At 74.6% G+C, this 56,036-nt stretch carries 56 protein-coding genes and 2 pseudogenes (2 of these 58 only partly in view); 48 read left to right on the top strand and 10 right to left on the bottom strand.

Annotated elements, in window-relative coordinates; all coding sequences use genetic code 11:
• Positions 1–147 carry the beginning of a MurT ligase domain-containing protein gene (locus RMN56_RS20885; RefSeq protein WP_313724810.1) on the bottom strand. It extends 1,101 nt beyond the left edge of the window, so 147 of the gene's 1,248 nt are visible here — the first part of the coding sequence; it begins with the start codon at positions 145–147; its stop codon lies beyond the left edge, outside the window.
• A gap of 355 nt (positions 148–502) precedes the next feature.
• On the opposite strand from RMN56_RS20885, the gene mraZ reads away from it, so the two are divergent.
• The 25 genes from mraZ (at position 503) to RMN56_RS21010 (ending at position 26,894) form a co-directional block, all read left to right on the top strand.
• Positions 503–934: a division/cell wall cluster transcriptional repressor MraZ gene (gene mraZ, locus RMN56_RS20890; RefSeq protein ID WP_073831045.1), complete on the top strand. Its 432-nt coding sequence runs from the start codon at positions 503–505 to the stop codon at positions 932–934.
• A 204-nt stretch (positions 935–1,138) separates the two neighbouring features.
• Positions 1,139–2,248 (top strand): 16S rRNA (cytosine(1402)-N(4))-methyltransferase RsmH, encoded by a 1,110-nt coding sequence (gene rsmH, locus RMN56_RS20895; RefSeq protein ID WP_313719199.1) that lies wholly within the window; start codon positions 1,139–1,141, stop codon positions 2,246–2,248.
• Positions 2,245–2,847: a cell division protein FtsL gene (gene ftsL / locus RMN56_RS20900; protein WP_313719200.1), complete on the top strand. Its 603-nt coding sequence runs from the start codon at positions 2,245–2,247 to the stop codon at positions 2,845–2,847. Before rsmH ends, ftsL begins: the two co-directional genes overlap by 4 nt.
• Positions 2,848–2,850: 3 nt before the next feature.
• Positions 2,851–5,055, top strand: coding sequence for a peptidoglycan D,D-transpeptidase FtsI family protein (locus RMN56_RS20905; RefSeq protein ID WP_313719202.1), 2,205 nt, complete (start codon positions 2,851–2,853; stop codon positions 5,053–5,055).
• A 52-nt stretch (positions 5,056–5,107) separates the two neighbouring features.
• Positions 5,108–6,670 carry a UDP-N-acetylmuramoyl-L-alanyl-D-glutamate--2,6-diaminopimelate ligase gene (locus RMN56_RS20910; protein WP_313719203.1) on the top strand — a complete coding sequence of 521 codons (1,563 nt, stop codon included), beginning with the start codon at positions 5,108–5,110 and terminating at the stop codon, positions 6,668–6,670.
• Positions 6,667–8,064 (top strand): UDP-N-acetylmuramoyl-tripeptide--D-alanyl-D-alanine ligase, encoded by a 1,398-nt coding sequence (locus RMN56_RS20915; protein WP_313719204.1) that lies wholly within the window; start codon positions 6,667–6,669, stop codon positions 8,062–8,064. The genes RMN56_RS20910 and RMN56_RS20915 overlap by 4 nt, the downstream gene beginning before the upstream one ends.
• Positions 8,061–9,188 carry a phospho-N-acetylmuramoyl-pentapeptide-transferase gene (gene mraY / locus RMN56_RS20920; protein WP_262282445.1) on the top strand — a complete coding sequence of 376 codons (1,128 nt, stop codon included), beginning with the start codon at positions 8,061–8,063 and terminating at the stop codon, positions 9,186–9,188. Before RMN56_RS20915 ends, mraY begins: the two co-directional genes overlap by 4 nt.
• Positions 9,189–9,414: 226 nt before the next feature.
• Positions 9,415–10,845 carry an FtsW/RodA/SpoVE family cell cycle protein gene (locus RMN56_RS20925; RefSeq protein ID WP_313724811.1) on the top strand — a complete coding sequence of 477 codons (1,431 nt, stop codon included), beginning with the start codon at positions 9,415–9,417 and terminating at the stop codon, positions 10,843–10,845.
• Positions 10,845–11,951 carry an undecaprenyldiphospho-muramoylpentapeptide beta-N-acetylglucosaminyltransferase gene (murG, locus tag RMN56_RS20930; RefSeq protein ID WP_313719205.1) on the top strand — a complete coding sequence of 369 codons (1,107 nt, stop codon included), beginning with the start codon at positions 10,845–10,847 and terminating at the stop codon, positions 11,949–11,951. The genes RMN56_RS20925 and murG overlap by 1 nt, the downstream gene beginning before the upstream one ends.
• A 31-nt stretch (positions 11,952–11,982) precedes the next feature.
• Positions 11,983–13,464 (top strand): UDP-N-acetylmuramate--L-alanine ligase, encoded by a 1,482-nt coding sequence (gene murC / locus RMN56_RS20935; RefSeq protein ID WP_313719206.1) that lies wholly within the window; start codon positions 11,983–11,985, stop codon positions 13,462–13,464.
• Entirely contained in the window at positions 13,461–14,279 is an 819-nt protein-coding gene (locus RMN56_RS20940) for a cell division protein FtsQ/DivIB (protein ID WP_313719207.1), read from the top strand. The genes murC and RMN56_RS20940 overlap by 4 nt, the downstream gene beginning before the upstream one ends.
• Positions 14,280–14,518: 239 nt before the next feature.
• Positions 14,519–15,634: a cell division protein FtsZ gene (gene ftsZ, locus RMN56_RS20945; RefSeq protein WP_151464449.1), complete on the top strand. Its 1,116-nt coding sequence runs from the start codon at positions 14,519–14,521 to the stop codon at positions 15,632–15,634.
• A gap of 9 nt (positions 15,635–15,643) precedes the next feature.
• Positions 15,644–16,390: a YggS family pyridoxal phosphate-dependent enzyme gene (locus tag RMN56_RS20950; RefSeq protein ID WP_313719208.1), complete on the top strand. Its 747-nt coding sequence runs from the start codon at positions 15,644–15,646 to the stop codon at positions 16,388–16,390.
• Positions 16,391–16,584: 194 nt separating this feature from the next.
• The gene (locus RMN56_RS20955) at positions 16,585–17,280 is read left to right on the top strand and encodes a cell division protein SepF (protein ID WP_313719209.1); all 696 of its coding nucleotides are present in this window, start codon (positions 16,585–16,587) and stop codon (positions 17,278–17,280) included.
• Positions 17,281–17,308: 28 nt separating this feature from the next.
• Complete coding sequence (locus RMN56_RS20960; protein WP_262282451.1) at positions 17,309–17,614, top strand: YggT family protein; 306 nt, start codon at positions 17,309–17,311, stop codon at positions 17,612–17,614.
• Between the two features lie 41 nt (positions 17,615–17,655).
• Complete coding sequence (locus RMN56_RS20965; protein ID WP_313719213.1) at positions 17,656–18,465, top strand: DivIVA domain-containing protein; 810 nt, start codon at positions 17,656–17,658, stop codon at positions 18,463–18,465.
• 73 nt (positions 18,466–18,538) lie between these two features.
• Complete coding sequence (locus RMN56_RS20970; RefSeq protein ID WP_313719215.1) at positions 18,539–19,273, top strand: hypothetical protein; 735 nt, start codon at positions 18,539–18,541, stop codon at positions 19,271–19,273.
• A gap of 2 nt (positions 19,274–19,275) precedes the next feature.
• Positions 19,276–19,584 (top strand): DUF167 domain-containing protein, encoded by a 309-nt coding sequence (locus RMN56_RS20975; RefSeq protein WP_313719217.1) that lies wholly within the window; start codon positions 19,276–19,278, stop codon positions 19,582–19,584.
• Positions 19,585–19,606: 22 nt separating this feature from the next.
• The gene (locus tag RMN56_RS20980) at positions 19,607–21,112 is read left to right on the top strand and encodes a potassium/proton antiporter (protein WP_313719218.1); all 1,506 of its coding nucleotides are present in this window, start codon (positions 19,607–19,609) and stop codon (positions 21,110–21,112) included.
• Between the two features lie 223 nt (positions 21,113–21,335).
• Complete coding sequence (locus RMN56_RS20985; protein WP_091268039.1) at positions 21,336–21,755, top strand: TraR/DksA family transcriptional regulator; 420 nt, start codon at positions 21,336–21,338, stop codon at positions 21,753–21,755.
• Between the two features lie 67 nt (positions 21,756–21,822).
• Positions 21,823–22,425, top strand: a complete 603-nt coding sequence (lspA, locus tag RMN56_RS20990; protein WP_313719220.1) for a signal peptidase II — start codon at positions 21,823–21,825, stop codon at positions 22,423–22,425.
• Positions 22,422–23,366, top strand: coding sequence for an RluA family pseudouridine synthase (locus RMN56_RS20995; protein ID WP_313719222.1), 945 nt, complete (start codon positions 22,422–22,424; stop codon positions 23,364–23,366). The genes lspA and RMN56_RS20995 overlap by 4 nt, the downstream gene beginning before the upstream one ends.
• 7 nt (positions 23,367–23,373) lie before the next feature.
• The gene (locus RMN56_RS21000) at positions 23,374–24,234 is read left to right on the top strand and encodes a hypothetical protein (RefSeq protein WP_313719223.1); all 861 of its coding nucleotides are present in this window, start codon (positions 23,374–23,376) and stop codon (positions 24,232–24,234) included.
• Positions 24,235–24,351: 117 nt separating this feature from the next.
• Entirely contained in the window at positions 24,352–25,899 is a 1,548-nt protein-coding gene (locus tag RMN56_RS21005) for an AAA family ATPase (RefSeq protein ID WP_313719224.1), read from the top strand.
• 47 nt (positions 25,900–25,946) lie between these two features.
• Complete coding sequence (locus RMN56_RS21010) at positions 25,947–26,894, top strand: DUF2567 domain-containing protein (protein ID WP_313719225.1); 948 nt, start codon at positions 25,947–25,949, stop codon at positions 26,892–26,894.
• On the opposite strand, the gene RMN56_RS21015 is transcribed toward RMN56_RS21010, so the two are convergent.
• The gene (locus RMN56_RS21015) at positions 26,860–27,564 is read right to left on the bottom strand and encodes an LON peptidase substrate-binding domain-containing protein (protein WP_313719226.1); all 705 of its coding nucleotides are present in this window, start codon (positions 27,562–27,564) and stop codon (positions 26,860–26,862) included. The two genes, RMN56_RS21010 and RMN56_RS21015, sit on opposite strands and share 35 nt — an antisense overlap.
• A 107-nt stretch (positions 27,565–27,671) precedes the next feature.
• Between RMN56_RS21015 and hisD the strand changes: the two genes are divergently transcribed.
• The 12 genes from hisD (at position 27,672) to hisF (ending at position 36,087) form a co-directional block, all read left to right on the top strand.
• On the top strand, positions 27,672–28,994 hold the full coding sequence (gene hisD, locus RMN56_RS21020) for a histidinol dehydrogenase (RefSeq protein WP_313719227.1): 1,323 nt from the start codon (positions 27,672–27,674) through the stop codon (positions 28,992–28,994).
• Complete coding sequence (locus RMN56_RS21025) at positions 28,991–30,115, top strand: histidinol-phosphate transaminase (RefSeq protein WP_313719228.1); 1,125 nt, start codon at positions 28,991–28,993, stop codon at positions 30,113–30,115. The genes hisD and RMN56_RS21025 overlap by 4 nt, the downstream gene beginning before the upstream one ends.
• Before the next feature lie 55 nt (positions 30,116–30,170).
• Positions 30,171–30,782, top strand: a complete 612-nt coding sequence (gene hisB / locus RMN56_RS21030) for an imidazoleglycerol-phosphate dehydratase HisB (protein WP_148429530.1) — start codon at positions 30,171–30,173, stop codon at positions 30,780–30,782.
• Between the two features lie 58 nt (positions 30,783–30,840).
• Positions 30,841–31,011 carry a CG2302 family histidine operon protein gene (locus tag RMN56_RS21035; protein WP_313719229.1) on the top strand — a complete coding sequence of 57 codons (171 nt, stop codon included), beginning with the start codon at positions 30,841–30,843 and terminating at the stop codon, positions 31,009–31,011.
• A gap of 25 nt (positions 31,012–31,036) precedes the next feature.
• Entirely contained in the window at positions 31,037–31,660 is a 624-nt protein-coding gene (gene hisH, locus RMN56_RS21040; protein ID WP_313719230.1) for an imidazole glycerol phosphate synthase subunit HisH, read from the top strand.
• A 118-nt stretch (positions 31,661–31,778) separates the two neighbouring features.
• A complete protein-coding gene (locus tag RMN56_RS21045) occupies positions 31,779–32,099 on the top strand; it encodes a hypothetical protein (RefSeq protein ID WP_313719231.1) in 321 nt (106 codons plus the stop codon).
• A gap of 19 nt (positions 32,100–32,118) precedes the next feature.
• Positions 32,119–32,847, top strand: a complete 729-nt coding sequence (gene priA, locus RMN56_RS21050; RefSeq protein ID WP_313719232.1) for a bifunctional 1-(5-phosphoribosyl)-5-((5-phosphoribosylamino)methylideneamino)imidazole-4-carboxamide isomerase/phosphoribosylanthranilate isomerase PriA — start codon at positions 32,119–32,121, stop codon at positions 32,845–32,847.
• Positions 32,844–33,287 carry a RidA family protein gene (locus RMN56_RS21055; RefSeq protein ID WP_313719233.1) on the top strand — a complete coding sequence of 148 codons (444 nt, stop codon included), beginning with the start codon at positions 32,844–32,846 and terminating at the stop codon, positions 33,285–33,287. The genes priA and RMN56_RS21055 overlap by 4 nt, the downstream gene beginning before the upstream one ends.
• An 86-nt stretch (positions 33,288–33,373) precedes the next feature.
• On the top strand, positions 33,374–33,820 hold the full coding sequence (locus RMN56_RS21060; RefSeq protein ID WP_313719234.1) for a MarR family winged helix-turn-helix transcriptional regulator: 447 nt from the start codon (positions 33,374–33,376) through the stop codon (positions 33,818–33,820).
• Between the two features lie 5 nt (positions 33,821–33,825).
• Positions 33,826–34,251, top strand: coding sequence for an organic hydroperoxide resistance protein (locus RMN56_RS21065; protein ID WP_313724812.1), 426 nt, complete (start codon positions 33,826–33,828; stop codon positions 34,249–34,251).
• The gene (locus tag RMN56_RS21070; protein WP_313719235.1) at positions 34,248–35,246 is read left to right on the top strand and encodes an NADP-dependent oxidoreductase; all 999 of its coding nucleotides are present in this window, start codon (positions 34,248–34,250) and stop codon (positions 35,244–35,246) included. Before RMN56_RS21065 ends, RMN56_RS21070 begins: the two co-directional genes overlap by 4 nt.
• 73 nt (positions 35,247–35,319) lie before the next feature.
• Positions 35,320–36,087: an imidazole glycerol phosphate synthase subunit HisF gene (hisF, locus tag RMN56_RS21075; RefSeq protein WP_313719236.1), complete on the top strand. Its 768-nt coding sequence runs from the start codon at positions 35,320–35,322 to the stop codon at positions 36,085–36,087.
• A 30-nt stretch (positions 36,088–36,117) separates the two neighbouring features.
• On the opposite strand, the gene RMN56_RS21080 is transcribed toward hisF, so the two are convergent.
• On the bottom strand, positions 36,118–36,579 hold the full coding sequence (locus RMN56_RS21080) for a hypothetical protein (RefSeq protein ID WP_313719237.1): 462 nt from the start codon (positions 36,577–36,579) through the stop codon (positions 36,118–36,120).
• A 143-nt stretch (positions 36,580–36,722) separates the two neighbouring features.
• Positions 36,723–37,388: a membrane protein YczE gene (yczE, locus tag RMN56_RS21085; protein WP_313719238.1), complete on the bottom strand. Its 666-nt coding sequence runs from the start codon at positions 37,386–37,388 to the stop codon at positions 36,723–36,725.
• A gap of 58 nt (positions 37,389–37,446) precedes the next feature.
• Here yczE and yczR point away from each other — a divergent pair, with 58 nt between their 5' ends.
• From yczR to RMN56_RS21100, 3 genes are all read left to right on the top strand, one after another.
• Positions 37,447–38,904 (top strand): MocR-like transcription factor YczR, encoded by a 1,458-nt coding sequence (yczR, locus tag RMN56_RS21090; RefSeq protein WP_313719239.1) that lies wholly within the window; start codon positions 37,447–37,449, stop codon positions 38,902–38,904.
• Between the two features lie 65 nt (positions 38,905–38,969).
• Positions 38,970–40,247, top strand: a complete 1,278-nt coding sequence (locus RMN56_RS21095) for a low temperature requirement protein A (protein WP_313719240.1) — start codon at positions 38,970–38,972, stop codon at positions 40,245–40,247.
• A gap of 137 nt (positions 40,248–40,384) precedes the next feature.
• Positions 40,385–41,620 (top strand): low temperature requirement protein A, encoded by a 1,236-nt coding sequence (locus RMN56_RS21100; protein WP_313724813.1) that lies wholly within the window; start codon positions 40,385–40,387, stop codon positions 41,618–41,620.
• A 72-nt stretch (positions 41,621–41,692) separates the two neighbouring features.
• On the opposite strand, the gene RMN56_RS21105 is transcribed toward RMN56_RS21100, so the two are convergent.
• The 3 genes from RMN56_RS21105 to RMN56_RS21115 form a co-directional block, all read right to left on the bottom strand.
• On the bottom strand, positions 41,693–43,519 hold the full coding sequence (locus RMN56_RS21105) for an AMP-dependent synthetase/ligase (protein ID WP_313719241.1): 1,827 nt from the start codon (positions 43,517–43,519) through the stop codon (positions 41,693–41,695).
• 139 nt (positions 43,520–43,658) lie between these two features.
• The gene (locus RMN56_RS21110; RefSeq protein WP_313719242.1) at positions 43,659–44,609 is read right to left on the bottom strand and encodes a terpene synthase family protein; all 951 of its coding nucleotides are present in this window, start codon (positions 44,607–44,609) and stop codon (positions 43,659–43,661) included.
• Between the two features lie 128 nt (positions 44,610–44,737).
• Positions 44,738–45,367: a TIGR03085 family metal-binding protein gene (locus tag RMN56_RS21115; protein WP_313719243.1), complete on the bottom strand. Its 630-nt coding sequence runs from the start codon at positions 45,365–45,367 to the stop codon at positions 44,738–44,740.
• A gap of 217 nt (positions 45,368–45,584) precedes the next feature.
• Here RMN56_RS21115 and RMN56_RS21120 point away from each other — a divergent pair, with 217 nt between their 5' ends.
• From RMN56_RS21120 to RMN56_RS21130, 3 genes and pseudogenes are all read left to right on the top strand, one after another.
• A complete protein-coding gene (locus RMN56_RS21120) occupies positions 45,585–47,459 on the top strand; it encodes an ABC transporter ATP-binding protein (RefSeq protein ID WP_313719244.1) in 1,875 nt (624 codons plus the stop codon).
• Positions 47,456–49,231: an ABC transporter ATP-binding protein gene (locus RMN56_RS21125; RefSeq protein ID WP_313719245.1), complete on the top strand. Its 1,776-nt coding sequence runs from the start codon at positions 47,456–47,458 to the stop codon at positions 49,229–49,231. Before RMN56_RS21120 ends, RMN56_RS21125 begins: the two co-directional genes overlap by 4 nt.
• Before the next feature lie 11 nt (positions 49,232–49,242).
• Positions 49,243–49,527 (top strand): annotated as a pseudogene (locus RMN56_RS21130) (DUF2470 domain-containing protein); the annotation flags it as partial.
• 1 nt (position 49,528) lies between these two features.
• Here the strand turns inward: RMN56_RS21130 and RMN56_RS21135 are convergent.
• From RMN56_RS21135 to RMN56_RS21145, 3 genes are read right to left on the bottom strand one after another with little or no spacing between them, the layout of a single operon-like run.
• Positions 49,529–50,122: a TetR/AcrR family transcriptional regulator gene (locus RMN56_RS21135; RefSeq protein ID WP_313719246.1), complete on the bottom strand. Its 594-nt coding sequence runs from the start codon at positions 50,120–50,122 to the stop codon at positions 49,529–49,531.
• A complete protein-coding gene (locus tag RMN56_RS21140; protein WP_313719247.1) occupies positions 50,122–50,877 on the bottom strand; it encodes an ABC transporter permease in 756 nt (251 codons plus the stop codon). The genes RMN56_RS21135 and RMN56_RS21140 overlap by 1 nt, the downstream gene beginning before the upstream one ends.
• Positions 50,874–51,596: an ABC transporter ATP-binding protein gene (locus tag RMN56_RS21145; protein WP_313719248.1), complete on the bottom strand. Its 723-nt coding sequence runs from the start codon at positions 51,594–51,596 to the stop codon at positions 50,874–50,876. Before RMN56_RS21145 ends, RMN56_RS21140 begins: the two co-directional genes overlap by 4 nt.
• A 104-nt stretch (positions 51,597–51,700) precedes the next feature.
• Between RMN56_RS21145 and RMN56_RS21150 the strand changes: the two genes are divergently transcribed.
• The 5 genes and pseudogenes from RMN56_RS21150 to RMN56_RS21170 form a co-directional block, all read left to right on the top strand.
• Positions 51,701–52,090 carry a MerR family transcriptional regulator gene (locus tag RMN56_RS21150; RefSeq protein ID WP_154227799.1) on the top strand — a complete coding sequence of 130 codons (390 nt, stop codon included), beginning with the start codon at positions 51,701–51,703 and terminating at the stop codon, positions 52,088–52,090.
• Positions 52,087–53,091: an aldo/keto reductase gene (locus tag RMN56_RS21155; RefSeq protein WP_313719249.1), complete on the top strand. Its 1,005-nt coding sequence runs from the start codon at positions 52,087–52,089 to the stop codon at positions 53,089–53,091. Before RMN56_RS21150 ends, RMN56_RS21155 begins: the two co-directional genes overlap by 4 nt.
• A 212-nt stretch (positions 53,092–53,303) precedes the next feature.
• A pseudogene (locus RMN56_RS21160) lies at positions 53,304–54,002 on the top strand (phosphoribosyl-AMP cyclohydrolase); the annotation flags it as partial.
• Between the two features lie 186 nt (positions 54,003–54,188).
• Complete coding sequence (hisI, locus tag RMN56_RS21165; protein ID WP_313724815.1) at positions 54,189–54,623, top strand: phosphoribosyl-AMP cyclohydrolase; 435 nt, start codon at positions 54,189–54,191, stop codon at positions 54,621–54,623.
• On the top strand, positions 54,620–56,036 hold the 5' portion of the coding sequence (locus tag RMN56_RS21170) for an anthranilate synthase component I (RefSeq protein ID WP_313719250.1). The gene runs 137 nt beyond the window's last position; only the first 1,417 of its 1,554 coding nucleotides appear in the window; it begins with the start codon at positions 54,620–54,622; the stop codon falls past the right edge of the window. Before hisI ends, RMN56_RS21170 begins: the two co-directional genes overlap by 4 nt.

Below are 56,036 nucleotides of genomic sequence, written 5' to 3' on the forward strand. Positions count from 1 at the left end.
CCCGGCCGAGAGGTGGGCGAGCAGGTCCGGGTCGATCTTGAGGCCGATCCACCCGCCGATGACCGAGCCGTCGCCACGACCCGCGGCCCGCGACAGCGCCGCGGCGGTCCGCGACACGGAGCTGGCCACCTTTGCCCGCAGGGGCATCTTCGCGTCCGTCACCCGAGCGAGGTTACCGGACCGCCGGGCCCCCCAGATCGCCGCCGACGGCGATCCGTTCGGCCGGGGAGCTCCGGCGGACGGCCACCGCGCGCTCCACCGGACGGAGTCGATCAATGTCGGGAAGCGGACCGCGCACGGGGCGCGCCGGGGCCCTCCACTCCGCCCCACCCCCGTTGACGTGCTGTTTTGCGCGCGCAAACGGCGCGCCACGCGGGCGTTTCTGGTTGCGGGTGGAGGGAAGTGGAGTAGAGTGGGGCGCGATGGTGAGGCCGGGAGGGCCACACCGGCCCGGGGGGTCAGCGGCGCCGCGAACGCCGCTCAGGGCGAGGGGGTTGGGCCGATGTTCCTCGGCACCCACACTCCGCGCCTGGACGACAAAGGCCGGTTGATCCTTCCGGCGAAGTTCCGGGACGAGCTGGCGGGGGGTGTCGTGATCACCAAAGGGCAGGAGCGCTGCCTCTACGTCTTCCCGATGCCCGAGTTCCAGCGGATCGCCGACCAGTTGCGCGCGCAGCCGATGACGAGCAAGGCGGCCCGGGCCTACAGCCGGGTCTTCTTCGCGAGCGCGCACGACGAGGTGCCGGACAAGCAGGGACGGGTCACCATCCCCGGGCACCTCCGGTCGTACGCCGCGCTCGACCGCGACCTGGTCGTGATCGGGGCGAGCACCCGGGTGGAGATCTGGGACAGGGCGGCCTGGGAGGCCTACCTCGCGGAGAGCGAAGACGACTTCGCCGACATCGAGGAGGGGGTGCTGCCCGGCGGTCTGTAGGGCGTGACGGCGCCCGACGTACTGCGAGATCTCCAGCCGCTTTCGAGTTCCTGGCACCCCTTCCCCGGTGCCAGGCGCACGATCCGATACGGAGGGCCGCGGCCTCCGGCGGGCGGGAGCGGATGGGGATCTGGCGGTATGACGAGGCGCCGTGACGACGACGGACACAGGGACGGAAACGGGTTTCAACCAGTGGGGGTCGAGATGGGGGAGCTACGCGGCACGCACGTGCCGGTGCTGCTCGAGCGGTGTCTCGAGTTGCTGGCCCCCGCGCTGGGCCGGCCCGGTCGGACCGTTTACGTCGACGCCACGCTCGGCCTGGCCGGGCACGCCGAGGCGGTGCTCGAGGCGCACCCGGACACGGTGCTCGTCGGCCTGGACCGGGACACCGAGGCCCTCGCCCACGCGCGGGTCCGGCTGGCCCGGTTCGCCGATCGGATCCACCTGGAGCACGCCGTCTACGACGAACTGCCCGAGGTGCTCGACCGGCTCGGCTACCCGGCGATCGACGGGATCCTGTTCGATCTCGGCGTCTCGTCCCTGCAACTGGACGCGCCCGACCGCGGGTTCGCGTACGCGCAGGACGCGCCGCTGGACATGCGGATGGACCAGACCCGGGGGGTGACCGCCGAGGAGGTGGTCAACACCTACGCCCACCCGGATCTGGCCCGGGTGCTGCGGGTGTACGGCGAGGAGAAGTTCGCCGGACGGATCGCCTCGGCGATCATCCGCGAGCGCGAGCGCGCGCCGATCACCTCGTCGGCGCGACTGGCCGAGCTGGTCCGGGAGAGCATTCCGGCACCAGCCCGACGAACCGGGGGACACCCGGCAAAGAGAACGTTTCAGGCTTTACGGATCGAGGTAAACAGGGAACTGGCAGCGCTGGAGACGGCGCTGCCGGCCGCTCTGGACAAGCTCACCGTGGGCGGCCGCATGGTGGTCCTGTCCTACCACTCGCTGGAGGACCGGCTCACCAAGCAGGCGCTCGCCGACCGGGTCCGCAGTAAGGGCCCGGTCGACCTCCCGGTCGAACTGCCCGGGTCGGGTCCGACGTTCCGGCTGCTCAGCCGGGGCGCGGAGCTGCCCGGGGAGGCCGAGGTCGCGGCGAACCCGCGTGCCGCCTCCGTGCGGCTGCGGGCCGCGGAACGGCTCGACCCGGAGGCCACCCGGCAGGGGCGTACCGACCGCGAACGGTACCGCCGCCGGGTGAGGGCGATGCACCAACCGGGGACGGGGTCACCGGGGTCGGGAACGGACCCGCGGTCGGCGCCGGGGGACGGGAACGGGACGGACGAAGAGGGGGAGGGGACATGAACGTCAACCAGCGCGACGGCCGGGACACCGGCATCGGGCAGCGCGCACCGCGGTCGGGGGGCCGGACCGCGGCGCAGCGTGCCCCGCGCGGCACCACGTCGACGGTGGCGGCCGACCGGCCCGACCGCCGGGGGGAGACTCGCGCCCGGGGGGCGCGCGAGTTCCCCACCCAGGGGAGCGCCGCGCTGCGCCCGGCCGAGCGCGCCCGGGCCACCGGCGACACCTCGCCGCGGCTGCGGGTCGCCCCGCCGCCGCCGGTCCGCGTGCCGCGGGCGCCGTTCGTCGGGCTGATCCTGGTGCTCGTGGTCGGCGGGGTGCTCGGCATCCTGGCGGTCAACACCAAGATCAACGAGAACGCCTTCAAGCTGGAGAAGCTCCAGCAGCAGCAGGCGAAGCTCGACGTCGACCAGCAGCAGCTGGAGAAGGAGATCGCCGACCAGAAGGCGCCCGGCAACCTGACCGCCAACGCCCGCAAGCTGGGCCTGGTCGACTCCGACGAGCTGGCCTACATCCGGCTGCCGGACGGGAAGGTGATCGGCGTCCCGCACCCGGTGGAGGGCGCGCCGGCGATCACCAGCCAGCAGGGCAACGGAGGCTGAGCAGTGCCGCCGAGATCGGATGAACCGCGCCGGGACGCCACAGGCTCCCGGCGCGGCTCGTCCCGGGGCGACGAGCACCGGGAGCCGGGCGTCGGCGGGATCTCCGACGCCCGGGCGTACACACCGCGGGGCCGGACCATCCGGGAGGGCGGCGGCGCGGCCCGCACCGGCGGGGGCGCCGAGCAGCGGCGTACCCCGCGCAGCAGCCGCTCCGGCGACCCGTTCCGCCCGGCGTTGCAGGTGCTCGACGGCGGCCGCACCGGGGCGACCCGCGCCGGCCGCCGGGAGACCGCGTCCGGCGGCCGGGGCGGGGTGGTGCGGACCGTCTCCGCCCGCCCGGTGCGCGAGCCGTTCGGCGACGACGAGCCGGCGCCGCCGCGGCGCCGGCCCGGGCCGCGCCGCCCCGCGCGGCCGGCCGCCGCCCGGCGGCCGGTCCGCAAGCCGCGCCGCCCGCCGAAGCTCGCCGACCCGCGCCGCCGGCTGCGGCTCGGCACCCTGCTCGTGCTGGCGCTCTTCACCACCATCGGCATCCGGCTGGTCTACCTCCAGGCCGCCAGCACCCCGGCGTACGCCGACGGCGGGCTGGACAGCCGGCTCGCCGTGGTCGAGCTGCCGGCCCCGCGCGGGGCGATCTACGACCGCACCGGCGCCCCGCTGGCCCACAGCGTCGAGGCGCGGTACGTCTTCGCCGACCCCACCCAGGTCAAGAACCCGGTCGCCACCGCCAAGCTGCTGTCCCCGCTGCTCGGCGTGCCCGCCTCCGAGCTGGCCGGGAAGATGAAGCCCCGCAAGCTGCCCGGCGGCGGCTGGTCGCAGTTCGAGTACCTGGCGCGCGGCGTCGACATCGACCGGGCCAAGCAGATCATGGCGTTGGACCTGTTGGGCATCGGCGTGCACCGCGACGAGCGGCGCGAGGTGCCCGGCGGCGACCTGGCCGCCAACCTCATCGGCTTCGTGAGCCAGGACATGACCGGGCTCGAAGGGCTGGAGGCGAAGTACGACGACGTCCTCGAGGGCAAGCCCGGCCGGAAGCGGTACGAGGTGGGGCAGGGCGACCTGGCCGCGCCGATCCCGGGCGGCTACAGCCAGACCACCCCGGCGCAACCGGGCAGTTCCCTGGTGCTCACGACCGATCGCGACCTCCAGTTCCAGACCCAGCGGATCCTGTCCGACGCGATGGCCCAGACCCACAACAGCGTCGGCGCCGCCGTGGTCATCGAGGTCGGCACCGGCGACGTGCTGGCCCAGGCGAGCTACCCCACCTACAACGCGGCCGACCCCACCAAGGTCAACTCTCCGGCCGACCGCGAGGACGCGGCCACCAGCTTCATCGTCGACCCGGGCTCGATCCACAAGGCGATCACCTACGGCGCGGCCCTCCAGGAGGGCGTGATCACCCCGGACACCACCTTCCCGGTGGCCAACACGATCACCAGGGGCGGCGTGCCCTTCACGGACACCCACCCGGCCAACGGCCGGACCATGAGCATCCCGGGCATGCTCGCCTTCTCGTCCAACGTCGGCACCATCGAGATCGCCGAGAAGCTGGGCCGGGATCGCCTGATCGACTACCAGAAGCGGTTCGGGCTGGGCCAGCCCACCGGTGAGGGCATGCCGGGGGAGGCCAGCGGCCGGCTGCTCCCGGCCGACCAGTGGAGCGGCTCGTCGTACGGGTCGGTGCCGATCGGGCACAGCGTGGACGCCACCCCGCTGCAGATGGCCGCCGCGTACGCCGCCATCGCCAACGACGGGACGTACGTGCAGCCGCACCTGATCAAGCAGGTGATCGGCCCGGACGGGAAGAAGAAGCCCGGCGCCGCCCCGGTCACCCGCTCGGTGCTCAGCCCGGCCAACGCCGCCGCGCTGCGCCGGATGCTGGAGGCGGTCACCACGGTCGACGGCCCGGACGGGCGGGCCACCGGCCTGGCCGCCGCGGTGCCCGGCTACCGGGTCGCCGGCAAGACCGGCACCGGCCTGCGCTACGAGAACGGCAAGCGCCAGCCCGGCGAGGTCGCCTCGTTCATCGGGATGGCCCCGGCCGAGAAGCCGAGGTACGTGGTGGCGGTCTTCGCCTGGAGCCCGGGCGGCGAGGGCGGCGCGGTGGCCGCCCCGGCGTTCCGGGAGATGATGTCCTTCACTCTCCGGCACTACCGGGTGCCGCCCTCGGCGACCAACAAGTCCCCGAAGTTCGAGGTCTTTCCGCACTGAACCGGCGGGGCGGGACATGATCGGTGAGTGGCGACGAACCACCGGGGCGGCTGTGCGGTCGGAACCGGACGACCGGGTAGGGTCTGACGCCGTGCCCGGCAATCCACGACCCGCCACCGTGAATCCCGTCCGGCTCGGCGACCTCGCCGCCCGGCTGGCCGTCGCGCCGCCGGAGGGGGCCGCCGAGGTGGCCGTCACCGGGGTGACCCACGCCAGCCAGGAGGTCCGCCCCGGCGACCTGTACGCGGCCCTGCCCGGTGCCCGCCGGCACGGCGCGGAGTTCGCCGCCGCCGCGGCCGGGGCGGGCGCGGTGGCCCTGCTCACCGACCCGGCCGGCGTCGCGCTGGCCGCCGGGGCGGGCCTGCCCGTGCTGGTCGCGGACGACCCCCGGGCGGTGCTCGGCGAGGTCGCCGCCACCGTCTACGGCGACCCGACCGCCGGGCTGACCATGATCGGCGTGACGGGCACCGCCGGCAAGACCTCCACGAGCTACCTCATCGAGTCCGGGCTGCGCGCCGCCGGGCACACCACCGGCCTGATCGGCACGGTGGAGACCCGGCTCGGGGACCTGGTGATCGACAGCGTCCGGACCACCCCGGAGGCCACCGACCTGCACGCCATGCTGGCGGTGGCCCGCGAGCGCGGGGTGGACACCGTGGTCATGGAGGTGTCCAGCCACGCCCTGGCCATGGGCCGGGTCGGCGGGGTCCGGTTCGACGTGGGCGGCTACACCAACTTCGGCTCCGACCACCTGGACTTCCACGCCGACGAGGCGGACTACTTCGCCGCCAAGGCGAAGCTCTTCGACGGGCGCTGCCGGGTCGAGGTGCTCAACCACGACGACCCGGCGCTGCGGCCGCTGCGCAAGCCGGCGACCGTGACCTACTCGGCGGCCGGCGACCCGGCCGCCACCTGGTGGGCCGACGGGATCGGCGGCGAGGGCTACGCGCAGCGCTTCACCGTGCACGGCCCGGACGGGGTGGCCCTGCCCACCGGGGTGGCCCTGCCCGGCCGGCACAACGTGGCCAACGCGCTGCTGGCCGTCGCCATCCTGGTGGCCGCCGGGGTCGACCCGGCCACGGCGGCCCGCGGCGTGGCCGCCTGCGGCGGGGTACCCGGCCGCCTGGAACTGGTCAGCGGCGACGCCCCGGTGCGCGGGGTGGTCGACTACGCGCACAAGGCGAACGCCATCGAGGCGGTCCTGGCGGCGCTGCGGGGCCTGACCGACGGCCGGCTGATCTGCGTGCTGGGCGCCGGCGGCGACCGGGACCGGGGCAAGCGGCCGGTGATGGGCGGCACCGCCGCGCGGGGCGCCGACGTGGTGCTGGTGACCGACGACAACCCGCGCACCGAGGACCCGGCCACGATCCGGGCCGAGGTGCTGGCCGGCGCGTACGAGGCGGGCACCGGCGCGCGGATCATCGAGGCGCCCGGCCGGCGGGCCGCCATCGAGGAGGCGGTCCGGGTGGCGGAACCGGGGGACATCGTGGCGCTGCTGGGCAAGGGCCAGGAACGCGGCCAGGAGATCAACGGCGAGGTGCTGCCGTTCGACGACCGGGTGGAGCTGGCGGAGGCGCTGCGCGCCCGCTTCGGCGACCTGGTTGGGCAGCCATGATTCCGCTGACCCTGGCCGAGGTGGCGGCCGCGGTCGACGGCCGGCTCGTCGCCGCCGACCCGGACACCCGGGTGACCGGCTCGGTGGAGTTCGACTCCCGCAAGGTCACCCCCGGCGGCCTCTTCGTCGCCTTCCCGGGCGAGAAGGTGGACGGGCACGACTACGCGGCCGGCGCGGTCTCCTCCGGCGCGGTGGCCGTGCTCGGCACCCGCGAGGTGCCCGGCGTGCCGATGGTGCTGGTCGGCGACGCGCTCGACGCCATGGGGCGGCTGGCCCGCGCGGTGGTCGACCGGCTGCCCGGCCTGACCGTCATCGGGCTGACCGGTTCCTCCGGCAAGACCACCACCAAGGACCTGATCGCCCAGCTGGCCGTCCGGCTCGGCCCGACCGTGGCGCCGCCCGGCTCGTTCAACAACGAGCTGGGGCACCCGTACACGGCGTTGCAGGCCGGCCCGGAGACCCGCTACCTCGTGATGGAGAAGGGCGCCCGGGGGGTGGGTCACATCCGCTACCTGTGTGACGTGGTGCCGCCGCGGATCTCGGTGGTGCTCAACGTCGGGGTGGCGCACATCGGCGAGTTCGGCTCGGTGGAGACCATCGCGCTCGCCAAGGGGGAGCTGGTCGAGGCGCTGCCCGCCGACGGGCTGGCCGTGCTCAACGCCGACGACCCGCGGGTCGACGCCATGGCGGCGCGCACCGGGGCCCGGGTGGTCCGCTACGGCGAGTCCGAGCGGGCCGACGTGCGGGCGGTCGACGTGACGCTGGACGGGCGGGGCCGGGCGTCGTACACCCTCGTCACGCCCGAGGGGAGCGCTCCGGTGCGGCTCGGGCTGACCGGCCGGCACCAGGTGTCCAACTCGCTGGCCGCCGCGGCGGTCGCCCGCGAGCTGGGCCTGCCCCTGGCGGAGCTGGCGGTGGCCCTGGGCGAGCTGGGCCTGGTCTCCACCCGCCGGATGGACGTGTTCGAGCGTCCCGACGGGGTGACCGTGATCGACGACTCGTACAACGCCAACCCGGCCTCCACCGGCGTGGCGCTGCGGGCGCTGGCGAGCATGCGCGGTACGGGGCGTACCGTCGCGGTGCTCGGCTACATGGCCGAGTTGGGCGACTTCGAACGGGAGGGGCACCAGCAGGTCGGCCGCCTGGCGGCCGAACTGGGGGTCGACCGGCTGCTCGTGGTGGGCGAGTCGGCGGCGCCGATCCACGAAGGCGCGACAGCGGTAAGCAACTGGGGAGGAGAGTCGGTGCTGCTCACCGATCAGGCGGCGGCCGTCGAGGTGCTGCGGAGCGAGCTACGTCCGGGTGACGTGGTGCTGGTGAAGGGCTCCCGGTACCGCACCTGGGAGGTGGCCGACGCGCTGCGCGCGGACGCCGGGGAAGGTTCGGCCGCATGAGGGCGGTGATCGTCGCCATCGGGGTCGCCTTCCTCATCTCGCTCTTCTGCACCCCGATCGCGATCAAGGTGTTCACCCGGCTCAAGGCGGGCCAGCCGATCCGGGCCGAGGGCCCGGCCATGCACCAGGGCAAGAAGGGCACGCCCACCATGGGCGGCGTGGTCTTCATCCTGGCCACGGTGATCGCGTACGTCGCCGGCCACCTGGCCCTGACCACCCTGCCGGACGCGCAGATCGCCCAGGTCGAGCCGACCATCACGGCGCTGGTGCTGCTGGGGCTCATGGTGTTCTCCGGCGCGGTCGGCTTCATCGACGACTTCCTGAAGGTCCGCAAGCGGCACAGCGGCGGCCTCAACAAGCGCGGGAAGCTCGCCGGCCAGATCCTGGTCGGCGCGATCTTCGGCGTGGTGGCGCTCTACTTCCCGAGCAGCATGACCGACGTCCGCGGCAACGCGACCAACACGGAGACCGTCGGCAGCACCATGCTGAGCTTCATCCGGGACATCCCGGCCCTGGAGATCGGCAAGATCGGCGCGGTCATCGTGATCATCCTGGTGGTGATGGCGGCGACCAACGGGGTGAACCTCACCGACGGCCTCGACGGCCTGGCCACCGGCGCCTCGGTGATGGTTCTCGCCGCGTACGCACTGATCGCCTTCTGGCAGTACCGGCACTGGTGCGCCGACCCGAACTACCCCGCCGGGGCGTACTGCTACACGGTCCGGGACCCGCTGGAGATCGCCTTGATCGCGGGCGCGGCGGCCGGGGCCTGCGTCGGCTTCCTGTGGTGGAACACCTCGCCGGCCCGGATCTTCATGGGCGACACCGGCGCTCTGGGCCTGGGCGGGCTGATCGCCGGCATGGCGATGTCCACCCGGACCATCCTGCTGCTGCCGATCATCGGCGGTCTCTTCGTGATCATCACGATGTCCGTGGTGATCCAGATCATCTCGTTCCGCACCACCGGCAAACGGGTGTTCCGGATGTCACCGCTCCAGCACCACTTCGAGCTGGCCGGGTGGAGCGAGGTCAACATCGTGGTCCGGTTCTGGATCATCGCCGGCATCGGCGTGGCCATCGCGCTGGGCCTGTTCTACAGCGAGTTCCTCGCCGCGATGAGCTGACCCACCAGCGAAAGGAAGGGCCCCTTCTTAACAGACGTCTGTTAAGAAGGGGCCCTTCCTTCAGGTCCGACACGCCGACCGGGCGGTTGCGCCACGGACGGGCGGGTCGAGCCGCCATGATGGGCGGGTGGGGGAGGCGAGAAACACCGAGGGCGCGACCCAGACGCAGGCCCGGCGGCCGCCCGCGGCGACCCGTCCGGCCGACCCGCCCGGGCCGCTGCTCGGGCTGGACGCGGCCGGCGGGCTGGCCGCGCTGCGCGGCCTGCTGGCCCGGCCGCTGGCCTCCTACTACCTGCTGCTCTCCAGCGCCGGCCTGCTGCTGCTGATCGGCCTCACCATGGTCTTCTCCGCGACCAGCGTGAAGGACTACGCCGAGGAGGGGAACGCCACGGCGTCCCTGGTCAAGCAGACGATCTTCGCGGTGATCGGGATCGTCGCCTTCTGGGCCTGCCAACGGCTGCCCGGCCGGACGTTCCGGGCGGTGGCCCGGCCCTTCCTCGGCGTGGCCGTGGTGCTCCTGCTGGTCCTCAACCTGCTGGTCGCGCTGGAGGCGCTGTTCCGCGTCACGTCGCTCGGCCCGCTCAAGGCCGAGCTGCTCTGGCTCTACGTCGGCCCGATCTCGGTGCAGCCCGTCGAGGTGGCGAAGTTCGCGCTGGTGCTCTGGGGCGCCCACGTGCTGGCCCGCAAGGGCGCCGCGCTCGGCTGGTGGAAGGAGCTGGCCACCCCGCTGTTCCCGGTGGTCGGCCTGCTCTTCGTGCTGGTCGGCTACAACGACCTGGGCAGCATGCTCTGCCTGCTCGCCCTGGTGGTCGGGATGCTCTGGGCGGCCGGGGTGCGGATGCGGGTGTTCGCCGCCCTCTCCGCGGTCGGCCTGGCCGGCGTCGGCCTGCTGGTCGCCGCCGCGTCGCTCGGCGCCGGCTCCGGGTCCCGGGACGCCGACAACTACCGGCTGGGGCGGCTCACCTCGTTCCTCCACCCGCCCGACCCGAAGACCTGCTTCGACGAGCAGCTGCCGAACTGCTACCAGCTCGTCCAGGCCCGCTTCGCGCTGGAGAACGGCGGCTGGTTCGGCGTCGGACTCGGCAAGAGCAGCGCCAAGTTCGGCTGGCTGCCCGAGGCGCACAACGACTTCATCTTCGCGGTGATCGCCGAGGAGCTGGGCGTGGTCGGCTGCACCGTGGTGCTGGTGCTCTTCGCCGTGCTCGCCTACTCCGGGCTGCGGATCGCCCGCCGGGTGGAGGACCCGTTCCGCCGGCTCGCCGCCGCCGGGGTCACCGCCTGGCTGGTCGGCCAGGCCGTCATCAACATCGGCGGGGTCACCGGGCTGCTGCCGCTCACCGGCGTACCCCTGCCCTTCATCTCCGACGGCGGCAGCGCCCTCGTGGTGACGCTGGCCGCGGTCGGGATGCTCGCCTCCTTCGCCCGGGCCGAGCCGGACGCGGCCCGGGCCCTGCATGCCCGTCCGCCGGCCCGGTGGGTCCGACTAGTGTGGGCCCCGTTGCCGCCGCTTCCCGGCCGGCGCCGCCCGGCGTCGCCACCGGCGGACCGAGGGTCCGTGCCCCGGTCCCGCCCGCGACGGCAGGACGACCAGGCCGCGGCCCGCGGCGTCCGGTCCGACCGGACGCGCGCCGGCACGGCGAGCGAGAGGAGACGCTGATGGGTCCGCTGCGTTCGGTGGTGCTCTGCGGGGGCGGTACGGGTGGGCACATCTACCCACTGCTCGCCTTCGCCGACTGCCTGCGCCGACACGACCCGAGCGTCCGGATCACCTGCCTCGGCACACCGAAAGGGCTGGAGAACGAGCTGATCCCGCCGGCCGGCTACGACCTGCGCCAGATCCCGGCCTACCAGCTGCCCCGCTCGGTCAACATGAGCCTGGTGCGCACGCCGGACCGGATGTGGAAGGCGGCCCGCGCGGCGGGCAAGGTGCTCGACGAGGTGCGGGCCGACGTCGTGATCGGCTTCGGCGGGTACGTCTCGGTCCCCGGCTACCTGGCCGCGTGGCGGCGCGAGCTGCCCATCGTCATCCATGAGGTGAACGTGCCGCCGGGCGTGGCCAACCGGCTCGGGATGAAGTTCACCAAGAACGTCGCGGTCGGCTTCCCGCACCAGCCGGCGCAGGCCGAGTCGCTGCGCGACGCCCGGGTGGTCGGGGTGCCGCTGCGCCGGGGCATCGCCGGGCTGGACCGGGCCGCCGTGCGCAACGCCGCCCGCGCCCACTTCGGGCTCCGCCCCGACCTGCCCGTGCTCTTCGTGGCCGGCGGCTCGCAGGGCGCCCGCTCGATCAACCTGGCGGTCTCCGGGGCCGCCAAGGAGCTGGCCCGCAACGGCGTGCAGGTGCTGCACGTGATCGGCGCCCGCAACGAGCCGGTCTCCGTCCCCACCGACCTGCCGGTGCCGTACGTGACCCTGCCCTACCTGTCCGAGATGGAGCTGGGCTACGCGGCCGCCGACCTGATGCTGGGCCGGGGCGGCGCCATGACCTGCGCCGAGGTGGCCGCCATCGGCCTGCCCACCATCTACGTGCCGTACCCGCACAGCAACCAGGAACAGAAGCGCAACGCCCTGCCCGTGGTGGAGGCCGGCGGCGGGCTGCTCGTCGACGACGCCGAGGTCACCCCGGCCTGGGTGGAGCGCACGGTGATCCCGCTGGTCCGCGACCCGCAGCGGCTCGCCGCGATGGGCGCCGCCGCGGCCGCGTACGGCCGGCGCGACGGCGACGTGGCCCTGCTGAACTTCGTCTACGAGGCGGTGTCCCGCTGATGTGGGGCGCCGCGACCGGAAGGTACGTCTCATGAACACCGCGCAGTTCACCCCCGCCGGCACGATGACCGCGGAGGACCTGGGCCGGATCCACCTGATCGGGGTGGGCGGCGTCGGCATGAGCGGCCTGGCCCGGCTCTTCCTCACCCGGGGCCTGCCGGTCTCCGGCAGCGAGCTGCGGGAGTGGCCCTCCCTGGCCGGCCTGCGGGCGCTGGGCGGCACCATCCACATGAGCCACGAGGCGACCAACCTCGACGGCGTGGACACGGTGGTCTACTCCTCGGCCATCCCGCAGGACCACCTGGAGATGGTCGAGGCGCGCCGGCGCGGGCTGCGGGTGCTGCACCGCTCCGAGGCCCTGGCCGCCGCGATGACCGGCCGCCGGACCGTGGCGGTCGCCGGCACCCACGGCAAGACCACCACGACCTCGATGGTCACCATGGTGCTCCAGCAGGCCGGCGCCGACCCGTCCTTCGTGATCGGTGGCGAGATCTCCGAGGTCGGCTCGGGCGCGCACCACGGCACGGGTGAGTACTTCGTGGTCGAGGCGGACGAGAGCGACCGCTCGTTCCTCATCTACCGCCCGTACGTGTCGATCATCACGAACGTCGAGGCGGACCACCTCAACACCTACGGCGACCTGGCCAACCTGGAGGCGACCTTCGCCGAGTTCGCCCGGCTCACCGACCCGGAGGGCTTCATCGTCACCTGCGCCGACGACCCGGGCGGGCGGCGGCTGGCCGAGACGCTGCGGGCCGAGGGGCGCCGGGTCTGGACGTACGGCGAGTCCGCCGACGCCGACCTGAAGCTCAGCGAGATGGCCTCCTCGGCGCAGGGGGTGCGCTACCTGGCCGAGATCGAGGGCCGGTCGCTGGGCGAGATCCGGCTCCCGGTGCCGGGCCGGCACATGGGACTCAACAGCGCCTCCGCGGTGCTCGCCGCGTACCTGCTGGAGCTGCCGATCACGGCGGCGGAGGCCGCGCTCGGCGCGTTCCCCGGCGTGCGGCGGCGCTTCGAGCGCAAGGGCGTCGCCGACGGCGTGCTGGTCTACGACGAGTACGCCTACCACCCGACCTCCATGACGCTGGCCCTGCAGACGCTGCGGGAGGTGGCCGGCGAGGGCCGGCTCATCGTGGTGTTCCAGCCCTACCGGCTGTACCGCACCCGCGACCTCCAGGCGGAGATCGCCGCCGCTCTCGGCATCGCCGACGAGCTGGTGCTGCTGGAGGTCTTCGGCCCAGGCGAGCTGCGCCAGCCCGGCGAGGGCTCGGCCGCGCTGCTGCAGGTGGTGCCGCTGCCGGCGGACCGGAAGGTCTTCGTCGAGGCGTGGGACGACGTGCCGGCCGAGGTGGCCCGCCGGGCCCGGCCGGGCGACGTGGTGGTGACCATGGGCGCGCCGCCGATCTCGCTGATGGGCGACCAGCTGCTCGACGCCCTGCTGGCCCGGAGCGCTGACGCCGCGGCGATCGGCACCGGCGTCGACCCGGACGGCGCGGCGGCCACGGCCGGATGAGCCCCGGCCCGGCCCGTGGCCGCACCCCCGGCCAGGACGGCGGGGCCGGCCGGCGCAGCCCGGCCCGCCGGTGGCAGCTGGTCCGGGCGAGCGCGGACGCCGTACCCCCGTCCACCCGGCGTTTCATGGCCCGGGCCCGGCAGCGGCGGATGCGCGCGGCGCTGCCCTGGGCGGTCGCCGCCGCCGTGCTGGCGATCGCCGGGCTGGTCGCCTGGACCGTGCTGGGCACCGGCCTGTTCGGTGTCCGGGAGGTACGGGTGGTCGGCGCGACGCTGGTCACCCCGGTCGAGGTGCGCGACGCCGCGGCCGTGCCGGACGACGCTCCGCTGGCCCGGGTGGACCTGGCCGCGACCGCCCGCCGGGTGGGCACGCTCGCCGCGGTGGAGCGGGCCACGGTGGAGCGGGACTGGCCGGGCGCCCTGGTGATCCGGGTGGTGGAGCGGTCCCCGGTGGCCGCGGTGCCGCAGGGCGAGCGCTGGGCGGTCGTGGACCGGGCCGGCGTGGTCTTCCAGAACCTGGACCAGGCGCCCGCCGGGCTGCCGGTCGTCCGGGTCGGCAGGCCGGCTCCCGACGATCCCGGCACCCGCGCCGGGCTGGCCGTGCTCGCCGCGCTCAGCCCGCAGCTGCGCGCCGAGCTGGTCGCGGTGGACGTGGCCGGGCTGGCCCGGATCACCCTGCTGCTGCGCGAGGACCGGAAGGTGGTCTGGGGCGACGCGACCCGCAGCGGGGACAAGTCCAAGGTGGCCACCGCCCTGCTGGGTCGGAAGGCCGACACGATCGACGTCAGCGCTCCGGACGTGGTCACCTTCCAGTGATCTGCCGGTCGGCCGACGTGAGCCGGCCCGCTCCCCGGGCGACACGCCGGAAAGGTCCTTGGCTCAGCGCGCGGCGGCGCATACGTTGCCCCGAAGAGATCAGTGGTTGACATAGCTCTAAGCCTCTAGTAGAGGGTGAGGGTTTCAGCCGTCGGAATCGCCGGGGAATGCTCTGCCGCTGGTCTTGGCCAAGCCGTGTGGGGTCGGCCCATGCCAATCTCGAAGGGAAAGGACCGGAGATGACACCTCCGCACAACTACCTGGCGGTCATCAAGGTCGTCGGCATCGGGGGCGGTGGCGTGAACGCCGTCAACCGGATGATCGAGGTTGGGCTCAAGGGCGTCGAGTTCATCGCGATCAACACCGACGCGCAGGCGTTGCTCATGAGCGACGCCGACGTCAAGCTCGACGTCGGCCGGGAGTTGACCCGCGGCCTGGGCGCCGGCGCCAATCCGGACGTCGGCAAGAACGCCGCCGAGGACCACCGCGACGAGATCGAGGAGGTGCTCAAGGGCGCCGACATGGTCTTCGTGACCTGCGGTGAGGGCGGCGGCACCGGCACCGGCGGCGCGCCGGTGGTGGCCAACATCGCGCGCAAGCTCGGCGCGCTCACCATCGGCGTGGTCACCCGGCCGTTCTCCTTCGAGGGCAAGCGCCGTCAGGTGCAGGCCGAGTCGGGCATCGAGGAGCTGCGCAACCAGTGCGACACGCTCATCGTGATCCCCAACGACCGGCTGCTCGCGCTCGGTGACCGCAACATCTCCATGATGGACGCCTTCCGCACGGCGGACCAGGTGCTCCTCTCCGGTGTCCAGGGCATCACCGACCTGATCACCACGCCGGGTCTGATCAACCTGGACTTCGCCGACGTGAAGAGCGTCATGAGCGGCGCGGGCAGCGCGCTCATGGGCATCGGCAGCGCCCGCGGCGAGAACCGCGCCGTGGAGGCGGCCGAGGCGGCCATCTCCAGCCCGCTGCTGGAGCAGAGCATGGACGGCGCGCGGGGCGTGCTGCTCTCCATCGCCGGTGGCTCCGACCTGGGCCTGTTCGAGATCAACGACGCGGCCCAGCTGGTCACCGACGCGGCCCACCCGGACGCCAACATCATCTTCGGCGCGGTCATCGACGACGCGCTCGGCGACGAGGTGCGGGTGACCGTGATCGCGGCGGGCTTCGACGGGGGCGCGCCGGCCTACAAGGCGGTCGAGCCGTCCCGCAAGACCAACCAGAACCCGCCGACCCAGGCGAACGCTCCGGTGAGCCCGCCGGCCACCATGCCGGCCCCGCAGCAGTCGCCGCGCCGGGTGCTGTTCGACGACGTGGACGTGCCGGACTTCCTCAAGAACGGGTCCTGAGCCGCACCGATGACCGACTCACCGACCACGGTGCGACCCGACCGTCGCGCCGAGCTCGCGGCCGGCCTCGCCCGGGTCCGGTCCCGCATCGCCGACGCCTGCGCGGCGGCCGGGCGGGACCGGGGCGAGGTCACGCTGGTCGCGGTGACCAAGACCTACCCGGCGGCCGACGTGGTCGCGCTGGCCGGGCTCGGGGTGACCGACGTGGGGGAGAACCGCGACCAGGAGGCCGCACCGAAGGCCGCCGAGGCGGCCGCCGCCGGGGCGGCGCCGCGCTGGCACTTCATCGGCCAGCTCCAGCGCAACAAGGCCCGCTCGGTGGTCCGCTACGCCGACGTGGTCCAGTCGGTCGACAGCGTGCGGCTGGCCGCCGCCCTGGACGGCGCCGCGGCCGCCGCCCGGGACCGGCCGCTGGACGTGCTGGTGCAGGTGAGCGTCGACGGCGACCCCGCCCGTGGCGGGGCGCTGCCGGACGCGGCCGACCCCGACCGGGGGCTCGGTCCGGTGGCCGACGCGGTGGCCGCTGCCGGCGCGTTGCGGCTCGCCGGTCTGATGGCGGTCGCTCCGCTCGGCTGGGAGCCGGACCGGGCGTTCGCCCGGCTCGCCGAGGTGGCGGCGCGATTCCGCGCCGACCATCCCGGTGCGACGGTTCTCTCGGCGGGCATGAGCGGCGATCTGGAAATTGCGATCGGATACGGCGCGACACATGTCCGCGTCGGCAGCGCGTTGCTCGGAATGCGCCCCACGCTGCGGTAGCCTGACCGCGAAAGAAGCAAATTACAGCAGTGTTGTTCAGGAACGGCGTTCCCGTAGCCGGGGGCCGTGGCGAGCGGACCGCGAATCGCTCGCCAGGGGATTGCCGATCCGGTCCGGTGGGCATCGTTGTCCACTCGTGATCAAGCGACACGGCACGGGGGCGCGTGCCGCACGGCGGACGGAAGGGCGCGGGGATGGGTGCACTGCGCAAGGCGGGGGTCTGGCTCGGTCTCGTCGAGGAGGACGAGGAGCGGGCGTACGAGGACGGTGGCTACGACAAGGGTGGCTACCGCGAGTCGCGCTACCGGTCGAGCCGCTACGCGGAAGAGTTCGCCGACGACGAGGACGACGAGTCCGAGGAGCCGCCGGCGAGCCGGGGCCGGTCCGGTGACCGCGGCCGGCTGACCGAGCGCGCGTCGAGCCGCGCCGTCGACACCGACCGTGCCGAGGTGGAGCGGCCGGAGCGGACCGAGCGGTCCAGCGTCCGGTCGATCACCCGCTCCGGCGCGGGCGAGACCTCCGGCGCGCTGACCTACCACACCCGGGACAACCTCGCCCTGGCGCCGCAGGCCCAGCCGCGCGAGCGGGCCGTGGCGCCCGAGGACGAGCAGCGCTACCAGATCACCACGCTGCACCCGACCACCTACCGGGAGGCGCGCACCATCGGTGAGCACTTCCGCGACGGCGTGCCGGTGATCATCAACCTCACCGAGATGGACGAGGCGGATGCCCGCCGGCTTGTCGACTTCGCTGCCGGGCTCGCGTTCGGCCTGCGCGGTACGATCGAGCGCGTGACCAACCGGGTGTTCCTGCTCTCACCGGCCAACGTCCAGGTCACCGCGGAGGACAAGGCCAAGATCGCTGAGGGCGGCTTTTTCAGCCTGAGCTAGCCCGCACGACCGAGGGACGTCGCCTGCCGTGTTGTCGATCCTGTTCCAGGTGCTCTATCTGCTCCTGTATTTCTTCCTACTTGTGTTGTTGGCCCGATTTGTCCTCAGCGCTGTTCTGGCGTATGGACGCCGCTGGCAACCGGGCCGTGGAGCATCCGCGGGACTGGAAGTCGTGTGGAGCGTCACTGATCCGCCCCTGCGCGCGTTGAGGCGTGTGATCCCACCACTGCGAATTGGTACCGTGAGCATCGACCTGGCCTCCCTTGTGCTCCTGGTTATCCTGTTCGTGCTGATGGAGTTCGTGTTTAGGCGTCTGATCCTGGCCTTTGCCTGACCAGAGCGCTTTCGCGGCCGCAACTGACCCGAGGAGTTTCGATGCCGCTGACCCCGGCCGACGTCCACAACGTCGCCTTCAAAAAGCCGCCGATCGGCAAGCGGGGCTATGACGAGGAGGAGGTCGACGCCTTCCTGGACGAGGTCGAGCGCGAGCTCGCCCGTCTGATCGAGGAGAACAACGAGCTGCGCGCCCAGGTGGAGCGCGGCGGTCGGGGCGGGGCTCCCGCCGGCCCCGGCGGCGACGCCCGGCTCGCGGCGGAGCTCAACGACGTCAAGGCCCAGCTCGACCGGGTGCAGCGCGACAAGGCGGCCGCCGAGCAGGCGGCCCGGGCGATGCAGGCCGAGCTCGAGCAGGTCCGCGCCCAGGGTGGCCCGGCGACCTCCGCCGCCGCCGACGGCGAGCAGCAGGCGCTGCGGGTGCTCATGATGGCCCAGCGCACCGCCGACGACCACGTGTCCGACGCCCGGCGCGAGGCCGACCAGCTGCTCTCCGAGGCCCGTTCCAAGGCCGAGGAGGTCACCCGCGAGGCCCGCGCCAAGGCCGACGCGCTGGAGCGGGACGCCCGCCAGCGGCACCAGGAGGCCATGGGCGGCCTGGACGCCAAGCGCACCGCGCTGCAGAAGCACATCGAGGAGCTCAAGCAGTTCGAGCGCGAGTACCGCACCCGCCTCAAGGCGTACCTGGAGAGCCAGCTGCGTGACCTCGACGGTCGCGGCCAGGGCCTCGAGGTCGAGATGAACCGCTCCGAGGGCGCCCGTGCCGCCGGCGGCAGCAACGGCCTCGCCACGGCCGGCCTCGCCGGTTCCTACGGCGGCGGCCGCACGGGCTCGCTCGAGTCCGGCCGCTGATCCCGGCGTCGGTGGCCGTCCCCGCGGCGGCCACCGGCGACACAGACCGACACGACGCGGCCGGGGGTGAGCCGTGATAGCAGCCAGCATCCTTCTCATCCTCGTCGCGGTCGTGCTCCTGGTGGCCGGGTTGGCCGCCGGGTCCAGCCCGCTGCTGATCACCTCGATCGCGGTCAGCCTGCTGGCCGCCGTAGCCCTCGTCGCGTTCGCCCGCCAGGCGGCCGCCGCCCGGGCCACGGTGGGCCGGGAGACCGGACCGCGTCGCCGGACCGCACCGGCCGGCCCGTCCCTGGACGAGCCGGAGGTCCCGGTCCCGCACATCACATCGCCGGTCGGCGCCGGTGGACCCGGGTGGCGGCAACCACCCGGGCCACCGGTGGCCGACGTGGTCGACCCGCCGGCCGCCGCGTATGGGCCGCCGGCCGATCCGTTCGAGCCCGATCCGTTCGAGCCCGATCCGGTCGAGCCACCGGCCGAGCCCTACTCGCCACCGGCGCCGCGCGGCCCGTCCCGCGCCGAGGCGCCCGCCGACGCGCCGACGCCCACCTCGCCGGCGCCGGACGGCCCGTTCGAGGGCGACCCGCCGACCGAGTTCCTCACCGACGGTGAGGTCGCCCGGCTGGTCCGGCTCGACGGTGAGGTCCGGGTGGTCGACGGCCACCCCCGCTTCCACCTGCCCGGTTGCCCCCAGTTGGTGGGCCGGGCCGACGAGCCGCTGCCGGTCGCCGAGGCGGTCGGGCTGGGCTTCACCCCGTGCGGCCGCTGCGCGCCGGCCACCACGCTGCTGGCCGAGGCCCGGCCGCGCTGATCATGGTGACCATGGACGACACGCTCACCATCGCCGTACGCGTGAAGCCCGGCGTCTCGCGGGCCCGGGTCGGCGGCCGGTTCGACGGGCCGCACGGCCCCGCCCTCGTCGTCGCGGTGAACGCGCCCGCGGTGGATGGCCGCGCCACCGAGGCGGCCCGCCGCGCCCTGGCCGAGGCGCTCGGCGTCCGGCCGGCGGCGGTCTCCCTGCGGTCCGGCGCGGCCAGCCGGGACAAGCTCTTCCTGGTCGAGCACCCGGCCCCCGGGCTGCCCGACGTGCTCCGGCGGCTCCGCGACGGATCGGCCGGGTGACGCGGCTGCGGACCGGCCGCGGATGACGCCGGGGCTCGATGTCGCGCTGCTGGTCGGCGCCGCCGTCCTGCTGGTCGCGGTGGGCGCGGTGCGTTTCTCGACCCGGCTCGGCGTGCCGAGCCTCCTCGCCTACCTGGCGCTCGGGGTGGCCATCGGCGAGGCCGGCCTGGGCATCCGCTTCGACGACGTCGAGCTGACCCGGGTGCTCGGCTTCTGCGCGCTCATCGTGATCATCGCGGAGGGCGGGTTGAGTGCCCGGTGGAGCACCCTGCGGCCGGTGCTCGGCCTGGCCGCCGCGCTCTCGACGGTCGGCGTGGTGGTCAGCATCCTGGTCGTCGGCGTGGTGGTCCACCTGCTGCTCGGCCTGGACTGGCGGCTGGCGCTGCTCTACGGCGCGGTGCTCTCCTCCACCGACGCGGCGGCCGTCTTCGCCACCCTGCGCCGGCTGCGCCTGCCGCCCCGGCTGGTGGCCACCCTGGAGGCCGAGTCCGGGATCAACGACGCGCCGGTCGTCATCCTGGTGCTGCTGCTGTCCCGGGCGGGGGCGGAGGCCGCCCACCCGTGGTGGTACGAGGTGTTCCTGGTCGGCTACGAGCTGGGCGTCGGCGCGGCGGTCGGGGTGGCCGCCGGGATCGCCGGCCGGTACGCGCTGCGCCGGGCCGCCCTGCCGTCCGCCGGCCTCTACCCGATCGCGGTGGTCGGCTTCACGGTGCTGGCGTACGCCGCCGGCTCGGTGCTGCACGCCTCGGGCTTCCTGGCCGTCTACGTGGCCGGTGTGCTGCTGGGCAACGCGCGGCTGCCGCACCGGCAGGCCATCCTGGGCTTCGCCGACGGGCTGGCCTGGCTGGCCCAGATCGGTCTGTTCGTGCTGCTCGGCCTGCTGGTGTCGCCGAGCCGGCTGGACGCGGCGGTGCTGCCGGCGGTGGTCACCGGGCTGGCTCTGCTGCTGCTGGCCCGCCCGCTGTCGGTGGCGGTCTCCGCGCTGCCGTTCCGGTTCGCGCTGCGCGAGCAGCTCTTCCTCTCCTGGGCCGGGCTGCGCGGCGCGGTGCCGATCGTGCTGGCCACCATTCCGCTCTCGCTGCGGGTCCCGGGCGCCGACCGGCTCTTCGACGCGGTCTTCGTGCTCGTGGTGATCTTCACGCTGCTCCAGGCCGGCACCCTGGCGCCGGCGGCCCGCCGGCTCGGGGTGACCGCGCCCGCCGAGGCCACGGAGATCCTGCTGGAGACGGCGCCGCTGGAGCGGATGCGGGCCGACCTGCTCCAGCTGGAGGTGCCACCGGGCTCCCGGATGGGCGGGGTGCACGTGGACGAGCTGCGGCTGCCGGTGGGCGCCTCGGTGACGCTGGTGCTGCGCGACGGGGTGGGCTTCGTGCCCGGCCCGGACACCCGGTTGAAGGTCGGCGACAGCCTGCTCATCGTGGCCACCGCGGAGGTGCGGGACGAGGCGGAGCGGCGGCTGCGGGCGGTGAGCCGGCGCGGTCGGCTGGCCCGGTGGTTTGGCGAGTACGGCGAGGACCGGACCAGCTGATCTGCTAGCGTTCCCTTTGCCCCGATTGGTGGCAGTTTGGGGCTGAATCGCGGTGCGACGGTGCGGCACGTTGTCGGACGCCTGTACGTTCCGTATTCTTGCCACCCTCCGGAGTGCGCGGCCCTGTCGCCGTGCGCCCGTTCTGTACATGGGGGACGCCCGTTGCCGGCGACCCCCGCCCACGCACGCTGACCGCCGCGGCACGCGGCTGAGGGAGCTGACGATGGCGAAGCCAGCCGACACCAGGACCGCCGGTCGCAAACCGGTGGCGAAGGCCACCCGCAGCGCGGCGGAGACCGAGAAGATCCGGGCCGCCCTGGCGGCACGGCGGGACGAGCTCAACGCCGAGTACGATCAGACGCTGAGCGAGATCACCGAGCTGCAGCGCGACCGGCTGACCGACTCGGCCGGGGACGACCAGGCCGACACGGGCACCAAGACGTTCGAGCGCGAGCAGGAGATCTCACTCGCCAACAGCATCAAGGAACGGATCACGCAGGTCGAGCGCGCGCTGGAGCGTCTCGACGAGGGTGGCTACGGCTGGTGTGAGCGGTGCGGCAACCCGATCCCGGTGGAGCGGCTCGCCGCCTTCCCGTCGGCCACCCTCTGCGTGAGCTGCAAGCAGCTGGAGGAGCGGCGCTGACGTCCGTTCCCCAGCGGCCGAACGGCAGACGGTGACCGCCACCGTCGCAAGCGTCGATGGGGAGCAGATGACCGCAGCACCGCCCGCCGGGTCCGGCACCACCGAGTCGGGCGCCGGCACGCCCCGCCGCAAGGCGGCCGGCCTGCTGCTCGGCGTGGCCCTGGCCTCCCTCGTCGCCGACCTGGTCACCAAGCAGCTCGCCCTCTCGGAGCTCACCGGGCGCGGCCCGGTGTCGCTGCTCGGCGGGGCGGTCTACCTGAGCCTGACCCGCAACAGCGGCGCCGCGTGGAGCATCGGCTCCGACCACACCTGGGTCTTCCCGCTGATCACCATCGGCGTGATCGCCTGGATCGGATGGATGGCGCTGCGGCTACGGTCGCTGCCCTGGGCCGTGTCGCTCGGGCTGGTGCTCGGCGGGGCGCTGGGCAACCTCACCGACCGCGTCTTCCGCGCCCCCGGGCACTTCGTCGGCCACGTGGTCGACATGATCAGCCTCTTCGACCCGTACGGGCAGGTCTGGCCGGTGTTCAACCTGGCCGACAGCTCACTCGTCTGCGGCGTGCTGCTGGCCGTGTTCCTGGAGCTGACCGGCCGGCAGCGGGACGGTTCCCGGGCCACCGCCGCGCGGTCCGGCGACGAGACCCCCGCCGAGCAGCGGGAGCGCGCGTGACCTCCGCCTTCGCCGCCGGCGGCGACCACCGCTCCCTGCCCGTACCGGACGGGCTCGACGGCATGCGCCTGGACCAGGCCGTCTCCCGGCTCTTCGGGCTGTCCCGGACGGCCGCCGCCGCGCTGGTCGACGCCGGGGACGCGCTGGTCGACGGCACCGCCCGGCCCAACTCGCACAAGGTCAAGGCGGGCTCCTGGCTGGAGGTCACGCTGCCCGCGCCGGCCGCACCGCCGACCGTGGTGCCGCAGGCCGTGCCCGGCCTCACCGTGGTCTACGCCGACGACGACATCGTGGTGGTGGACAAGCCGGTGGGGGTGGCCGCCCACCCCAGCCCGGGCTGGACCGGCCCGACCGTGATCGGCGGGTTGGCCGGGATCGGCCACCGGATCTCCACCAGCGGCGCCGCCGAGCGGCAGGGCGTGGTGCACCGGCTCGACGTGGGCACCACCGGCGTCATGGTGGTGGCCAAGAGCGAGCAGGCGTACACCGCGTTGAAGCGGGCGTTCAAGTACCGCGAGGTGGAGAAGCGCTACCACGCCGTGGTGCAGGGCCACCCGGACCCGCTGCGCGGCACCATCGACGCGCCGATCGACCGGCACCCGCACCACGACTACCGGTGGGCGGTGGTCTCCGGCGGCAAGCCCAGCATCACCCACTACGACACCCTCGAGGCGTTCCCCTCGGCCAGCCTGCTCGACGTGCGGCTGGAGACCGGGCGTACCCACCAGATCCGGGTGCACTTCTCCACGCTGCGGCACCCCTGCGTGGGCGACCTCACCTACGGCGCCGACCCGACGCTGTCCGCCCGGCTCGGGCTGAGCCGGCAGTGGCTGCACGCCCGCTCGCTGAGCTTCGCGCACCCGCGCACCGGCGACGAGGTCACCTTCGTCAGCGAGTACCCGGACGACCTGGCCCGGGCGCTGGAGATCCTCCGCGACTGACCCGCCGATGAGCACCGACACCGGGCCGCCGCGGCGGTCGCGCTCCGCCGCGCTCACCTGGCTCGCCCTGGCCTGCGCGCTGGTGGTGCTGCTGGTCGCCGTCGCGCAGCGGCGGGACGAGCCCGTGGGGGACCGTACGGTGGGCGAGGTGACCCGGGTCGGGGTGGCCGACGGGGACTCCGTCCCGGCCTACCTGCGGGCCGCCGGCAGCGAACTCGCCCGGCTCGACGCCCCGGCGCCCGGCGGCTACGCCCTCGTGTCGTTCGCCGCGTACCTGACGCCGGCGCAGGTGGCCACCGCGCTGGGCGAGGCCCCGGTCTCCGCCGTGCTGGCGCGGGTGCCGGTGCCCGGGCGGCAGACCGAGATCGTGCGGATCGCCGCGATGCGCGTCCCGGGCGACGTGGTCGCCGGGATGGCCGAGGTGGCCGGGCGCAAGGACCGGGAGGCCGCCGACTACCGGGCCCGCGCCGCCGCCCCGGCGGCCACCGCCGATCCCGAGCTGCGCCGGGTGTACGACACCGGGGCCGTTGTGGCGGCGCGGGAGGCGGCCGGCTACCGGGCGGCCTGCGCCTGCGTCTACGCCGCCGTGGTCCGGGACGCCCCGGACGCCCTGCGGGCGCTGGCCGCCCGGTCCGGCGTCCGCGCGGTCGACCCCGCCCCCGAGGTGACCCGGCTGGACCGTACGGTGTTCACGCCACCGTTGCCGGAGCAGCGGGACGTGGTGCGGCCGCCGGCCGACACCGGGCTCGCGTCGAGCGCCGGTATGGCCGATTCGTCGGAATCCGCACCGACGGTGACCGGATCCTCACCGGCCGCCGGCCGGCCCGCCACCGGGGCGGGACCGCCGAATCCCGCTCCCACCTCCTGAGATGTGCAGGTGGGCGGCCCCGTACCCGGCGGGGCGGTGAGGAGAGGCACCGGGGGATGTGCGCACCGGGGTGTGGTCCGAATAGGGTTTCGTTCGTAGCCTGTCAGGCGGAGATCGATGGGCTGGGGGAGGGGCGAGGCCTTGGACGGCAGCGAAACCGGTTGGGGTCGGCAGGCTGAGCCGGCACCACGGTGGCGGGCGCTGCTCGACCGGGCCCGGCTCGGTGGTCGCGGCGCGGAGCACCCCGACCCGGACCACCGCACCGACGAACCCCCACCGCCGGCACCGGATCCGCTGCCCCGGCGCGCCGCCGGCAGCGGCTGGACGGGCCGGGCACAGGCCGTCGCCCGCCCCGCCGACGGGTCGTTCGACGCCGAGCCGGCCTACCGCGTCGAGGCGACCTACCGGGTGGAGCCGGCCTACCGGGCCGACCCGCGCCACGGCGGCGAGCCGGCCTACCGGGCGGAGCCCGCGTACCGCGCCGAGCCGGAGCCACGGGCCGAACCGTCCTGGCGGGCCGAGCCGGTCCGCCCGCCGGAGCCGGGCTATCCCGAGCCGCAGGCGCGCGGCCGGGGCACCGCCTCGGTCGAGTCCCGGTACTCCCTGCTCGACAGCGGCTACCAGCCCGACCCGCCCCCGGCGGAGTCCCGCTACGCGCTGCTCGACCGCGGCCGCTACCGGCCGGAGCCCCACCCCGCCCCCGAGCCGGCCCCACCCGCCGTCCCCACCTATCCGGCCCAGCCCGAGGCTTACCCGGCGCAGGCCGAGAGTTACCCGCCCCGGATCGAGCCGGCCCGGAATGAGCCGGCGCGGATCGAGCCGGCCCGTGTGGAGTGGCGCGCACCGGCACCGGACGCCGAGCTGGAGCGGGCCGCCGGGGTGCTGCGCCGCGAGCTGGGCGGGCCCCGGGTGCTCGCCTTCGCCAATCCCAAGGGCGGGGTGCACAAGACCACCGCCACGGTGCTCGCCGCGGCCACCGTGGGCAGCGTGCGCGGGCGCGGGGTGCTGGCCTGGGACGACAACGAGCTGCGGGGCACCCTCGGCCTGCGCGCCGGCAGCGCCCGGCACGCCCGCACCATCCGGCACCTGATCCACGACCTCGCGCAGATCGAGATCCTGGAGGACGCCACTCTCCTGGAGCACCTCGACGACTACCTGCGGCACGCCTCCGACGGCTCCTACGACGTGCTGGCCGGCGAGGAGAGCCCGCGCTTCGCCCAGCGGCTGGACCAGTTCACCGTCAAGCGGGTGCTGGAGCTGCTGCGCCGCACCCACGACGTGGTCTGCGTGGACACCGGCAACAACGTGGAGAGCCCCAACTGGCGCACCGTCATGCAGGCCGCCGACCAGCTCGTGGTGACCACCGTGCCCCGGGAGGACGCCGCCTTCAGCGCGGACTGGATGCTCGACCTGCTGCACGAGGAGGGCATGGGCGAGCTGGCCGACAACGCGGTCACCCTCATCTCCTGCCCCACCCCGGGCCGCACCGCGCTCCAGGACGACCTGGAACGGCACTTCGCCACCCGGACCCGGGCGGTGGCCGTGGTGCCGTACGACCCGGCGCTGGAGACCGGCTCCTCGATCGAATATCACCAGCTCCAGGCGGAGACGCGGCAGGGCTGGCTCAAGGCGGCCTCGGTGATGCTGGAACCGTTCGCCCGCTGACCGCCACCGCCGCCCCGCGCCGCCCCCTCGCCTGAGAGGATCACCGGGTGAGTCCGGACACCCCTGATTCCGAGCGGGCCGCCGAGGGTCCCGGCGCGCCCGGCGACGTCGCCCGCCCGCCCGCCGGTGCGGGCAGCTCCCCGCGCCCCGACCGGCCGACCAACTCCGCCCCGCCCGACGGGTCCCCCGGCGAGGGTGCGTCGCCCGGCCCGTCCCCGGCCACCCGTGCGGCGCCGGACCGGGCCCCGGTCGAGGGGGAGGCGCCCGCCTGGCCCGGCGGCCTGCCGGTGCCCGCGGGCACCCCGGTCACCGCGCCCGGCGCGGATCCGCTCGCCGGCTACCCCGGCGTCGTCGGAGCTGTGCCCGGTGCGCCCTCCGCCACCCGCCGGTCCGGGGGCCGAGCCGTCGCGGTCGCCCTCGGCGCGGCGCTGCTGCTGACCGTGCTCGGCGCGCCCCTGGGTGTGCTCTGGGCGCTGGTGGCACCCGGCACGCCGGTGCAGATGACCCCCGACGGCGCCGTCTACGCCACGCCCCAACCGGAGCAGCCGATCGCCGCGGACGGCTGGTTCAGCCTGCTCGGGCTCGGCTTCGGGGTGCTCGCCGCGATCGCCCTCTGGGTGGTGCTGCGCCGCCGGCGCGGGCCGGTCGGCCTGGTCGCCGGGGCGCTCGGCGGGCTCGGCGCGGCGGTCGTGGCGTGGCAGGTCGGCCGCCGGATCGGGCTCGGCACCTACCAGCGGCTGCTGGACACCGCGCCGCCCGGGACCGACTTCACCAAGCCGGCCGACCTGCGTGCCGGCGGGATCGACTGGTACGGCCCGCTGCCCGTCCCGCACGGCAACCTGCTGCTGGCGGCGTTCGGCGCCGCCGTGACGTACACCCTGCTGGCCGGCTGGTCGCGGTGGCCCTCGCTGCGGCCGGAGCCGGAGTGGGACGGCGGCTGGGCGCCCGGCGGGCCGGGGATCAGTTCGGCGCCGGGGGACCAGCCAGCTCGCTGAGCGGCACCGGGACGGCCCGGACCTCGCGCAGCAGGGAGGTCTCCCGGTTGAGCAGCCGCAGCTCGGCCCGGAGCCGCCCGGCGGTGTCGTCGATGGCGAGCAGCCGCTGCCGGTCGTCGACGGTCAGCGCCGCGGTCGCGGCGACCAGGTGCGAGAGCACCGTCGGATCCTCGGGCAGCTGCTCGGAGATCTCCTGCGGGTCCGGGCGGACCAGGCCCAGATATTGCCGGAAGACCGAGATGACCCGGGCGGCCAGCAGGTCGGCGACCTCGTCCGTGCCGGCCGGCTCCGGCAGCCACTCCACCTCGGCGGTCAGGTAGGGCGCGGCGGCGTCGTCGACCTCGGCGACGCGGAACCGCCGCCGCCCCACGGTGACGATGTCGAACCCGCCGTCGGCCAGCTCGGTGACCTGCCGCAGCTCGGCGGTGCAGCCCACCTCGTGCAGGGTGACCTCGCCGCCGGTGGGGGCCGGCCGGCCCGGCGGCCCGGCCGTCGCGACCTCCCAGCCGCTCTGGATCGCCACCACCCCGAACTCGCGCGGCGCGCCCTCGGGCAGCCCGACCAGGTGGCGCACCAGTGCCCGGTAACGCTCCTCGAAGATGTGCAGCGGGAGGACCAGCCCCGGGAAGAGGACCGTCCCGAGCGGGAAAACCGGCAGCCGTGCGGTCACGTGATCGAGACTATCCCGATCGCGTCCCGGCGGCGTGTCCCGCCTCACCGTCCCGGCGTACGGGCGGCTCCGGTCCGCCCGCGGGGCGGCAGCCTAGACTCGCAAGGGTGTTGAATCGGATCGACCTGCGCGGCGGGGCCCGTGACCCGCGCCGCCTGCTGCCCCGTGCCCAACTCGACGTGTCCGTGGCCGTCGAGCGGATCCGCCCCCTCGTGGAGGCGGTCCGGGAGCATGGGTACCCGGCGATCCGCGAGGCGAGCGAACGGTTCGACGGCGTCTCCCCGGAGCACCTGCGGGTGCCCGTCGACGTGATCCGCGCCGCCGAGGGCACCCTCGACCCGCAGGTCCGGGCCGCGCTGCTGGAGTCGATCACCCGGGCCCGCAAGGTCCACGCCGACCAGCGCCGCGCCGACCACACCACCCAGGTCGTGCCGGGCGGCACGGTCACCGAGCGCTGGGTGCCGGTCGACCGGGTGGGGCTCTACGTCCCCGGCGGCCTGGCCATGTACCCGTCGACCGTGGTCATGAACGTCGTCCCTGCCCAGGCGGCCGGGGTCCGCTCGCTGGTGGTGGTCAGCCCGCCGCAGAAGGAGAACGGCGGCCTGCCCGACCAGCGGGTCCTCGCCGCCTGCGCCCTGCTCGGCGTCGACGAGGTCTACGCGGTCGGCGGCGCCCAGGCCGTGGCCATGCTGGCGTACGGCGCGGCCGTCGACCCGGCGGGCGCCGAGCGCTGCGAGCCGGTCGACATGATCACCGGTCCCGGCAACATCTGGGTCACCGCCGCGAAGCGGCTGCTGCGCGGCGTGGTCGGCATCGACGCCGAGGCCGGGCCCACCGAGATCGCCATCCTGGCCGACGACACCGCCGACCCGGCGCACGTCGCCGCCGACCTGATCAGCCAGGCCGAGCACGACCCCCTCGCGGCCAGCGTGCTGGTCACCCCGTCGCCGGCGCTCGCCGACGCGGTCGACGCCGAGCTGGCCCGGCAGGTGCCGGCCGCCAAGCACGCCGAGCGGATCGGCACCGCGCTGCGCGGCGAGCAGAGCGGGGTCGTCCTCGTCGACGACCTGGAGGCCGGGCTGCGGGTGGTCGACGCGTACGCGGCCGAGCACCTGGAGATCCAGACGGTCGACGCCCGCGAGTGGGCGCTGCGGGTGCGCAACGCCGGCGCGATCTTCGTGGGCGCCTGGTCGCCGGTGTCGCTCGGCGACTACTGCGCCGGTTCCAACCACGTGCTGCCCACCGGCGGCTGCGCCCGGCACTCCTCCGGCCTGTCCGTGCAGTCCTTCCTGCGCGGCGTCCACCTCGTGGAGTACACCCGGGACGCGCTGCGCGACGTGGCCCCGCACGTGGTCACCCTGGCCGGCGTCGAGGACCTGCCGGCGCACGGCCAGGCGGTCAGCGCACGCTTCCCGGGGGAGACCCCGTGACCACCCTCGACGACCTGCCGATCCGCGACGACCTGCGGGGCCTCACGCCATACGGGGCGCCGCAGCTCGACGTCCCGGTGCGGCTGAACACCAACGAGAACTCCTACCCGGTGCCCGAGCCGGTGGTGGAGGCGATCGGCAAGGCCCTCTCCGCCGAGCTGCGCGACCTCAACCGCTACCCGGACCGGGACGCCGTGGCGCTGCGCGCCGACCTCGCGGAGTACCTGGGCCACGGGCTCACCGCCGACCAGGTGTGGGCGGCCAACGGCTCCAACGAGATCCAGCAGCAGCTGCTCCAGGCGTTCGGCGGCCCCGGGCGCACCGCGCTCGGCTTCACCCCGGCGTACTCGATGCACCCGCTGCTGGCCCTCGGCACCGGCACCGGCTGGATCCCGGGGGCCCGCGACGCGGACTTCGGGCTGACCGTGGCCGACGCGGTCGCCCAGGTCCGGGCGCACCGGCCCGACCTGGTCTTCCTCTGCTCGCCGAACAACCCGACCGGCACGGCGCTCGACCCGGCCGTGGTCGCCGCCGTGCTGGCCGAGGCGCCGGGCATGGTGGTCGTGGACGAGGCGTACGCCGAGTTCGCCCGGCCCGGCACGGTCAGCGCGCTCGCCGTGCTGCCCGGGCACCCCCGGCTGGTCGTCACCCGCACCATGAGCAAGGCGTTCGGCTTCGCCGGCGGCCGGCTCGGCTACCTGGCCGCCGACCCGGCCGTGGTGCAGGCGGTGCAGCTGGTCCGGTTGCCGTACCACCTCTCGGCGCTCACCCAGGCCGCCGCCCGCGCGGCGCTGGCCCACCGCGACGCCCTGCTGGGCACGGTGGCCGCGATCATGCGGCAGCGCGACCGGATCGTCGCCGAGCTGCGCGCCCGCGGGCACCGGGTGGCCGACAGCGACGCCAACTTCGTGCTCTTCGAGGTCGGCGGCGACCGACAACTCCGGCTCGGCGCGTCTGACGCCGAGCCCCGACCCGGAGCCGTCGACCAAGCCGCCGCCTGGCGCACGCTGCTCGCCGCCGGCGTGCTGGTCCGCGACGTCGGCCTGCCCGGCTGGCTGCGGGTCACCGCCGGCACCCCCGCCGAGACCGACGCCTTCTTGTCTGCAATGGAGGAGCTGTAGTGGGAGCGCGAGGAGCGAGCTTGCGAGCCCCGCAGTCGCGACCGAAAGGCGAGCAATGAGTCGGACCGCCCGGGTGGAGCGGATCACCAAGGAGACCAAGGTCCTCGTCGAGATCGACCTCGACGGCACCGGCAAGGCCGACATCGAGACCGGCGTCGGCTTCTACGACCACATGCTCAACCAGATCGCCCGGCACGGCGGCTTCGACCTGACCGTGCACACCGTCGGTGACCTGGAGATCGACGCCCACCACACCATGGAGGACACCGCGCTCGCCCTGGGCGCCGCGTTCGACCAGGCGCTGGGGGACAAGGCCGGCATCCGGCGGTACGGGTCGGCCACCGTTCCCATGGACGAGGTGCTGGTCCGGGCCGCCGTCGACCTCTCCGGCCGGCCGTACGTGGTGCACGACGAGCCGGCGCTCGCGCCGTACATCGGGCCGGTCTACCCGACCAGCATGACCCGGCACATCTGGGAGTCCTTCGGCCAGGCCGCCCGGGTCACCCTGCACGTGGACGTGCTGCGCGCGGCCCGACCGGGCGGCAACCCGGACGCCCACCACGTGGTCGAGGCCCAGTTCAAGGCGGTCTCCCGGGCCCTGCGCGAGGCCACCTCGATCGACCCGCGCGCCGCGGGCGCGATCCCCAGCACGAAGGGTGCCCTCTGATGAGCGCGAGGAACGCAGCGCAGCGGAGTACGGCAGTCGTGAATGAAGGGCGGCTCTGATGGGGCGGGCGCTGCCGACGTTGCTGCTGATCCTGGCCGGGGTGCTGGTCGGTGGGACCTGGTCGCTCTACAAGCAGGGCGCCGCCCGCGGCGCCGTGGTGATCACCGGCCTGCTGGCCGTGCTGGCCACCGCCGGCGGGCTGCTCTGGCTGCTGCCGGGGGAGAGCTGATGAGCGGGCGCTGCGGAGTGCCGTCGTGACCAGGCGGGTGGTGGTGCTCGACTACGGGTCGGGCAACCTGCGGTCGGCCGAGCGGGCCCTCGCGCGGGTCGGGGCGGACGTCACCGTCACCGCCGACCTGACCGCGGCCGCCGAGGCCGAGGGCCTCGTGGTGCCGGGCGTCGGCGCGTTCGCCGCGTGCATGGCGGGCATCGAGGCGCTGGGCGCCGGTCCGGTCATCGCCGAGCGGGTCGCCGCCGGCCGTCCGGTGCTCGGCATCTGCGTGGGGATGCAGGTGCTCTTCGAGCACGGTGACGAGCACGGCGTGGTCACCAAGGGGCTCGGGCTGCTGCCCGGCGGGGTGACCAGGCTGCCCGCGCCGCGGCTGCCGCACATGGGCTGGAACACCGTGCAGGCCCCGGCCGGGTCGGTGCTCTTCGCCGGCCTGCCGGCCGACGCCCGGTTCTACTTCGTCCACTCCTACGGGGTGATCGCGCCGGCCGCGCTGGCCGCCGCCGGGGCCACCGTCACCACGGCCCACCACGGCACGGACTTCGTCGCCGGGATCGAGCGGGGCCCCCTGTCGGCGGCCCAGTTCCACCCGGAGAAGTCGGCCGACACGGGGGCTACTCTGTTGCGCAACTGGCTGGGCACCCTGTGAGCGCGAGGAGTGAGCCGGTTCTGCGAGCCCCGCAGTCGCGAACGACCGGCAGCGCTGTGAGCGCGAGGAGTGAGCCGGTTCTGCGAGCCCCGCAGTCGCGAACGACCGGCAGCGCAGCTTGAGTAAGGAGCGGGCGCGGCGGCGGGAGGCGCGCCGGGCCGAGCTGGAGCGGGAACGCGCCGCGCGCGCCCGCAGGGTGGCGCGCCGGGACCGGCGGCGTGCCGTCGTACGCCGGTTGACGCCCGCCGTGCGGCGGGGCCGCACCGGCCGGCTGCGCCGGCACAGTCGCGGCGAGCGGGCGGCGATCGTGCTGCTCACCGGCGCGGCCGTGGCCGGCATCTGGAGTTTCGTCGACGACCTGGCGCTGCGGCTGGCGTTGGTCGTGTTGTTGCTGCTGGTCCTGCCCGCGGTCGTGGTGATCGCGCTGGACCGACGTTGAAGATGCGAGGAGAAATCCGTTGAGCCTCACCCTGTTGCCCGCCGTGGACGTTGCGGACGGGCAGGCCGTCCGGCTCGTCCAGGGCGCCGCCGGCAGCGAGACCACGTACGGCGATCCGCTGGAGGCCGCCCTCGCCTGGCAGGCCGACGGGGCGGAGTGGATCCACCTGGTCGACCTGGACGCCGCGTTCGGGCGGGGCACGAACGCCCATCTGCTCGCCGAGGTGGTCCGCCGGCTCGACGTGAAGGTCGAACTCTCCGGCGGCATCCGGGACGACGAGTCGTTGCAGGCCGCCCTGGGCACCGGCGCGGCCCGGGTCAACATCGGCACCGCCGCGCTGGAGGACCCGGAGTGGTGTGACCGGGTCTGCGGCGAGTACGGCGACCGGGTGGCCATCGGGCTGGACGTGCGCGGCCGTACCCTCTCGGCGCGGGGCTGGACCCGCGACGGCGGTGACCTCTTCGAGGTGCTGGCCCGGCTGGACAAGGCCGGCGCGACCCGTTACGTGGTCACCGACATCACCAAGGACGGCACCATGCGGGGGCCGAACCTGGACCTGCTGCGTGAGGTCTGCGCCCGCACCGACGCCCCGGTGGTCGCCTCCGGTGGCGTGTCCACGCTGGACGACCTGCGCGCGCTGGCCACCCTGGAGCCGGTGGGGGTGGAGGGTGTGATCACCGGCAAGGCGCTCTACGCCGGGGCGTTCACGGTCGCCGAGGCGCTCGCCACCCTGCGGGGCGGGGCGTGACGGCCGTCGTGGGCGAGGGTTCCCGGCCGGCGCCGGAGCTGCCGAATGGCGCCGCCGTGACCCGGCTCGGCTCGGGCGGCCCGTGGGAGGCGGTCTACGGCTACTGCCGGGTGGTCCGGGCGGGGCAGCTGGCGATCACCGCGGGCTGCACCTCCACGGTGGACGGCCGGGTGGCGCACGTCGGGGACGCCGCCGCGCAGACCGCCCAGGCGATTCGGATCGGCCTGGACGCGCTCGCCGAGGTGGGCGCCGGGCCGGCCGACGTGGTGCGCACCCGGATGTACGTGACCGACCGGACGTACGCCGACGAGGTGGGGCGCGCGCACAACGCCGTGTTCGGCGCGGTCCGGCCGGTCGCCACGATGGTGGTGGTTGCCGGCCTGATCGATCCCGACCTGCTGGTGGAGGTCGAGCTGGAGGCGTGGGTCGCCGAGGGCTGATCCGGGCGCCGTCGACCGCTGCTGTGGCGGCGTTCACAGGGCCAATTGAATTGTGCACAACCTAATTGTGGACTACTGTTCGGGGTGTGACCGATGATCTGGTGCTGCGCCGGCAGGTGTGCTTCGCCCTCTACGCGGCGTCGCGCGCCCTCACCGACGTCTACCGGCCCATCCTCGACGAGCACGGCCTGACCTACCCGCAGTACCTCGTGCTGCTGGTGCTCTGGGAGCGCGGCGACGACGCCCCCACCGTCTCCGAACTCGGCGCGCGCCTCCGGCTCGACTCCGGCACGCTCTCCCCGCTGCTCAAGCGGCTGGAGGCGGCCGGTCTGGTGGTGCGCACCCGTTCGGCGGCCGACGAGCGCCGGGTCGAGGTCGGCCTCACCACCCAGGGCCGGGCCCTGCGGGAGCGGATGGACGAGGTGCCGCGGCGGATCGCCCGCGCCACCGGCCTCACCGAGGCCGAGCTGGTCGCCCTGCGCGACACCCTCACCCGGGTCACCGAGACGATCCACCGACAGAAGGAGCAGTGACCACCATGCAGGTGCTCTACACCGCGTCCGCGCAGGCCACCGGCGACGGCCGGGACGGCCACGTCCGCACCTCCGACGGCGGCCTCGACCTGGACCTGGCCATCCCGAAGGAGATGGGCGGCGCCGGCGGCGCGACCAACCCGGAGCAGCTCTTCGCGGCCGGCTACGCGGCCTGCTTCCACTCGGCGCTGCGCCTGGTCGCCCGCAAGGCCCGGGCGGACGTCTCGAACTCGGTCGTCGAGGCCGAGGTCGGCATCGGCCCGAACGGCAGCGGCGGCTTCGGTCTCGCGGTCACCCTGGTCGTCGACCTGCCCGCCGTCGAGCGGTCCGCCGCGCAGCAGCTCGTCGAGGCCGCCCACCAGGTCTGCCCGTACTCCAACGCGACCCGGGGCAACATCGACCTCACCCTGACCGTCCGGGACGCCGCATGACGGCCAACCGGGAGATCCACCTGGCGTCCCGGCCGCAGGGCTGGCCGACCGCCGAGAACTTCCGGCTGGTCACCACCGAGGTGCCCACCCCGGGGCCGGGCCAGCTCGTGGTCCGCAACCAGTTCATGTCGGTCGACCCGTACATGCGCGGGCGGATGAACGACGTCAAGTCGTACGTGCCGCCGTTCCGGCTCGACGCCCCGCTCGACGGCGGCGCGGTCGGCGAGGTGGTGGCCAGCGAGGCCGAGGGCTTCGCGCCCGGCGACGTCGTGCTCCACGGCCTGGGCTGGCGGGAGTACGCGCTGGTCGACGCCAAGGGCGCACGGAAGGTCGATCCGGGCCTGGCCCCGGTCACCGCCTACCTGGGCGTGCTCGGCATGACCGGGCTGACCGCGTACGCGGGCCTGCTCGACGTGGCGGCCATGAAGCCGGGCGAGACCGTCTTCGTCTCCGGCGCGGCCGGCGCGGTCGGCAGCATGGTGGGGCAGATCGCGAAGCTGCGCGGCGCGGGCCGGGTGGTCGGCAGCGCCGGCTCGCCGGCCAAGGTCGAGCGGCTCAGGGCGCTCGGCTTCGACGCCGCGTTCGACTACCACGACGGGCCGGTCCGCGACCAGCTCCGGGCCGCCGCGCCGGGCGGGGTCGACGTCTACTTCGACAACGTCGGCGGCGAGCACCTGGAGGCCGCCATCGGGGCGATGAACCTGCACGGCCGGGCCGCCATCTGCGGCATGATCGCGCAGTACAACGCCACGGAGCCGCCCGCCGCCCCGCGCAACCTGGCGCTGCTCATCGGCAAGCGGCTCACCCTGCGCGGCTTCCTGGTCGGCGACCACGGGCACCTGCGCGAGCAGTTCGTCCAGGAGATGGCCGGCTGGCTGCGGGACGGCCGGATCTCCTACGACGAGACGGTGGTCGACGGCATCGAGCGGGCCCCGGAGGCCTTCCTCGGCCTGCTGCGCGGCGAGAACCTCGGCAAGATGCTCGTCCGGGTGTGACCCGGCACTCGTTCGCGGCGGCCGGCCCGGTCGGGCCGGCCGCCGCGGCGCGCCGGTTGGATAGGCTCGCGGCATGACGGTGGCGGTGCGGGTGATCCCGTGTCTGGACGTGGACGCCGGGCGGGTGGTCAAGGGGGTCAACTTCCTCGACCTGCGTGACGCCGGCGACCCGGTCGAGCTGGCGGCCGCGTACGACCGGGCCGGCGCCGACGAGTTGACCTTCCTCGACGTCACCGCCTCCAGCAGCGACCGCGGCACGATGCTCGACGTGGTGCGGCGCACCGCCGAGTCGGTCTTCATCCCGCTCACCGTCGGCGGGGGCGTCCGCCAGGTGGCCGACGTCGACACCCTGCTGCGCGCCGGCGCGGACAAGGTCGGGGTGAACACCGCGGCCATCGCCCGCCCCGAGTTGATCGCCGAGATCGCCGACCGGTTCGGCCGCCAGGTGCTGGTGCTCTCCCTCGACGTCCGCCGGGCGCCGGCCGGCGCCACGCCCAGCGGGTTCGAGGTGACCACCCACGGCGGGCGGCGGGGCGCCGGCCTCGACGCGGTCGAGTGGGCGGCGCGCGGCGCGGAACTGGGCGCCGGGGAGATCCTGCTCAACTCGATGGACGCCGACGGCACCAGGGCCGGCTTCGACCTGCCGCTGATCGAGGCGGTCCGCGCGGTCGTCGACGTGCCGGTGATCGCCAGCGGCGGGGCCGGCCGGGTGGCCGACTTCCCGCCGGCCGTCGGCGCGGGCGCCGACGCGGTGCTCGCGGCCAGCGTCTTCCACTTCGGCGAGCTGACCGTCGGCGAGGTCAAGGACGCCCTGCGCGGCGCCGGTCACCCGGTGCGCTGACCCCGCACCGCCGGGCGCCGGCGGCGGAGGTCAGGGGCGGCCGGGGTGGCCCTCCGGGGAGCGGCGCGGCATGGGGATCGAGCGGACCGCGTACTCCTGCACCGCGGCGGCGTGGTCGTCCTCGTCCAGTTGCCAGTCGAACTCGTCGGGGGCGGGGCGGCGGCTCAGCACGCCCTGCACCGTGTCCACGGTGGTGCCCAGCCCGGCGCTCGGCCGGGTGCGCCAGAGCCGCTCGCCGTCCGGGGTGACCCGGAACCAGCCGTCGGTGACGCTCACCAGGCCCGCGCTCACCAGCCGGCGGACCGCCCCCTCCACCTCGTGGCGTTCGGGGATGGCCTGGTTGAGGTGGTCGGCGGTGGAGAGGACGTCGGCGAGGCGCACGCCCTCCGGGCGCCGGGTGGCGGCGGCCCGGCGGTGCCGACCGGCGCCGCTCGCGATGACCAGTGAGACGAAGATCCAGGCGTCGCTCCGACGCCAACCGTTCTCCCCCATGGACGAATGATGCCCGGCCGCGACGGCGGAGAAAACACCCGGTTTCGCTGCCGGACGTCGTCGCAGCTCAGCGGCGTCCCGGGGTGTCCCAGGAGGTGGCGGTCGGCGCGGCGGCGGTGACGCCGCGTGATCGGGAGGCCGGATCAGGCGGCCTCGCCGGCCGGGCGCGGCGCGCCGGGGACCGCCGGCTCGACGGCCGGCTGGGCCGGCACCGCGAAGATCGGGATGAACAGCTGGGCGAGCGGCCCGATGGCCAGCGCGTACGCCACGGTGCCGAGACCCACGGTGCCGCCGAGCAGCCAGCCGAGGCCCAGCACGGTCACCTCGATGACGGTGCGGACCAGCCGGAGGGAGTAGCGGGGCCGGCGGGCGGTGAAGCCGGTCATGAGGCCGTCGCGCGGGCCGGGGCCGAGCCCGGCGCCCAGGTAGAGGCCGGTGGCGGCGCCGTTGGCGACGATCCCGACGACCAGCAGGGCGGCGCGGAGCGGCAGGCCCTCGCCGGGCGGCAGCACGGCCAGGGTGGCGTCGACGACCAGCCCGATCACCACGACGTTGCTGACGGTGCCGAGGCCGGGGCGCTGCCGCAGCGGGATCCACAGCAGCAGCACCAGCGCACCCACGGCGATGGTGACCGTGCCGAACGAGAGGTGGGTCTGCCGGGCGAGCCCCTGGTGGAACACGTCCCAGGGGTCGAGCCCGAGGCCGGACCGGATCATCAGCGCCATGCTGATCCCGTAGAGGGCGAGCCCGACGCAGAGCTGGACGAGCCGCCGGGCCGGCCGGTACCGGAGATTGCCAATCTGTGCCATGCATGCCACCCTAGGGGCCAATCTTGCCCAGGACAGAGCCAATTTCGGAGGGGTGGCCATGACCAGTCAGGTGCGTGGCGTCCAATTGGCTCGGCTCCTCGGGCAGTGGCATGCCCTGCCGGGCCGCCGGCGCAGCCCCGACTACGCGGCGCTCGCCGCCGCGGTCCGCGGCCTGCTCGCCGACGGCCGGCTCCCCCTCGGGGTACGCCTGCCGGCCGAGCGGGACCTGGCCGAGGCGCTGCGGATCAGCCGGACCACGGTCACCGCCGCCTACCGGGAGCTGCGGGAGACCGGCCACCTGGCCAGCCGGCGGGGCGCCGGAAGCTGGACCATGCTCCCGGGCACCCACCGGGTGGCCAGCACCGGGCTCTGGACCCCGCTGGACGACCGGGACATGATCGACCTGGGGGTGGCCGCCCTCTCCGCCCCGCCGCAGCTCGTGCCGGCGGCCCGGGCCGCCGCCGAGGACCTGCCGCGCTACCTCGGCGGGGCCGGCTACCACCCGACCGGCATCATCGAGCTGCGCGAGGCGGTGGCCCGCGGGTACACCGAGCGGGGGCTGCCGACCAGCCCGGAACAGATCATGGTTACCAGCGGCACCCAGCACGCCCTGGACCTCGTGCTGCGGCTGGCCCTGTCGCCCGGCGGCGGGGTGCTGGTGGAGTCGCCCACGTACCCGAACGCCCTCGCCGCGCTCGCGGCCCGCCGGGCCCGGATCACCACCCACGGGCTCGCCGCCGACGGGGACGGCTGGGACGCCGACCTGCTGCTGGGCAGCATCCGGCAGACCCGGCCCAGGCTGGCGTACGTGATCCCCGAGTTCCACAACCCGACCGGCCACCTCATGGCGACCGACCTGCGGGAGCGGCTGGTCGGCGCGGCGCACGCCGCCGGGACCGACCTGGTCGTGGACGAGTCCTTCGTGGACCTGCCGCTGGACGGCACCCCGCTGCCGCCGCCGGTGGCCACCTTCGACCGGCATTCCCGGGTGATCAGCATCGGCGGCATGAGCAAGCCGTACTGGGGTGGCCTGCGGATCGGCTGGGTCCGGGCCTCCGCGCCGCAGGTGCAGCGGCTGGCCGCCGCCCGCGTCGGCGTCGACATGGCCAGCCCCGTGCTCGACCAGCTCGTCGCGGTGCACCTGCTGGCCCAGGGGCCGGGCATCGTGGCCGACCGTCGGGTCCAGCTCGCCGCCCAGCGGGACGCCCTGGTCAAGGCGATGGCCGACCGGCTGCCCGACTGGCGGGTCACCGTGCCGCGCGGCGGCGTGACGCTCTGGGTGGAGCTGGACGGCCCGATCTCCAGCGCGCTGGCCCGGGCCGCCGAGGAGGTCGGCGTACGCCTGGCGCCCGGACCCCGGTTCGGCCTGGACGGCACGCTGGAGCGGTTCCTGCGGCTGCCCTTCACCCTGCCCGCCGCGGACCTGGTGGAGGCCGTCGGCCGGCTCGCCGCGGTCCGCTACGACCTGGACCGGGCCGGCCGCCCGCAGTGGCGGGAGCCCTCCGTCATCGCCTGATCCGGCCGGCGCGCGGGTGGTCCGGGGGGCAGCGCCTGCGCCGCCCGGCTGCGAGACTGTCCGCCGTGACGGACGGGACGCGGCGGGGGCCGCGGATGCGGGTGATGACCGAGGGCGCCTCCGTCACCCCGCTGGAGCTCTTCTTCGATCTGGTCTTCGTCTACGCGCTCACCCAGGTGACCGCGCTCATGGCGGCCGACCTGACCTGGCCCGGCATGGGCCGGGGCCTGCTGCTGCTGGCCCTGCTCTGGTGGTGCTGGTGCTGCTACGCCTGGCTCGGCAACACCGTCCGCGCCGACGAGGGCGTGGTCCGGGTGGTCCTCTTCGCCGTGGTGGCCACCATGTTCGTGGTCGCCGCGACCATCCCGGAGGCCTTCGTCGACCTGCCCGGCGGCCTCTCCGGCCCGGTCGTGTTCGCCGCCTGCTACCTGGCCGTCCGGGTCCTGCACCTGGTCCTCTACTGGTACGCCGCCCGCGGCGACGCCGGGCTGCGCCGGCAGCTGGTGCGCGCCGCCCTGCCGATGCTGGGCGGGGCGGTGCTGCTCTTCACCGCCGCGCTGCTGCCCCCGTACCTCACCGACGACCCGGCGCGGGTCCTGTCGCTGCGGACCTTGCTGTGGCTGCTCGCCCTGGCCGTCGACTACGGCGGCATCATGGCCATCGGCGCGGCGGGCTGGCAGATCTTCTCCGCCGCGCACTGGACCGAGCGGCACGGCCTGATCATCATCGTGGCGCTCGGGGAGTCCCTGGTGGCCATCGGCGTCGGCATCACCGCGCTGCCGATCTCCTGGCCGATCATCGTGGCCTCGTTCCTCGGCGTCACGGTGGCGGCGGCGCTGTGGTGGGCGTACTTCGACGTGGTGTCGATCGCCGCCGAGCGGGTGCTGGCCCGGGCCCGGGGCGCCGAGCGGGCCGCGCTGGGCCGGGACTCCTACACCTACCTGCACCTGCCGATGGTCACCGGGATCATCCTGCTCGCCCTCGGCTTCAAGAAGGTCCTGTCGTACGTCGGCGACGGCACCCACCACCGGCTCACCGACCCGCTGCACGGGCTGGGCCTGCTCGCCCTCTACGGCGGCGTGATCGTCTACCTGCTCGGGCACGTCGGTTTCCGGCTGCGCAACATGCGTTCGGTCAACTGGCCCCGCGTCGCGACCACCGTGCTGCTGGTGCTGCTCCTGCCGGTGGCCGACCACCTGCCGGCGCTGGCCGCGCTGGGGCTGCTCGCCGCGGTCTGCGCCGGAATGGTGGTGGCCGAGATGGCGCTGTTCGGCGAGACCCGCCGCGCGCTGCGCGACGAGTTCCTCCAGGAGCACGGCGCCGGCGGCACGCCCGGCCGGTAGGCCCCGTTCCGGTACGGATCCTCCGATCGGGGCCGCCCCGGGCGGGGGTTGCGGAGACTTCCCGGGTGGGGAACGGCGGGGGTGGCCGGTGGTCGCAGGTGGTGCGTCTCGGCGCGCCCGGATCCCGGACCACCCGGATGGAACTCTTCTACGACCTGGTCTTCGTCTTCGCGTTCCTGAACGTCACCACCCTGACCGCCAACCGGCTCACCCCGGCCAACCTCTACCGCTGCCTGCTGGTGCTGGCGCTGCTCTGGTGGTTGTGGACCGGTTTCGCCCGGGTGGGCAACGTGATCCGCGCCGACCAGGGCGTGCTGCCGCTGATCGGCGTGCTCACGATCGCCGCGACGTTCCTGCTGGTGCTCAGCGTGCCGGACGCGTTCGTCGACCATCCCGGCTGGCTGAACGGCCCGCTGGTCTTCGCGGGCTGCTACTTCCTGATCCGGATGACCCAGATCGCCGTCCTCGGCTGGGTGGACCGGTCGGGTCCGGACTGGCGCCGGCGGCTGCTGCTGCGCTTCGCGCTGCCGGCGGTGGCCACCGTGCTGCTGGCGGTCGCGGGCACGGTGCCCCAGCGACTGCCCGACCCGCCGGTCGGCGTGGCCCTGCAGCTGGCGCTCTGGACCGTGGCGCTGCTGGTCGAGTACGTGGGCGGAGTGATCCTGGCCCAGCGGTGGTGGGTGGTGGTCTCCGCCGGGCACTGGGCGGAACGGCACGCGCTCATGGTGTTGATCGCACTCGGCGAGTCGATCATCGCGCTCGGGCTCGGCCCGAAGACCGGTCTGCCGCTCAGCGGACCGGTGGCGGTCGCCGCGCTGCTCGGCGTCGTGGTCGTGGCGATGCTCTGGTGGGCGTACTTCGACACCCTGGCGTACGCGCTGGAGCAGGCGCTGCACCACGCCCGTGACCCGGCCGCCCGGCTCCGGCTGGCCCGGGACGTCTACACGTTCCTGCACCTGCCGCTGATCGCCGGGATCATCCTCTTCGCCCTCGGCCTCAAGGACCTGCTGACCGAGGCGAGCGCCGCCGACACGCCGGCGTGGGGCGAGCCGCTGGGCGGCTTCTGGGTCACCGTCTTCTACGGCGGGGTGGCCCTCTCCCTGCTCAGCCTCGTCAGCTGCGCGCGGGTGGCGCTGCGGGAGCTGCGCTGGCCGCTGCTCGGCACGATCGTGGTGGTCGCCGCCGTCGCCCCGTTCGCCGCCGCCATCCCGGAACTGGCCGCGCTGGGCGTGCTGGCGGTGCTCACGACCGCCGGGGTGCTGGCGGAGACGTTCAGCGAGGACGGCCGGCGGCGGCAGGTGCGGCAGCTCGCGCTGGAGGAGCAACTGGCCGCGGAGGCGGACCAGAGCCACTGGCGACAGCAGCACCTGTGATCCGGCGCCGGAGACGCGGCGGCGGCCGTGCCCCGGGACGGAGGGGCACGGCCGCCGGGCGCTGGGGGGCCGCTACAGCTCGGCGAGGCTGCCCGCGTACATCTTGTCGATCTCGTCGGCGAAGTTGGTCTCCACGCTCCGGCGCTTGATCTTCAGCGACGGGGTGACCTCGCCGTCCTCGATGGTGAGGTCCCGGGGGAGGATGGTCACCTTCTTGATCGTCTCCCAGCGGTTGAGCTTGCTGTTCAGCTCGGCCACGTAACCCTCGACCATCGCCTGCGCCTCGGGCGAGGTGACGATCGCGGTGTAGTCGCGGCCCTCCAGCGGCGTGCCGGCCGCCCAGCCCTGGATCGCGTCCGGGTCGAGCGTGACGAGCATCGTGCAGTAGTTGCGCGCCTGCCCGATCACCACGGCCTGCGAGGTGTACGGGCAGACGGCCTTGAACATGCCCTCGATGTGCGACGGCGCGACGTACTTGCCGCCCGAGGTCTTGACCAGGTCCTTCTTCCGGTCGGTGATGCGCAGGTAGCCGTCGTCGTCGAGAGTGCCGATGTCGCCGGTGCGGAAGAAGCCGTCCTCGGTGAACGCGGCCGCGGTCTCCTCGGGGAGGTTGTGGTAGCCGCGCATGACCGGCTTGCCCCGCATCAGGATCTCGCCGTCGGTGTCGATCCGGCACTCCAGGTCGCCCATGGCCCGGCCCACGCTGCCGATCTTCAGCCCGCCGGGCGGGTTCACGAACGCGCCGGCGCTGGTCTCGGTGAGCCCGTACCCCTCGGAGATCGGCAGGTTGGCCGCGGCGAAGAAGGTGGCGATCTCCTTGCTGAGCGGCGCCGCGCCGGAGACCAGCACCCGCATCCGGCCGCCGAGCCGGGCCTGGAGCTTGCTGAACACCAGCTTCTCGGCCAGCGCGTACTTCAGCTTCAGCCCGGCCGGGACCGGCTTGCCGGCCTGCTCCAGCGCGACCTTCTCCTTGCCCACGGCGACGCCCCAGGCGAAGATCTTCGCCTTCGCGCCGCCGGCGCTCTGGGCCGTGGTGACCGCCTTGTTGTAGACCTTCTCGAAGACCCGCGGCGCGCCGCACATGAGCGTCGGCCGGATCACCCCGAGCAGGTCGACGAGCTTGTCCACCCGGCCGTCCACGTAGGTGGGCAGGCCGACGTGGGTGGCGCCGCAGAGCAGCGTCTTGCCGAACGAGTGGGACAGCGGCAGCCACAGGTACTGCAGGTCGTCGACGTGCAGCAGGCCCAGCTCGGCCTGCGCCACGCCCTCCCAGCACCAGCCGCCGTGCAGCAGCTCCACACCCTTGGGCCGGCCCGTGGTGCCCGAGGTGTAGATCAGGGTGGCCAGGTGGTCCGGCCCGATGCCGGCGACCAGCATGTCGATCAGGTCGGGCTCGTTGGCCAGCGCCCGGGCCCCCCGTTCCTCCAGCTCGGCCAGCGTGAGCTGCGGGACGGTGGCGGCCGGGTCGGGCGCGCCGTCGAAGAGCACCACGTGGGTCAGCGCCGGGACCGCCGTGCCGGCGATCTTCGCCGCCTGGGTCGGGTTCTCGGCGAAGAGCACCTTCGACCCGGAGTCGGCGACGATGTATGTCGCGTCCTCCGGCTCGGTGGTCGGGTAGACCGTGGTGGTGGCCCCGCCGGCACACATGATCCCGAAGTCGGCGAGCACCCACTCCAGCCGCGTGTTGGCGAGGATCGCCACCGGGTCCTCCAGGCCGACGCCGAGCCCGTGCAACCCGGCGGCGATCGCCTTGGCACGCTGCCCGACCTGCTCCCACGTCAGCCAGACCGGGCCCGAGTCGTCCGGGGCGGGATGGGCGAACGCGTGGCGGTCGGGGGAGTCCGCCACGCGCTTGAGGAACATGTCGGGTACGGAACGGTACGGTACATCGAGAGCCATCGCTGTAGCCGCCTTCAGGGGTGGAGGGACGTGACGGGGGTCACGCCAGTCTGCGGTTACCGAAGAGTATTGCCTGGACCCGGGCAGCGGCTAGCCCCCGTGGCCTGCGACGACCGCCGTCCCGGGAGGTGGACCCGGCTCAGGCGTACCGGGTGGCGGCGCGCGACCAGTCGTAGGTGGCCCGGATCCAGTCCCGCCGGGTGGTGAGGAAGGCGTGCACCCCCTCGTCGCCCGTCGCGGCCAGCGCCGCGTCCCGCTCCACGTAGGCCGCCAGGCTCTCGTTGAACCGGGTGGCCGCCGCGCGCAGCGCCGCCTCCTCGCCCCGCCCGGCCTCGGAGGCCATCGTGGTGACCAGGTTGTGCGCGTCCGGGCCGGTGGCCCGCTCCTTGTCGTAGGAGAAGAGGTCGTTGCACCAGCAGACCAGGTCGGCGGCGAGCGCGTCCAGGGCGGCCAGCGCCGGGTCGGCCCGCCGGTCCGGGCCGGGCACGTCCGGGTGGGCCAGGTCGGTCAGCGTGAAGCTGGGCCGGGCGCCACCGGTGTGCCGGCGCATCTGCACGTACTCGGCCACCCCGGGCACCCGGTGGTGCTCCCGGTTGGCCGCCTCCCAGAGCAGGGCCAGCAGGTACTCGCGCAACTGGCTGACCAGGCGCAGCAGCAGCGCCGGCCGCCCCCGGTCGCGGGCCCGCCGGCACAGGTCGTCCAGCGCCACGGCCAGCGGGCCGCCCCCGGCCGGGGCCGGCGCGACCGGGTCGCCGTGCCGGTCGAGCACCTCCAGCAGGGCTGCCACGGTCGGCGCGAGCCGGGTCGGGCTGGCGCCCAGGCCGTCCTCGTCGCACGCGTCGTCCATCACGAACAGCCAGCTGATCAGGTCGGCGAGCAGCCGCAGGTCGGCGACCGACGCGTCCGGGCAGGCCCGGCCGGCCAGCTCGACCGGGTGGGCGCCGGCCAGCCGGCGCAACCCGGCCGGGGTGTCGATCAGGCCCAGGTCGACGACCCACCCCGCGCTCTCCCCGGCGACCAGCTCGACGGCGGCGTGTCGGCGCGCCGGGAAGGGGGGTTCATGCAGTGCCGAGAGCGCGAAGCCTCGCATCCGTCTCCCCTTGTCCCGCCGCCCCGGGGTTGGGCGGCGGGTCAGGAGCGTACGGCAGCGCGGATCGGCCTTCGTCGCTGGGCCGGAGCCGTTCCCACGCGGTCTGGTGACCGGCCCGGCGCGCTCCGTCAGAAGCCCAGGTTGGCTGCGCGCAACCGCTCCGCCGGTGCGGTCGGGCCGTCCACCTGGACTCGGGCCACCCGCTGCCGGCCGGAGATGAACAGCACCAGCTCGCCCGGCGCGCCGACCACCCGCAGCCGCTCGCCGCCGCGGCCGACGGCGCGCTCGCCGTAGCCGGGCGCCTGGATCAGCAGGTCCGCCGGGAAGCGCCGCAACGCCACCCGGGCCAGCAGGGTGGCCCGCTTCCAGAGCGCGGCGTGCTGCCGGGCCGGCAGGTCGCGGGGGAGCCAGCCCGGCTGGGCCCGGCGCACGTCCTCGTGGTGGATGAAGAACTCCATGCCGTTGGCCAGCTCGTCGGTGAGCGGGTTGCTCAGCGGGCTCCACCGCGGCGGGCGGCGCACCCGTTCGACCAGCTCCGGGTAGGGTCCGGCGGCCATCCGCCGGCGGACCGCCTCGCCGTAGCCGCGCAGTGGCGGCAGCAGGATGCCGCCCGCCGCGTCCGGCCGGCGTTCCCGCACCAGCAGGTGGGCCGCCAGGTCCCGGGTGGTCCACCCCTCGTTGACCGTCGGCGCGTCCGGTCCCAGCTCCAGCATCAGGTCGGCGAGCGCCTCGCGCTCCGTTCGGGCGTACCGCGGCATGGCCCGATCGTAGGCCCGGTGGCCGGTTCGCGCTTCCGCCACGGCCCGGCGTCGGCGTCCCCCCGTCCGGCGTACGGCGCAGGGCGGGAGGCGTCCGCCCTGCTCGGCGGGGTCCGGCGGGACCGAGTGACGGCCGACATATCGGGGCCGGGTCGGCGGAGCGGGCCCCGACCGGTAAGGATGAGGGAGAAAACTGCGGCTTACGGCGGGGGAGAGCGTGGCGAGCGCGACAAGTCGGGACGTCCTCGGCAGAGGGCTACGGGTACTCGGCCGGGCCATCCGGGAGCAGCCGCGCATCTTCGCGGTCGCGGTGGCCGGCAGCGTGCTCTTCGGCCTCATGGTGATCGCCAGCGCGTACGTGGTCGGCGCGGTGGTCGGCAAGGTGGTGGTCCCGGCGGTCGCCCGCGGCTCGGTCACCGGCGGCGCCCTGGCGCTCGCCGCCGCCGCGCTGTTCGGGATCAGCGTGCTGCGGGTGGTCGGCATCTTCGGCCGCCGGCTCGGCGCCGGCTACATGCAGTACCGGCTCCAGGCCGCCTACCGCCGCCGGGTCACCCGCCGCTACCTCGACCTGCCGCTGGCCTGGCACCACCGCAACGCCACCGGCACCCTGCTGTCCAACGCCAACTCCGACGTCGAGGCCGCCTGGTACCCGATCGCGCCGCTGCCCTTCGCCGTCGGCACCCTGGTGATGCTCGTCGGCGCGGTGGTCTCGCTGTTCCTCACCGACTGGGCCCTCGCGCTGGTCGGCCTCGCCGTCTTCCCAGCGCTGTTCGCGCTCAACGTGGTCTACTCCCGCCGGATGGCGCCCCGCCAGGCCCGCGCGCAGCGGCTGCGCGCCGAGGTCAGCGGCATCGCGCACGAGAGCTTCGACGGCGCCCTGGTGGTCAAGACGATGGGCCGGGAGGCCCAGGAGACCGCCCGGTTCGCCGCCCGGGCCGGTGAGCTGCGGGACGCGCTGATCTCCGTCGGCAAGCTGCGCGGTGTCTTCGACCCGATGCTGGAGACGCTGCCCAGCCTGGGCACGCTCGCCGTGCTGGTGGTCGGCGCGGTCCGGTTCCGCCAGGGCGGGATCACCGTGACCGAGCTGGTCAGCGTGGCCTTCCTCTTCACCGTGCTGGCCTTCCCGGTCCGGGCCATCGGCTGGGTGCTGGCCGAGCTGCCGCGCAGCGTCGCCGGCTGGGACCGGGTCCGCCGGGTCCTCGACGCCACCGGCGAGATGCCGTACGGCGACGTGACGCTGGACCCGGCCACGCCGGCGCCGGCCACCCTCGCCTTCCACGACGTGCACTTCGGGTACGAGCCGGCCGAGGCCCACCTGCCCGGCACCGAGGTGCTCGGCGAGGTGACCTTCACCGTGCCGGCGGGGAAGACGGTGGCCCTGGTCGGGCCGACCGGCGCCGGCAAGTCCACCATCACCTCGCTGGCCGTGCGGCTGGTCGACCCGCGCAGCGGCCGGGTCACTCTCGACGGCGTCGACGTGCGGGACCTGACCGCCGCCTCGCTGGCCTCGACGGTGGCCCTCGTCGCCCAGGTGCCGTTCGTCTTCGACGACACCGTGCGGGCCAACATCACCCTGGACCGCGCCGGCATCGGCGACGACGAGGTCTGGGCGGCGCTGCGGCTGGCCGAGGCCGACGGCTTCGTGGCCGCGCTGCCCGACGGGCTGGACACCATGGTCGGCGAGCGGGGCACCTCGCTCTCCGGCGGGCAGCGGCAGCGGCTCACCCTGGCCCGGGCGATCGCCGGCCGGCCCCGCCTGCTGGTGCTCGACGACGCCACGAGCGCCGTCGACCCGCGGGTGGAGGCCGCCATCCTGGCCGGTCTGCGCGCCCCGGCGGAGGGCGGCGCGCCCGCCTCGATCCTGGTGGTCGCCTACCGGCGGGCCACCATCGCGCTCGCCGACGAGGTGATCTACGTGGAGCACGGGCGGGTGGTGGCCCGGGGCACGCACACCGACCTGCTCGCCACCGTCCCCGGCTACGCCGACCTGGTCACCGCCTACGAACAGGCCGAGCACGAACGCGAGCAGACCCGCACGTACGACGAGGTCACCCCGCTGACCTCCGGCCTGGAAGTCGAGGTTGACCGGTGAGCGCGGAACAGAAGGCCGAGGCGACCGAGTCGACCTGGCGGACGCTGCGGCGGGGGCTGGCGCTCTCGCCGGAGCTGAAGACCGGGCTGGCCGGCACCCTGGCGCTGGCCCTGATCTACATGGTCGGCCGGGTCGCCGTGCCGGTGGCCGTGCAGCGCGGCATCGACCACGGCATCGTCGGCGGCCTCGACCTGGACGTGGTCACGGTGACCGTGGTGATCACCGCGGCCGTGCTGGTGGTCACCACCACCTGCGGCTACCTGATGATGCGCCGGCTGTTCACGGTCAGCGAGACCGCGCTGGCCGGGGTGCGCACCCGGGCGTTTCGGCACGTGCACGACCTGTCCATGCTGCACCAGCAGTCCGAGCGGCGCGGCTCGCTGGTCTCCCGGGTCACCAGCGACGTCGACCAGATCACCCAGTTCCTCCAGTGGGGCGGCGTGATCCTGATCGTCAACCTGGGCCAGCTCGTGGTGACCACGGCCGTCATGCTGGCCTACTCCTGGCAGCTGACCCTCGTGGTGCTCCTCGCGTTCGCGCCGGCCGTGCTGGTGATCCGGCTGCTCCAGCGCCGGCTCGCGGGCGCCTACGGGCTGGTCCGCCAGCGGATGGGCGCCCTGCTCGGCACCATCGGCGAGAGCGTGGTGGGCGCCCCGGTGATCCGGGCGTACGGGATCTCCGGGCGCACCGCCCGGCGGCTGGACGCGGCCATCGAGGGGCAGCGCCAGGCGCAGCAGCGGGCCATCCGGATCAGCATCGTGGGCAGCTCGGTCGGTGAGCTGGCCGCCGGCCTGGCCCTCGCGGGCGTGGTGGTGGTCGGTGTCAACCTCGGCGTCGACCGCACCCTGTCCGTCGGCCAGCTCACCGCGTTCCTGTTCCTGGTGACGCTCTTCATCCAGCCCGTGCAGATCGCCACCGAGGTGCTCAACGAGGCGCAGAACGCGATCGCGGGCTGGCGCCGGGTGCTCGACGTCCTGGACGTCGCGCCGGACGTGGCCGACCCGGGGGCGCAGGGCCGCGAGCTGCCGGACGGCCCGCTGGACATCCGCTTCGCCGGGGTGACCTTCGCCTACCCGGGCGGGCCGCCCGTGCTGCACGACGTGAAGCTGGAGATCCCGGCGAAGAGCCGGGTGGCCGTGGTCGGCGAGACCGGCAGCGGCAAGACGACCTTCGCGAAGCTGCTCACCCGGCTCATGGACCCCACCGAGGGTGAGGTGCTGCTCTCCGGCGTCTCGCTGCGCGAGGTGCGCTTCGAGTCGCTGCGCTCGCGGGTGGTGATGGTGCCGCAGGACGGCTTCCTCTTCGACGCCACCGTCGGGGAGAACGTCCGCTTCGCCCGCCCGGAGCTGACCGACGGGCAGCTCACCGCCGCCTTCTCCGAGCTGGGCCTGGCCGACTGGCTGGACGGGCTGCCGGCCGGCCTGGACACCCCGGTGGGCGAGCGCGGCGAGGCGCTGAGCGTCGGGGAGCGGCAGCTCGTCGCGCTGGCCCGGGCGTACGTGGCCGATCCCGACCTGCTCGTGCTGGATGAGGCGACCAGCGCCGTCGACCCGGCCACCGAGGTACGCCTCCAGCGCACCCTGGACGCGGTCACCCGGGGTCGGACGACGCTGGCCATCGCCCACCGGCTGTCCACCGCCCAGGCCGCCGACGAGGTGATCGTGGTGGACCGGGGGCGGATCGTGCAGCGCGGCCCGCACGACGAGCTGGTGCGGGACCCGGAGTCGGTCTACGCCCTGCTCTACGCCTCCTGGCTGGAGCAGACCCGCTGATCTTCAGGTCCGCCAGGGCTGGAGCAGACCCGCTGAGGCTGCTGGCCGACCTCGCCGACCACCACGGCGACCAGGTGGGCGCCTACCTGCGGCGGCGGCTCGGCCTGACCGGATCCGAGGCCGGCGGCCCGCCCCGGGTGGTCCGCATCGACCGGTACGGGCTGCTGGTCTCCCACGGGCGGCCCGGCGCCCGCCGCCGCACCCGGCTCGCCTTCGCCCAGCCGGTCGCCGGCCCGGCCGAGCTGGCCCGGCTGCTGCACCCGATGCTCTGCCCGCGCGCCGCCGAGCGCGCCTGAGTCAGGTCAGGTCGCCCGTGAGGTAGCGCTGGACGGTCGGACCGATCGTGGCGACCAGGGTCTCCGGGTCGGCGGACGCGACCGGTTCGAGGCGGATCACGTAGCGCATCATGGCCAGGCCGGCGACCTGCGTCGCCACCAGCGCGCCCCGCAGCGGCAGCTGCGCCGGGTCGACGTCGAGCTGGTCGAGGACGCGCCGCAGCACCTGGGTGGCCAGGAACTCGCGCAGCAGCCGGGCGGTCCACTCGCTGCTGACCGCCGAGCGGAGCAGGGCCACGGCGGCCCCGCCGACGGGCGAGTCCCAGACGGTCAGGAACGTGCGGACCAGCCGCTCGCCCACCCGGTCCGGGTCGCCGGCCAGCACGGCCGGGACCAGCTGCGCCGGGTCGACCGGTATCGCCACGGTGGCCCGGAACAGCTCCTCCTTGGTGCCGAAGTAGTGGTGCACCAGCGCCGGGTCCACCCCCGCGGCGGCGGCGATCGACCGGATGGAGGCGGCGTCGAAGCCACGCTCGGCGAACGCCGCCCGGGCCGCCGCGAGGATGGCCTCCCGGGTGTCCGGGTTGCCGGGCCGCCGGCCGGTGCGCCGGGCCATCACCCGCTGCGCCGCCGCAGCGTCGCGGCGGCCAGCACGAGCGCCGCCACGGCCGCGCCGGCCACGATCGCCACATCCCGCCACATCGTCCCGGTCGGGTCGGCGTGCGCGCCGACCTCCTGGAGCGCCTCGACGGCGTACGACAGGGGCAGCACGTCGCTGATCGCCTGGAGCCAGCCGGCCATCTCGCCGCGCGGCACGAACAGCCCGCAGAGCAGCAGCTGGGGGGCGACCACCACCGGCATGAACTGCACGGCCTGGAACTCCGTGCGGGCGAAGGCGCTGCAGAACAGGCCGAGCGCGACCGCGAGCACGGCGTTGATCGCCGCAATCATGATCACGAGCCCGATGCTGCCGGCGGTGGTCAGGCCGAACACCCAGTACGCCACGGCCGAGGCGACGGTGGCCTGGACCACGCCGGCCAGGCCGAACGCGATGCCGTACCCGAAGAGCAGGTCGAGCTTGGCCAGCGGGGTGGTGAGCAGCCGTTCCAGCGTGCCGGTGGTGCGCTCCCGCAGCATGGCGATGCTGGTCACCAGGAACATGATGATGAACGGGAAGAAGCCCAGCATGATCAGCGCCACCCGGTCGAAGACCGTGGGCCGCCCCGGCGGGGTGGGCTGGTCGACGTACATGAAGTAGACCAGCGTGAGCAGCACGACGGGGACCACGACGAGCAGCGCCACGGTCCGCCGGTCGTGCCGGAGCTGGCGCAGGATCCGCCCGGTGGTGGCGGCCAGGATGTGCGGGTTCACGAGGCCTCCTGCTCGCTCGCCTTGATCAACCGGAGGAACGCCTCTTCCAGGTCGTCCACCCCGGTGGCGGCGCGCACCGCGTCCGGGGTGTCGTCGGCGACCAGCCGGCCGTCGCGGATGAGCAGCAGTCGGTCGCACCGGCCGGCCTCGTCCATGACGTGGCTGGACACCAGCAGCGTGGTGCCGGCGGCCGCCATGGCGTGGAACCGGGCCCACAGGTCGGCCCGGAGCACCGGGTCCTGACCCACGGTGGGCTCGTCGAGGATGACCAGCTCGGGGTCGCCGACCAGGGCGCAGGCCAGCGACGCGCGGCTGCGCTGGCCGCCGGAGAGGTTGCCGACCAGCTGGGTGGCCGCGCCGGCCAGCCCGACGTCGGCGACCGTCTGGTCGGCGTGGGCGTGGTCCCGCCCGTGGAGGGCGGCGAAGTAGCGCGCGTTCTCCCGGACGGTCAGGTCGGCGTAGACGCTGGGCGCCTGGGTCAGGTAGCCGACGCGGCGGCGCAGCTCGGCCGCCCCGGCGGGCCGGCCCAGCACGGTGACCGTGCCCGAGCCGACCGTCTGCACCCCGACGATCGCGCGCATCAGGGTGGTCTTGCCACTGCCGCTCGGCCCGAGCAGCCCGGTGACCGTGCCGCGGGGCACCGCGCAGGAGATGCCCTGGAGCACCCGCCGCTGGCCCCGCTCGACCACCAGGTCACGGACCGACACCGCGTCGTCCATGCGCGCCTCCAAAAACTCATCAACCGTTGAACTCAACGCTAGATGAGTTATCCGCTCGGGCGCAAGGTTGACTTCGAGTGCCCTCGAACTGGAAGCCTGGGTGCGTGGACATCAGCACGCGGGAGATGAGCCTCACCGTCGGTGAGGCGGCGGAACGGGTCGGCCTGACCACCTACACGCTGCGCTGGTACGAGCAGGAGGGCCTGGTCGCCCCGGTCGGCCGGGACTCCGCCGGCCGCCGGCGCTACACCGAGTCCGACGTCAACTGGCTGTTCCTGCTCACCCGGCTGCGGCGCACCGGGATGCCGGTACGGGACATGCGGCGCTACGCCGAACTGGCCCGGCAGGGCGACCGCACGCTCGGCGCCCGGCGGGCCCTGTTCGAGGCGCACCGGAGCCGGGTGCTGGCCCGGATGGCCGAGCTGGAGGAGGACCTCAAGGTCCTCGACCACAAGATCGACGCGTACCGCCGGGCGGAGGAGGAACTGGCATGATCAAGCGACGGGTGGGCGCCACCGGCCCGGAGGTCTCGGCCATCGGGCTGGGCTGCATGGGCATGAGCTTCGCGTACGGCGGCGCCGACGACGCCGAGTCGACCCGGACCCTGCACCGGGCCCTCGACCTCGGGGTCAACCACCTCGACACCGCCGACATGTACGGCTTCGGGGCGAACGAGCGGCTGCTCGGCCCGGTGGTCCGGGCGCGGCGGGACGAGGTCTTCCTGGCCACCAAGTTCGGCAACCGGACCAGCGGCGACAACTTCGGCGGCACCGGCAGCCCGGGCGCCTACGTGGACAGCAGCGCCGCGTGGGCGAAGGAGGCGTGCGACGCCTCGCTGGCCCGGCTCGGCATCGACACCATCGACCTCTACTACCTGCACCGGCGCAACCCGGACACCCCGATCGAGGAGACCGTCGGCGCGCTGGCTGAGCTCGTCCAGGCCGGCAAGGTGCGGCTGATCGGCCTCTCCGAGGTCAGCCCGGCCACCCTGCGGGCGGCGCACGCCGTGCACCCGATCTCGGCGGTCCAGATGGAGTACTCGCTGTTCACCCGGGACGTCGAGGGGGAGATGCTGGCGACCTGCCGGGAGCTGGGCGTGTCCCTGGTGGCGTACTCGCCGGTCGGGCGGGGCCTGCTCACCGGGGCCATCACGAGCCGCGAGCAGCTCGCCGAGGACGACTGGCGGCGCACCGTGCCCCGGTTCGCCGACGGCAACCTCGACGCCAACCTGAAGCTGGCCGAGGCGGTCCGCGCGGTGGCCGCCGAGCTGGGCTGCACCCCCGCGCAGGCGGCGCTGGCCTGGCTGCTCGCGCAGGGCGAGGACGTCCTGCCGATCCCCGGCACCAAGCGGGTCCGCTACCTGGAGGAGAACGCCGCCGCGGCCGACGTGCGGCTCACCCCGGAGCAGCGGGACCGGCTGGGCGGGGCGGTGCCGGCCGGCGCCGTGGCCGGGGAAAGGTACACGCCGGCAGGAATGCGAACGGTCGGGCACTAGCCCCGCAGCGGACACCGGGTCCGCCATCGGTCATTGCGCCAAGATCGGGCGTCCGGCACCATGACGCCGTGGGTCCCGCTCCGTTGCCCGTAACCGGTGGCGGCTCCAGGTCGCAGCGCGGCGCCACACGCGCCGAGCTGGAGTTGCCGGAATTCCTCGACGACTGGGCCGCCCGCCTCCGGCAGGCCGCCGACCGTCCCGTCGTCGGGATCATGCTGCGTGGCAGCCACGCCCGGCGGGCCGCCACCGAGCACAGCGACGTCGACGTCGACGTGCTGGTCGCGGCCGACGACGAGCGGACGGGACCCGCCGGCCCGGAGACCGGGACGGCGGGTCCGGCCCGCCCCGGCGCCCGCCGCACGGAAACGGTGGCGGCGGGGCCGGCCGTCAACCCCACTCCGTACGCCGCCCGCCGGGCGTACCTCGCCGAGTTCGACGGCCGGCTCGTGCACGTCTCCGTGGCCGCCCGGGACGTCCGCTCCTGGGTGGACCGGCTGGGCCGGCCCGCCGACTGGGCGTTCGGGCTGCCGGTCGCCGCGCCGGCCCGGCTGCTCTGGGCGGCGCCGGAGTGGCGGCGCCGGATCGACCTGCCGGTGCTCTGCCAGCCCGCCGACGAGCCCCGCCTCGAGGAGCTGATCGCCAGCCTGGGCAAGGTGGCCGGCGCCCGCTGGGCCGACGACCCGGTGGGGGTCCGGCTCGCCGCCGCCGACCTGGCCCGGCTCTGCCCGTCGGTGCTGCGCCTGGCCAACCCGTCGATCCGGGTGGTGTCCCGCCGGGCCGCCCTGGCCGCCGCGCTGGACCTGCCGGTCGCGCCGCCCGGCTACCGCGAGGACATGCTGCTCTGCCTCGGGCTGCGCCCCGGCGGCACCGCCGAGGTGGCGGCCGCCGCCGGCCGGCTGGTCACCGGGACGGTCCCGCTGGTCCGCCCGTACGCCGGGGAGATCGCCGCGGTCGGCGGCCCGGACCTGGCCGCGGCCCTGGTCGACGGCCGGCTGGAGCGCTACCTCGGCCAGCTCACCCGGGCGCTGGACCGCCCCGCGACCGCCCAACGGGACACGTCGGCGGTGCCGGCGCCCCGTGCGGGAGAATGGTCAACCGTGCCCGCCTCTGACGCGCCCGTGACCGGCGCCCCCGCCAGCTCCGGCGCCGCCGCGGCCCCCGGCCCGGCCCGCCCCTCCCGGCTCGACCCGGCCATCGCGGCCCGGCTGCGCCGCACCCCCGACGGCCTGGTGACCGCGGTGGTCCGCGCACACGACTCGGGTGAGGTGCTGATGGTCGCCTGGATGGACGACGAGGCGCTGCACCGCACCCTGACCACCGGCCGCGCCACCTACTGGTCGCGCAGCCGCCAGGAGTACTGGGTCAAGGGCGCCACCTCCGGCCACCACCAGTACGTCCGCTCGGTCGCCGTGGACTGCGACGGCGACGCGCTGCTGGTCAGCGTCGAGCAGGTCGGCGCGGCCTGCCACACCGGGCACCGCACCTGCTTCTTCACCGAGCTGCCGGTCAGCGCCCCGGAGGCGACGTCATGACCGACGGCACGGTCAGCCCGGACCAGGCCGCCTTCGCCGACCTGGCGGCCCGCTGGCGGGTCGTGCCGGTCACCCGGCGCCTGCTCGCCGACGCGGAGACCCCGGTCGGCGTCTACCGCAAGCTGGCCGGCGGCCCGGGCACGTTCCTGCTGGAATCCGCCGAGCAGGGCGTCGGCTCGGCCGGGATGGCCTGGTCGCGCTACTCCTTCATCGGCGTGCGCAGCAGCGCCACGCTGACCGAGCGGGACGGCGCGGCGGTCTGGGTCGGCGAGCCGCCCGCCGGGGTGCCGGCCGGGGGCGACCCGGTGGCCGCGCTCCGGGAGACCGTCGCCGCGCTGGCCGGCCCGGCCTGGGACCCGTCCAGCGGCATGCCGCCGCTCACCGGCGGCATGGTCGGCTACCTCGGGTACGACCTGGTCCGCCGCTTCGAGCGGCTGCCCGAGCTCACCGAGGACGAACTCGACGTGCCCGAGCTGGGCATGATGCTGGCCACCGACCTCGTGGTGCTCGACCACTACGACGGCTCGGCGATCCTGGTCGCCAACGCGGTGCTGCCCCCGCTCGACGCGCCCGACCGCGAGCCGCTGGTGGCGGCCGCGTACCACCACGCGGTGGGCCGGCTGGACGCCATGACCACCGCGCTGTCCCGACCGATCCCGCCCATGATCTCGACGGTCGCCCGGCCCGGCGTCGGCGAGGTGGTCAGCCGCACGCCGGAGGGCGGCTACCCGAAGGCGGTGGAGGCGGCCAAGGAGGCGATCCGGGCCGGCGAGTGCTTCCAGATCGTGCTGAGCCAGCGCTTCGAGCGCCCCACCCACGCCGATCCGCTCGACGTCTACCGGGTGCTGCGCACCACCAACCCCAGCCCGTACATGTACCTCCTGCGTTTCGACGGCTTCGACATCGTCGGCTCCTCGCCGGAGGCGCACCTCAAGGTGAGCACCGGCGCGGACGGGCGGCGCCGGGCGCTGCTGCACCCGATCGCCGGCACCCGGCCGCGTGGCGGCTCGCCCGAGGCGGACGCCCGGCTCGCCGCCGAGCTGCTCGCCGACCCGAAGGAGCGCGCCGAGCACGTCATGCTGGTCGACCTGGGCCGCAACGACCTGGGGCGGGTCTGCCGGCCGGGCACGGTCGAGGTGCCGGAGTTCGCCACCATCGAGCGGTACAGCCACGTCATGCACATCGTCTCCACGGTCGTCGGCGAGCTGCGCGAGGACCGCACGGCGTTCGACGCGCTCGCCGCGAGCTTCCCCGCCGGCACCCTCTCCGGCGCGCCCAAGGTCCGGGCCATGGAGATCATCGAGGAGCTGGAGCCGGCCCGGCGCGGTCTCTACGGCGGCACCGTCGGCTACTTCGGCTTCGGCGGCGACCTGGACATGGCCATCGCCATCCGCACCGCGCTGATCCGCGAGG

The sequence above is a fragment of the Micromonospora halotolerans genome (assembly GCF_032108445.1).
GTDB lineage: Bacteria > Actinomycetota > Actinomycetes > Mycobacteriales > Micromonosporaceae > Micromonospora > Micromonospora halotolerans.

Bases quoted from the DNA above. Each gene is read 5' to 3' on its own strand.
- mraY (WP_262282445.1), top strand. From the start codon at position 8,061: ATGAGGGCGGTGATCGTCGCCATCGGGGTCGCCTTCCTCATCTCGCTC.
- hisF (WP_313719236.1), top strand. From the start codon at position 35,320: ATGACGGTGGCGGTGCGGGTGATCCCGTGTCTGGACGTGGACGCCGGG.
- yczR (WP_313719239.1), top strand. From the start codon at position 37,447: ATGACCAGTCAGGTGCGTGGCGTCCAATTGGCTCGGCTCCTCGGGCAG.
- RMN56_RS20950 (WP_313719208.1), top strand. From the start codon at position 15,644: ATGACCGACTCACCGACCACGGTGCGACCCGACCGTCGCGCCGAGCTC.
- yczE (WP_313719238.1), bottom strand. From the start codon at position 37,388: ATGGCACAGATTGGCAATCTCCGGTACCGGCCGGCCCGGCGGCTCGTC.
- RMN56_RS20965 (WP_313719213.1), top strand. From the start codon at position 17,656: ATGCCGCTGACCCCGGCCGACGTCCACAACGTCGCCTTCAAAAAGCCG.
- murG (WP_313719205.1), top strand. From the start codon at position 10,845: ATGGGTCCGCTGCGTTCGGTGGTGCTCTGCGGGGGCGGTACGGGTGGG.
- RMN56_RS21105 (WP_313719241.1), bottom strand. From the start codon at position 43,519: ATGGCTCTCGATGTACCGTACCGTTCCGTACCCGACATGTTCCTCAAG.
- RMN56_RS21000 (WP_313719223.1), top strand. From the start codon at position 23,374: ATGAGCACCGACACCGGGCCGCCGCGGCGGTCGCGCTCCGCCGCGCTC.
- ftsL (WP_313719200.1), top strand. From the start codon at position 2,245: ATGAACGTCAACCAGCGCGACGGCCGGGACACCGGCATCGGGCAGCGC.
- RMN56_RS20980 (WP_313719218.1), top strand. From the start codon at position 19,607: ATGACGCCGGGGCTCGATGTCGCGCTGCTGGTCGGCGCCGCCGTCCTG.
- mraZ (WP_073831045.1), top strand. From the start codon at position 503: ATGTTCCTCGGCACCCACACTCCGCGCCTGGACGACAAAGGCCGGTTG.
- hisB (WP_148429530.1), top strand. From the start codon at position 30,171: ATGAGTCGGACCGCCCGGGTGGAGCGGATCACCAAGGAGACCAAGGTC.
- lspA (WP_313719220.1), top strand. From the start codon at position 21,823: ATGACCGCAGCACCGCCCGCCGGGTCCGGCACCACCGAGTCGGGCGCC.
- RMN56_RS21100 (WP_313724813.1), top strand. From the start codon at position 40,385: ATGGAACTCTTCTACGACCTGGTCTTCGTCTTCGCGTTCCTGAACGTC.
- RMN56_RS20940 (WP_313719207.1), top strand. From the start codon at position 13,461: ATGAGCCCCGGCCCGGCCCGTGGCCGCACCCCCGGCCAGGACGGCGGG.
- RMN56_RS21115 (WP_313719243.1), bottom strand. From the start codon at position 45,367: ATGCCGCGGTACGCCCGAACGGAGCGCGAGGCGCTCGCCGACCTGATG.
- RMN56_RS21145 (WP_313719248.1), bottom strand. From the start codon at position 51,596: ATGGACGACGCGGTGTCGGTCCGTGACCTGGTGGTCGAGCGGGGCCAG.
- rsmH (WP_313719199.1), top strand. From the start codon at position 1,139: ATGGGGGAGCTACGCGGCACGCACGTGCCGGTGCTGCTCGAGCGGTGT.
- RMN56_RS21080 (WP_313719237.1), bottom strand. From the start codon at position 36,579: ATGGGGGAGAACGGTTGGCGTCGGAGCGACGCCTGGATCTTCGTCTCA.
- RMN56_RS21135 (WP_313719246.1), bottom strand. From the start codon at position 50,122: ATGGCCCGGCGCACCGGCCGGCGGCCCGGCAACCCGGACACCCGGGAG.
- RMN56_RS21065 (WP_313724812.1), top strand. From the start codon at position 33,826: ATGCAGGTGCTCTACACCGCGTCCGCGCAGGCCACCGGCGACGGCCGG.
- murC (WP_313719206.1), top strand. From the start codon at position 11,983: ATGAACACCGCGCAGTTCACCCCCGCCGGCACGATGACCGCGGAGGAC.
- RMN56_RS21005 (WP_313719224.1), top strand. From the start codon at position 24,352: ATGGGCTGGGGGAGGGGCGAGGCCTTGGACGGCAGCGAAACCGGTTGG.
- RMN56_RS21035 (WP_313719229.1), top strand. From the start codon at position 30,841: ATGGGGCGGGCGCTGCCGACGTTGCTGCTGATCCTGGCCGGGGTGCTG.
- ftsZ (WP_151464449.1), top strand. From the start codon at position 14,519: ATGACACCTCCGCACAACTACCTGGCGGTCATCAAGGTCGTCGGCATC.
- RMN56_RS21110 (WP_313719242.1), bottom strand. From the start codon at position 44,609: ATGCGAGGCTTCGCGCTCTCGGCACTGCATGAACCCCCCTTCCCGGCG.
- RMN56_RS20985 (WP_091268039.1), top strand. From the start codon at position 21,336: ATGGCGAAGCCAGCCGACACCAGGACCGCCGGTCGCAAACCGGTGGCG.
- RMN56_RS21155 (WP_313719249.1), top strand. From the start codon at position 52,087: ATGATCAAGCGACGGGTGGGCGCCACCGGCCCGGAGGTCTCGGCCATC.
- RMN56_RS20955 (WP_313719209.1), top strand. From the start codon at position 16,585: ATGGGTGCACTGCGCAAGGCGGGGGTCTGGCTCGGTCTCGTCGAGGAG.
- RMN56_RS20915 (WP_313719204.1), top strand. From the start codon at position 6,667: ATGATTCCGCTGACCCTGGCCGAGGTGGCGGCCGCGGTCGACGGCCGG.
- RMN56_RS21070 (WP_313719235.1), top strand. From the start codon at position 34,248: ATGACGGCCAACCGGGAGATCCACCTGGCGTCCCGGCCGCAGGGCTGG.
- RMN56_RS20975 (WP_313719217.1), top strand. From the start codon at position 19,276: ATGGTGACCATGGACGACACGCTCACCATCGCCGTACGCGTGAAGCCC.